The sequence below is a fragment of the Aeromonas sp. WP2-W18-CRE-05 genome (assembly GCF_014168615.1).
GTDB lineage: Bacteria > Pseudomonadota > Gammaproteobacteria > Enterobacterales > Aeromonadaceae > Aeromonas > Aeromonas caviae.
This window is the reverse complement of the sequence record NZ_AP021917.1, coordinates 730659-772500: the sequence shown is the minus strand read 5'-3', so window position 1 is coordinate 772500 and position 41842 is coordinate 730659. Positions and strand designations below refer to the sequence as shown.

Annotated in this window: 41 protein-coding genes and 1 pseudogene (2 of these 42 only partly in view); 25 read left to right on the top strand and 17 right to left on the bottom strand. The window is 62.2% G+C overall.

From position 1 onward, the window contains the following. Both H7R73_RS03810 and H7R73_RS03805 read right to left on the bottom strand, forming a co-directional pair. Positions 1-51: the start of an NAD(P)H-dependent flavin oxidoreductase gene (locus H7R73_RS03810; RefSeq protein ID WP_103260770.1), read on the bottom strand. It extends 996 nt beyond the left edge of the window; only the first 51 of its 1047 coding nucleotides appear in the window; the start codon lies at positions 49-51; its stop codon lies beyond the left edge, outside the window. 201 nt (positions 52-252) lie between these two features. Beyond that, positions 253-894: a ribonuclease T2 family protein gene (locus tag H7R73_RS03805; protein WP_103260771.1), complete on the bottom strand. Its 642-nt coding sequence runs from the start codon at positions 892-894 to the stop codon at positions 253-255. 221 nt (positions 895-1115) lie between these two features. Between H7R73_RS03805 and H7R73_RS03800 the strand changes: the two genes are divergently transcribed. From H7R73_RS03800 to H7R73_RS03790, 3 genes are all read left to right on the top strand, one after another. Beyond that, a complete protein-coding gene (locus H7R73_RS03800) occupies positions 1116-1676 on the top strand; it encodes a gamma carbonic anhydrase family protein (protein WP_010672952.1) in 561 nt (186 codons plus the stop codon). Between the two features lie 146 nt (positions 1677-1822). Beyond that, on the top strand, positions 1823-2116 hold the full coding sequence (locus H7R73_RS03795) for a hypothetical protein (RefSeq protein ID WP_042015027.1): 294 nt from the start codon (positions 1823-1825) through the stop codon (positions 2114-2116). A 1-nt stretch (position 2117) separates the two neighbouring features. Continuing rightward, complete coding sequence (locus H7R73_RS03790; RefSeq protein WP_103260772.1) at positions 2118-2528, top strand: DUF6515 family protein; 411 nt, start codon at positions 2118-2120, stop codon at positions 2526-2528. A gap of 89 nt (positions 2529-2617) precedes the next feature. Here H7R73_RS03790 and H7R73_RS03785 read toward each other — a convergent pair whose 3' ends face one another. After that, the gene (locus tag H7R73_RS03785; protein ID WP_232092734.1) at positions 2618-3937 is read right to left on the bottom strand and encodes a HAMP domain-containing sensor histidine kinase; all 1320 of its coding nucleotides are present in this window, start codon (positions 3935-3937) and stop codon (positions 2618-2620) included. Between the two features lie 14 nt (positions 3938-3951). Then, complete coding sequence (locus tag H7R73_RS03780) at positions 3952-4632, bottom strand: response regulator transcription factor (protein WP_010672948.1); 681 nt, start codon at positions 4630-4632, stop codon at positions 3952-3954. Positions 4633-4780: 148 nt separating this feature from the next. Here H7R73_RS03780 and H7R73_RS03775 point away from each other — a divergent pair, with 148 nt between their 5' ends. Together H7R73_RS03775 and H7R73_RS03770 are read left to right on the top strand one after the other, a co-directional pair. After that, entirely contained in the window at positions 4781-5938 is a 1158-nt protein-coding gene (locus H7R73_RS03775) for an efflux RND transporter periplasmic adaptor subunit (protein WP_103260774.1), read from the top strand. A gap of 2 nt (positions 5939-5940) precedes the next feature. Continuing rightward, positions 5941-7890: a MacB family efflux pump subunit gene (locus H7R73_RS03770; RefSeq protein WP_103260775.1), complete on the top strand. Its 1950-nt coding sequence runs from the start codon at positions 5941-5943 to the stop codon at positions 7888-7890. 224 nt (positions 7891-8114) lie between these two features. Here the strand turns inward: H7R73_RS03770 and H7R73_RS03765 are convergent, their stop codons facing one another. Beyond that, complete coding sequence (locus tag H7R73_RS03765) at positions 8115-10010, bottom strand: PhoX family protein (RefSeq protein WP_182951477.1); 1896 nt, start codon at positions 10008-10010, stop codon at positions 8115-8117. Between the two features lie 324 nt (positions 10011-10334). Next, positions 10335-11243: an SAM hydrolase/SAM-dependent halogenase family protein gene (locus tag H7R73_RS03760; protein ID WP_103260777.1), complete on the bottom strand. Its 909-nt coding sequence runs from the start codon at positions 11241-11243 to the stop codon at positions 10335-10337. 149 nt (positions 11244-11392) lie between these two features. Between H7R73_RS03760 and H7R73_RS03755 the strand changes: the two genes are divergently transcribed. Beyond that, complete coding sequence (locus H7R73_RS03755) at positions 11393-11854, top strand: hypothetical protein (protein ID WP_103260778.1); 462 nt, start codon at positions 11393-11395, stop codon at positions 11852-11854. A 7-nt stretch (positions 11855-11861) separates the two neighbouring features. Here H7R73_RS03755 and H7R73_RS03750 read toward each other — a convergent pair whose 3' ends face one another. Beyond that, a complete protein-coding gene (locus tag H7R73_RS03750) occupies positions 11862-13088 on the bottom strand; it encodes an MFS transporter (RefSeq protein WP_103260779.1) in 1227 nt (408 codons plus the stop codon). A 233-nt stretch (positions 13089-13321) separates the two neighbouring features. On the opposite strand from H7R73_RS03750, the gene H7R73_RS03745 reads away from it, so the two are divergent. From H7R73_RS03745 to H7R73_RS03725, 5 genes are all read left to right on the top strand, one after another. Next, a complete protein-coding gene (locus tag H7R73_RS03745; RefSeq protein ID WP_043155350.1) occupies positions 13322-14230 on the top strand; it encodes a LysR family transcriptional regulator in 909 nt (302 codons plus the stop codon). Between the two features lie 89 nt (positions 14231-14319). Then, positions 14320-14991: a CsgG/HfaB family protein gene (locus H7R73_RS03740; protein WP_103260780.1), complete on the top strand. Its 672-nt coding sequence runs from the start codon at positions 14320-14322 to the stop codon at positions 14989-14991. 11 nt (positions 14992-15002) lie between these two features. After that, positions 15003-15362 carry a DUF4810 domain-containing protein gene (locus tag H7R73_RS03735; protein WP_010672939.1) on the top strand — a complete coding sequence of 120 codons (360 nt, stop codon included), beginning with the start codon at positions 15003-15005 and terminating at the stop codon, positions 15360-15362. Beyond that, positions 15359-16012, top strand: a complete 654-nt coding sequence (locus tag H7R73_RS03730; protein WP_103260781.1) for a DUF799 domain-containing protein — start codon at positions 15359-15361, stop codon at positions 16010-16012. The genes H7R73_RS03735 and H7R73_RS03730 overlap by 4 nt, the downstream gene beginning before the upstream one ends. A gap of 219 nt (positions 16013-16231) precedes the next feature. Then, on the top strand, positions 16232-17698 hold the full coding sequence (locus H7R73_RS03725; protein WP_103260782.1) for a GGDEF domain-containing protein: 1467 nt from the start codon (positions 16232-16234) through the stop codon (positions 17696-17698). Between the two features lie 36 nt (positions 17699-17734). On the opposite strand, the gene H7R73_RS03720 is transcribed toward H7R73_RS03725, so the two are convergent. After that, positions 17735-19195, bottom strand: a complete 1461-nt coding sequence (locus H7R73_RS03720) for a DUF2235 domain-containing protein (RefSeq protein WP_103260783.1) — start codon at positions 19193-19195, stop codon at positions 17735-17737. A 234-nt stretch (positions 19196-19429) separates the two neighbouring features. Here H7R73_RS03720 and H7R73_RS03715 point away from each other — a divergent pair, with 234 nt between their 5' ends. From H7R73_RS03715 to H7R73_RS03690, 6 genes are all read left to right on the top strand, one after another. Beyond that, entirely contained in the window at positions 19430-20683 is a 1254-nt protein-coding gene (locus H7R73_RS03715; protein WP_182951476.1) for a DEAD/DEAH box helicase, read from the top strand. A gap of 245 nt (positions 20684-20928) precedes the next feature. Beyond that, positions 20929-22284, top strand: coding sequence for a ferredoxin reductase family protein (locus tag H7R73_RS03710; protein WP_442859280.1), 1356 nt, complete (start codon positions 20929-20931; stop codon positions 22282-22284). Positions 22285-22428: 144 nt separating this feature from the next. After that, the gene (locus H7R73_RS03705) at positions 22429-23256 is read left to right on the top strand and encodes an AraC family transcriptional regulator (RefSeq protein WP_041214560.1); all 828 of its coding nucleotides are present in this window, start codon (positions 22429-22431) and stop codon (positions 23254-23256) included. A 16-nt stretch (positions 23257-23272) separates the two neighbouring features. After that, entirely contained in the window at positions 23273-23878 is a 606-nt protein-coding gene (locus H7R73_RS03700) for a LysE family translocator (protein ID WP_103260786.1), read from the top strand. 168 nt (positions 23879-24046) lie between these two features. Further along, entirely contained in the window at positions 24047-24556 is a 510-nt protein-coding gene (locus tag H7R73_RS03695; protein ID WP_103260787.1) for a hypothetical protein, read from the top strand. A 235-nt stretch (positions 24557-24791) separates the two neighbouring features. Continuing rightward, positions 24792-25187 (top strand): hypothetical protein, encoded by a 396-nt coding sequence (locus H7R73_RS03690; protein WP_103260788.1) that lies wholly within the window; start codon positions 24792-24794, stop codon positions 25185-25187. A 196-nt stretch (positions 25188-25383) separates the two neighbouring features. Here the strand turns inward: H7R73_RS03690 and H7R73_RS24525 are convergent. After that, a pseudogene (locus H7R73_RS24525) lies at positions 25384-25479 on the bottom strand (subclass B2 metallo-beta-lactamase); the annotation flags it as partial. Between the two features lie 272 nt (positions 25480-25751). Here H7R73_RS24525 and H7R73_RS03680 point away from each other — a divergent pair. After that, positions 25752-26834: an ATP-binding protein gene (locus tag H7R73_RS03680; RefSeq protein WP_182951474.1), complete on the top strand. Its 1083-nt coding sequence runs from the start codon at positions 25752-25754 to the stop codon at positions 26832-26834. A gap of 147 nt (positions 26835-26981) precedes the next feature. Here H7R73_RS03680 and H7R73_RS03675 read toward each other — a convergent pair whose 3' ends face one another. Next, positions 26982-27929, bottom strand: coding sequence for an IS30-like element ISAs2 family transposase (locus H7R73_RS03675; protein WP_019706001.1), 948 nt, complete (start codon positions 27927-27929; stop codon positions 26982-26984). A gap of 78 nt (positions 27930-28007) precedes the next feature. On the opposite strand from H7R73_RS03675, the gene H7R73_RS24520 reads away from it, so the two are divergent. The 3 genes from H7R73_RS24520 (at position 28008) to H7R73_RS03660 (ending at position 30098) form a co-directional block, all read left to right on the top strand. Further along, positions 28008-28253, top strand: a complete 246-nt coding sequence (locus H7R73_RS24520) for an STAS-like domain-containing protein (protein ID WP_182951473.1) — start codon at positions 28008-28010, stop codon at positions 28251-28253. Next, positions 28246-28917 carry a hypothetical protein gene (locus H7R73_RS03665; protein ID WP_158657358.1) on the top strand — a complete coding sequence of 224 codons (672 nt, stop codon included), beginning with the start codon at positions 28246-28248 and terminating at the stop codon, positions 28915-28917. Before H7R73_RS24520 ends, H7R73_RS03665 begins: the two co-directional genes overlap by 8 nt. Before the next feature lie 140 nt (positions 28918-29057). Next, positions 29058-30098: an IS481-like element ISAs19 family transposase gene (locus tag H7R73_RS03660; protein WP_101613896.1), complete on the top strand. Its 1041-nt coding sequence runs from the start codon at positions 29058-29060 to the stop codon at positions 30096-30098. Positions 30099-30173: 75 nt separating this feature from the next. Here H7R73_RS03660 and H7R73_RS03655 read toward each other — a convergent pair whose 3' ends face one another. Together H7R73_RS03655 and aguA are read right to left on the bottom strand one after the other, a co-directional pair. After that, on the bottom strand, positions 30174-31874 hold the full coding sequence (locus H7R73_RS03655) for an amidase (protein WP_103260791.1): 1701 nt from the start codon (positions 31872-31874) through the stop codon (positions 30174-30176). Between the two features lie 269 nt (positions 31875-32143). Then, the gene (gene aguA, locus H7R73_RS03650; protein ID WP_103260792.1) at positions 32144-33241 is read right to left on the bottom strand and encodes an agmatine deiminase; all 1098 of its coding nucleotides are present in this window, start codon (positions 33239-33241) and stop codon (positions 32144-32146) included. Positions 33242-33386: 145 nt separating this feature from the next. On the opposite strand from aguA, the gene H7R73_RS03645 reads away from it, so the two are divergent. Further along, positions 33387-34298: a LysR family transcriptional regulator gene (locus H7R73_RS03645; RefSeq protein WP_048206938.1), complete on the top strand. Its 912-nt coding sequence runs from the start codon at positions 33387-33389 to the stop codon at positions 34296-34298. A 150-nt stretch (positions 34299-34448) separates the two neighbouring features. On the opposite strand, the gene H7R73_RS03640 is transcribed toward H7R73_RS03645, so the two are convergent. Then, positions 34449-35015, bottom strand: coding sequence for a TetR/AcrR family transcriptional regulator (locus H7R73_RS03640; RefSeq protein WP_010672924.1), 567 nt, complete (start codon positions 35013-35015; stop codon positions 34449-34451). 167 nt (positions 35016-35182) lie between these two features. On the opposite strand from H7R73_RS03640, the gene H7R73_RS03635 reads away from it, so the two are divergent. The 3 genes from H7R73_RS03635 (at position 35183) to H7R73_RS03625 (ending at position 37797) form a co-directional block, all read left to right on the top strand. Further along, positions 35183-36220 (top strand): alkene reductase, encoded by a 1038-nt coding sequence (locus tag H7R73_RS03635; protein WP_042883344.1) that lies wholly within the window; start codon positions 35183-35185, stop codon positions 36218-36220. Positions 36221-36412: 192 nt separating this feature from the next. Continuing rightward, on the top strand, positions 36413-37339 hold the full coding sequence (locus H7R73_RS03630; RefSeq protein ID WP_043155371.1) for a MarR family transcriptional regulator: 927 nt from the start codon (positions 36413-36415) through the stop codon (positions 37337-37339). Then, the gene (locus H7R73_RS03625; protein WP_103260794.1) at positions 37336-37797 is read left to right on the top strand and encodes an acyltransferase; all 462 of its coding nucleotides are present in this window, start codon (positions 37336-37338) and stop codon (positions 37795-37797) included. Before H7R73_RS03630 ends, H7R73_RS03625 begins: the two co-directional genes overlap by 4 nt. A 180-nt stretch (positions 37798-37977) precedes the next feature. Here the strand turns inward: H7R73_RS03625 and H7R73_RS03620 are convergent, their stop codons facing one another. The 4 genes from H7R73_RS03620 to H7R73_RS03605 form a co-directional block, all read right to left on the bottom strand. Further along, on the bottom strand, positions 37978-38427 hold the full coding sequence (locus H7R73_RS03620; RefSeq protein ID WP_103260795.1) for a GNAT family N-acetyltransferase: 450 nt from the start codon (positions 38425-38427) through the stop codon (positions 37978-37980). A 73-nt stretch (positions 38428-38500) separates the two neighbouring features. Continuing rightward, positions 38501-38839: a nuclear transport factor 2 family protein gene (locus tag H7R73_RS03615; protein WP_041214549.1), complete on the bottom strand. Its 339-nt coding sequence runs from the start codon at positions 38837-38839 to the stop codon at positions 38501-38503. 168 nt (positions 38840-39007) lie between these two features. After that, positions 39008-40597: a peptide chain release factor 3 gene (gene prfC, locus H7R73_RS03610; RefSeq protein ID WP_103255304.1), complete on the bottom strand. Its 1590-nt coding sequence runs from the start codon at positions 40595-40597 to the stop codon at positions 39008-39010. Positions 40598-40841: 244 nt separating this feature from the next. Then, positions 40842-41842, bottom strand: the 3' portion of a protein-coding gene (locus H7R73_RS03605) for a GGDEF domain-containing protein (RefSeq protein WP_103260796.1). 862 nt of this gene lie beyond the right edge of the window; only the last 1001 of its 1863 coding nucleotides appear in the window; its start codon lies off the right edge, out of view — the gene reads right to left on this strand; its stop codon occupies positions 40842-40844.

The window sequence follows — 41842 nt, the reverse complement described above, 5'->3', positions numbered from 1 at the left end:
GGGGGCCTGAATGACGGGATAGCGCATCCCCAGTTCGGCAAAGAGCGTCATATGATGGTTTCCTGTTTCTGATGGTGAGTCTGGCTGTGCGCCAGAGGCGGGTTGAGTCGGCAGAGCGCACCTGACATGCTGACACGTCGTCTGGCGATATCGCCTGTCCAGTTCCCGGCCAGACATCCTGTCTTGGCTTTCATCCATCAGGCTCCTTGAGGTTCATGGCACATCGGCCCGCGAAGGGCCGAACGTGAAGTGTCAACGCACGCTGCGCAGCAGGAAGTCCGGCTGGCCACAGGAGCGGCGCTCCCGCTTCTGCATCTCGTCGGAGCAGGGAACGGCATCCGTCCCCTGCTGGTTGATGCAGATGTAGATCTCCCGCAGGAAGCGGCCCCCATCAGCGCAGGCCACCGTGATATTATCGGGGGCCAGCCACTCGTTGGCGCTCGCCAGATCGGCCTTGAGCTGGAAGCTGTTTTTTCTCAGCGGCTCTTCCGGCGATTGATAGGCGGCCGGGATCTTCACCTTCTGGCGCAGATCGCTGGCCAATTGGTGAAATGCCTCCTGGCTCAGCCCGGAACAGGTGCCGTGCTTCTCCCATTCATGGCGATAGAGGAAGCGGCTGGGGTAGAGCCCGGCAAACTGCTGCTCCATGTCCGCATCCAACCGCTCGCGGGTGCAGCTGGCGGGGTAGCCGCGCTGATACTGGGGCCAGAGCCCATGCAGCACGAACCCCAGCTTGCGGGCGCACTGCTCCCGATCCCCTGGCTTGATGGCGCAATGCTCGGGCGACCAGGAGAGTGCCATGGCGTAATAGTCAAACTCCCCCGCATAGCCTTTGCCCTGGGCGGCGGAGATCCACAACAGCGACCCCACCAGCCATACCATGACCTGCTTCATCTCTCGTTCCCCCTCATCTCTTTGCACCCGGTGGCGCCCCATTTTGCGCCCTCATGCTCCCATAACAGGGAGTCAAAGAACAATCGCTCAAAATGGCCTTACTCACTGTGGGTCAGACCAGTAAAAGGTTTCCCCTGCCGGATCAGAGGCGTAAGCTGGCTCTCCGGCGGGCCTTCATGACGCGCCACGTTTCCCCGATTTCATCAGCAACAGGACGTAACATGATCCGCAAGAATCCCTCAGGTCACCTGCCCGTTATCGACGAATCCGCCTATATCGACAAGACCGCCATCATCTGTGGCAAGGTGATCATCAAGGAGAACGTGTTTGTCGGCCCCTATGCCGTGATCCGCGCAGACGAAGTGGACGAGAGTGGTGACATGGAACCCATCGTCATCGGCGCCAACTCCAACATTCAGGATGGCGTCGTCATCCACTCCAAATCCGGCGCTGCCGTCACCATCGGCGAGTTCAGCTCCATCGCCCACCGCAGCATCGTCCACGGCCCCTGCGAAGTGGGTAACCGGGTCTTCATCGGCTTCAACAGCGTGCTGTTCAACTGCCACATCGGAGAAGGGTCCGTGGTGCGTCACAACTCCGTGGTCGATGGCTGCGATATTCCCCCCGGCTTCTATGTCCCCTCCACCACCCGCATCAATCAGCAGAGCGATCTGGCGCAGATCCCGCGCGTCACCGTGGACGCCACCGAGTTCTCCGAGGATGTGGCTCACACCAACATCGACCTGGTCAGGGGTTACAAGGCGCTCTCCAACGAGTTTTGATCCGGCGAGCGGTTCACGACACACAACGGGCGCCACGGCGCCCGTTGTCACAACTGTAAAGAGGGCGAAAAGAGGGTGTAAAGGTGGTTGAGCCGGGCGCACGCGTCGCGTTTGATGGGGGCGTTCCCATCAATGGAGTCATCATCATGTCACGCTATCCTGTCGCCCTTGCCCTGCTGCTGGGCACCACGCTCCTTCATGCCGGCGAGATGCCGCCCCCGATGGGCGCCCGCCAGGGAGGTCCCATGACACCGCCCTCCTCCGTGCTCTATCACGCCAGCAAGCAGGGTGCGGATCCCCAGGCCCTGGTCCAGGCGCTGTCCAAAAACATTGATGCCGCCAAGCCGGATACCCGCTACGAGGTCACGGTCAGCGTGCGCGAACTGCCGCCCCAGCCACTCAAACCCCAGCCCGCCGGTGCGCCGCTCAAAGGGCAGTGAGATGAGTCTGCACCGCCCTTCACTCTGGCTGCTTGCCATGGCCATCGCCCTGCCCGCCATGGCGGGTCCGGGGAACATGGGCAGACCGGGCGGATGGGAGAGCCCTGCCCCGCAGTACGGCCATGGGGCTAGCCCCGGCTTCGGCCACCGCATCGACAGGCTGCCGGGAGGGGTGGAAACCCTGCTGCTGGCCGGGCTCACCTACTATGTGCTCGACGGCATTTTCTACCGCCGGCAGGAGAACCACTATGTGGTGGTCTCCCCGCCTCCTCAGGTCCTGGTGGTGGCAGAGACAGGGCTCATCCCCCTGGAGCTGGATGGCCGCCGCTATTACGTCAGGGAGGGTCACTACTACCTGCGAGAAATAGACGGGCGCTACACCGAGGTGCCGCCGCCAGCGGCGCTGCGCTGAATCGCACGGAGGAACAGATACGAGCAGGGGGCCTTGGCCCCCTCTTTCATTACCGGGGTTTTACTCCACTCAGGCCTGAGCCGCGTACCTCAGGACGGCTCATGCAAGGGCAGCGTCATGGTCACTCTCAGCCCCCCCTGTGCGCGATTGCGCGCCTGGATGGTGCCGCCCTGCAGAATCACCGCCTTGCGGGCGATGGCGAGCCCGAGCCCGTAGCCCTTGCCCATACGGGGTGAGCCGATGCGCACGAAGGGGTCGAAGATCCCCGCCAGCTTCCCCTCCCCCACCCCGGGCCCCCGATCGGCGATGGAGAGCTGCACCTCCTGGCCCAGGCGCAGCAAGCGAACATTCACCATCTGGCCCGACTGCGAGAAACGCAGGGCGTTGCGCACCACGTTCTCCACGGCGCGGCGCACCAGCTCGGCATGCCCCAGCAGGAGACAACCCTCCTCCAGCGCCGCCTCGAGCCCTATCTCGACCCCGGATTGCTGGGCTTCGAACCTGGCATCCTGGACGACGGTCTCCACCAGCGCCAGCAGGTCATAGTGGCTCTGCTCAAGCCCGTGGCCCTGCTCGGCACGGGAGAGGGTCAGCAGCTCCCCTATCATCCTGTCCATCCGCTCCGTCTCGAGCCGGATCCGCGCCAGGGCGTCGCTCGCCTTCTCCGGGCGCTGCTCCGCCAGGCCGATGGCCATCTGGATGCGGGCCAGGGGGGATCGCAGCTCGTGGGAGACGTCGTGAAGCAGTTGCTCGCGCCCCTCGACCAGTTGCTGCAACCGCTCCACCATGAGATCGAACTCCTTCGCCACCTCCGTGAGCTCGTCCCGGCGCCAGCGCAGAGCGGGCCAGAGTCTGACCCCCAGATCCCCTCTGGCTACCCGATCGAAGCTGCGCCGCAGGGCGTTCATGGGCCGGGTCAGGTGCCAGGCGAACAGAATGCTGAACAAGAGTCCCCCCAGGCCGCCAATCCAGAGCATGGGCGGAGGAATGTTGAGCCAGGAGAGGGGGCCGGGAGCCGGCCCGCCGGGGAGGATACGCGGGTCCGCTCTGGTCTGCAGCAGATAGGTCTGCCCGTCGCTGGCAATCACGGTGCGTGTCAGCACGCTGCCCGGGCCAGGTTCCCCGGAGGCTGTCAACCTGGATGCCCGGGGCGCTGGCCGGGGAGACGCATCGGAGACATCGAGGAGTGTTATCTGCAGCAACGGCGGCGACATGGCCTGGCTCAATGCCGTCGCAGCCTCGATTCCCCCCTTTGCCAGCACGGCTGCCGCCATCTCCAGATGCTGGCTCGCCAACTGCTGGGCCAGGTGCTCTTCCGGGGGAGCACGCTCGGCACGAAAACCGAGCCAGAGCAGTTGGCTGACCAGCACGATGGCCAGCCAGAACCCCAGCAGAATCTTCCAGAACAAACGTCCCTTGAGGATCACCGTATCTTGTACCCTATGCTGCGCACCGTCTCTATGGTGACGGCCTCCCCCGCCTTCTGCTGCAGTTTCTGCCTCAGGTTGCAGATGTGCACATCGACGCTGCGATCATAGGCCTCCCGCGGGCGCCCTACCCCTTGCAGGGAGAGGGTGTCCTTGGTGACCACCTGCTCCGGTGCTCGCACCAGCAACACCAGCATGTTGAACTCGGTGGCGGTCAGCTCCAGCGGCTCCCCCTGCCAGAGGCAGACCCGGTTGGCCGGGGTGACCGTCAGATCCCCCAGGATGAGGGCATCCGGCGAGGGGGTTGCGCTCCCCCCCTCGTTGACCCGCCGCAGAACGGCCCGCAGCCGGGCCACCAGCTCCCTGGGATAGCAGGGTTTGGGCACATAGTCATCGGCCCCCATCTCCAGTCCCACCACTCGATCCACGTTGTCCCCCTTGGCGGTCAGCATGATGATCGGCAGGCGGCTGCGCTGGCGCACCTGGCGCAGCACCTCGGTGCCGCTCAAGTCGGGCAGCATCACATCCAGCAGCAGGGCGCTGTAACGGCCGGAGAGGGCATGGTGCACACCTTCCCCTCCGGTCAGCACCTGGGTGGTATCAAACCCCTCTCCCCCGAGGTATTCACTCAACATGGCGCCCAGTTCGGCATCGTCATCCACCAGCAGGATCTTCATATGCGGTCTCCCTTGTCGGCGGCCATTTTCGCCGCTTGCCACGCACTTGGCAGCCATTTTTACGAAACCCTTACGCTTGGCGCAGAGAGCCTTAACCCGGCTCTGGGGTAGAGTGCCGCCGTTACCGTCATTCAGGATACAGGTTGTCATGCCCACGTTCTCCCCTCGTCTCTTCTGGCTACTGCCCCTGTGCGCCCTCGCCCTGCTGCTGGCCTGGCGCCCCCAGGCCAAGGCGCCCGCCAGCGACTACATCACCGCCACCGCCGAGAGCCGGGATCTGGAGCAGCTCATCATGGCGGACGGCACCCTGAAGGCGCGCAAGCAGGTGAGCGTGGGCGCCCAGGTGTCTGGCCAGATCAAGCGGCTGCACGTGACTCTGGGGCAGGAGGTCAAACAGGGGGATCTGCTGGTCGAGATCGACGATCTGCCCCAGCAGAACGCCCTCAAGGATGCCCTGGCCCAGCGCGACAACCTCCAGGCCCAGCTGGATTCCAAAGAGGCCACCCTTCGCAATGCCCGCCTGGCATACCAGCGCCAGCAGCAGATCGTCGCAAGAGGTCTTGGCAGCACGGCCGACCATGACAGCGCCAAGGCGACCCTGGACGAGACCCTGGCCGATATCCGGGCCCTCAACGCCCAGCGGGTGCAGACCGAGATCGCGGTGGACACAGCCCGAGTCAACCTGGGGTATACCCGGATCCTGGCCCCCCTCTCCGGTACCGTGGTGGCCATGCCGGTGGAGGAGGGGCAGACCCTCAACGCCAGCCAGAGCACCCCTACCCTGCTCAAGATCGCCCAGCTCGACACCATGACGGTGGAGGCCAGGATCTCCGAGGCCGACGTCATCAACGTCCGGGTCGGCATGCCGGTCTATTTCACCATTCTTGGCAACAGCCAGCGCCGCTTCGAGGGATCCCTGCGGGCCATCGAGCCCGCCCCCGACACCATCAATGACGACACCACCACCAGCAGCAGCGACAGCAGCGCCATCTATTATCACGGCCTGTTCGAGGTGCCCAACCAGGATGGTCAGCTCAGGATCAGCATGACGGCCCAGGTCTATCTGGTGGTCGCCCGGCTCAAAAGTGCGCTGGTGATCCCGGCCATCGCCCTGCAGGGGGATCAGGTCAGGGTGATCGACGACGGAGGCCGGATCAGCCTGCGCCGGGTCAGGGTCGGCCTGAACAACAAGGTGGATGCCCAGATCCTGTCGGGCCTGAGCGCCGGTGAGCGGGTCATCGTCAGCGAAGTGAGTGCAGGCCAGAGCAACGCCGCCGGGGGCATGCCGCCCCCCATGGGGATGTGACCATGGGCGCCTTGTTGCAACTGCGGGGCATCCGCCGCCACTTCAAAGAGGGTGAGCGCACCGTCACCGTGCTCGATGGCATCGATCTGGCGATCGCCCGTGGAGAGATGGTGGCCATCGTCGGCGCTTCGGGCTCCGGCAAATCCACCCTGATGAACCTGCTGGGCTGCCTGGATCAGCCGAGCGAGGGGGCCTATCTGGTGGCCGGGCGCGACACTGCCACCCTCAGCCGGGACGAGCTCGCCGCCCTGCGCCGGGAGCACTTCGGCTTCATTTTCCAGCGTTATCACCTGCTGGCGGATCTCGATGCCCGCACCAATGTGGAGGTGCCCGCCCTCTACGCCGGTCTGGATCCGGCCGAGCGACGCCAGCGGGCCGAGGCCCTGCTGACCCGCTTCGGCCTCGCCAGCCGGCTCGAACACAAGCCAAGCCAGCTCTCCGGCGGCCAGCAGCAGCGGGTCAGCATCGCCCGCGCCCTCATCAACGGCGGCGAGGTGATCCTGGCCGACGAGCCGACCGGGGCCCTCGACAGCCAGAGCGGCGCCGAGGTGATGGCGAGCCTCCAGACCCTGCACCGCCAGGGCCACACCCTGGTGATCGTCACCCACGACATGGAGATCGCCCGCCACGCCGAGCGGATCATCGAACTGAAAGATGGCCGGGTGATCGCCGATCGCCGCACCCGCGAGCCACAGGCCCTTCCCCAGGCGACCCAGGCCGCCATCAAGACGTCCGCCAGGGGGAAGACCCCGCTGATGGCGGGGCTCGGGAATGCCCTGCAGATGGCCCTCAAGGCCATGGTTGCCCAGCCTCTGCGCACCTTTCTCACCATGCTCGGCATCATCATAGGTATCGCCTCGGTGGTGACCGTGGTGGCCCTCGGCCAGGGCTCCCGGGAGCGGGTGCTGGAGAACATCAACGCCATGGGCACCAGCACCCTGGAGGTGTTCCCCGGCCGCGGCTTCGGGGACATGCGCTCCGCTACCATACAGACGTTGCGGATCGGGGACGCCGAGGCCATCGCCCGGCTGGACTACGTGCACAGCGTCACCCCCAGCCTCAGCACCAGCGCCACCTTGCGCCTTGGCAACACCGCCGTCTCCGGCACCATCAACGGCGTCGGCGCCCAGTTCTTCCAGGTCAGGGGCTATCGCCTGGCCCAGGGCATGGGCTTTGATCGCCAGAGCGAGGAGAGCCTGGCCCAGGAGGTGGTGATCGACGAGCACACCCGGGACAAGCTGTTCGCCCCGACCCAGTCCCCCCTGGGCCAGGTGATCCTGCTGGGGGATCTGCCCTGCCGGGTGATCGGGGTCGCCATCAAGAACCAGAGCGGCTTTGGCAGCGACGAGACCCTCAACGTCTGGATCCCTCATACCACCGCCATGAGCCGCCTGCTGGGGCAGAGCCATCTGCGCAGCATCAGCGTGCGGGTACGGGACGAGGTGAGCCTGGACGCCGCCCAGGACGGCATCAGCCGCCTGCTCACCCTGCGCCACGGCAGCCAGGACTTCTTCCTGCTCAACACCGACAGCATCCGCCAGACCATCAGCCAGACCAGCGCCACCCTGACCACGCTGATCGCCCTCATCGCCCTCATTTCCCTGATCGTCGGGGGCATAGGGGTGATGAACATCATGTTGGTCTCGGTCACCGAGCGCACCCGGGAGATAGGGGTGCGGATGGCGGTCGGCGCACGGACCCGGGACATCCAGCAGCAGTTCCTCATTGAAGCCGTGCTGATCTGCCTGCTGGGGGGCGTGCTCGGCATCGTCCTCTCCCTGGTGCTGGGCCAACTGTTCGACCACTTCAGCAGCGGCGTCCGGATGAGCTACTCCCTTGCCGCCATGGGGGTGGCCTGCCTCTGCGCCAGCCTGATCGGGGTGATCTTCGGCTTCGCCCCGGCCCGCCGGGCCGCCAGGCTGGATCCCATCCACGCACTGGAGCGCGAATAGCCCGCCTTGACGCCGGGGTGACGCCACTCACCCCGACACCGGATCGAGGGCCGATGCCCGGCCCCGCCACCAAGCCTGAACGCCCGCACTTCTTCCCTGAATGCGCGGGTTCTTTGACCGGGTCCCGTACCCGGTCTTTTTTTGTCTCCCGCCCGCCACACCCACAAAAAAAGCCGCCCGAAGGCGGCTCTTGTCATCACGGGCCAAGCGGTTATTCCGGGCCATCAGGCGCCGATGATGCCGCCATCGTCCCGGGTGATCCGCAACACGGCGGATCGGGGAATGGCGCTGCCGCCGTCCGGGAAATGAGAGGGCGCCCCCTCCTCCCCCGGGTGCTGCACCCCGACGAACAGGGTGCGCCAGTCTGGCGTGAAGGTGAGGCCCGTTATTTCGCAGGCCACGGGGCCGGTCAGGAAGCGGCGCACCTCGCCGCTCGCGGGATCGGCGCACAGCATCTGGTTGTTGCCCATGCCGGCAAACTGCTTCTCGTTGGAGTAATCGCCGTCGGTCTGGATCCAGAGCCGCCCCGCCTCGTCGAAGCCGATGCCGTCCGGGCTGTTGAACATGTTGTCCGGATGGATGTTGGCACTGCCCGCCATCAGCCCCTCCTTGTGCACGCCAGGGTTGCCCGCCAGCAGGAAGAGATCCCACTCGAAGCTGTCGCTCCCGTGATCGTCCCCCATCGGGCGCCAGCGGATGATCTGGCCATAGGGGTTCTCGGCCCTGGGGTTGGCGCCATCGAGAGGTTGGTTCTCCTTGAGGCCGCGGTTCTTGTTGTTGGTCAGGGTGCAGTAGACCTCGGCTCTGTGGGGATGCACGGCCACCCACTCGGGCCTGTCCATGGTGGTGGCGCCGAGCCGGGTCGCCGCCTCCCGGGCGAAGATGAGCACCTCCCCCTGATCGGCGAAGCCGTTCTCCCGGGTCAGACCGTGCTCGCCGTGCACCAGGGGCAGCCACTGGCCGGTGCCCTTGAGCTCCCCCTCCCTCGCCTCGAAGCGAGCCACATAGAGGGTGCCCTCATCCAGCAGATCCCGGTTCGCAGGATCGTTGCCCGGCGCCACCTTGTTCTTCGAGACGAAGCGGTAGATGTGCTCCCCCCGCTCGTCGTCGCCGAGGTAGACCACGGCGCGGCCATCCTGGTTGATGGTGAAGGCCGCATTCTCATGCTTGAAGCGGCCAAGGGCGGTACGCTTCTTCGGGGTGGAGGCGGGATCGCGGGGATCGATTTCCACCACCCAGCCGAAGCGGTGCGGCTCCTGGGGATGCTTCGCGAGATCGAAGCGCTCGTCGAATCTGTGCCAGCCAAAGCCCGCATCCTCGGCGGCCAAGCCGTAGCGGGCGGCGCGCTGGTCCAGCTCCGGCTTGCCCTCGCTGCCGAAGTAGCCGTTGAAGTTCTCCTCGCAGGTGAGGTAGGTGCCCCAGGGGGTCTGGCCATTGGCGCAGTTGTTGAAGGTGCCAAGGGCGGTGCGCCCCTCGGGATCGGCCTGGGTCTTGAGCAGGGCATGGCCCGCCGCCGGGCCGCTCAATGTCATGGGGGTCGTGGCGGTGATGCGGCGGTTGAGGGCCCCCTTGGGGTTGGCCTGCCACTTGCCATCGATGCGCACCAGCTCCACCAGGGAAACCCCGTGGGCCGCCTGAGCCTTGGCGACAGCCTCTGCACTGAGGGTCTTGCCACCATCTTCAAACAGGTATTCGTAGTTGGTGTATTCGTTGTTGACGGCGAGCAGGGCGCGATCCGGGCCCAGGGAGAAGAAGCTCATGCCGTCGTTGTTGTCGCCAAACTGGCGGGCCTGGGCCCTGGCATCATTGCCCTGGGCAAAGGCGGGTGCATCGGGGAAGAGGGCATCTCCCCAGGCGATCAGCACCTCGGCCTTGTAGCCGGGCGGCACCACTATGGTGTCGGCCACCGAGGCGGGCACGGCCTGGAAGCCAAGCAGCGGCCGGGTGGCGGCAGCCACGGCCTGGGCCACGGGGCTCGCGGCAAAGAAGGCCACCATGCTGGCGGCGCCCACCCCTTTGAGGAAGCCACGGCGGCTCAGGCCCGCCTCGATGAGGCGGTTGAATGCCGGCTCCTGCTCGCGGGGGTGGTTGGCACTGTCTTTCTCGTCAAAACGGCTCATCGGCTTTTCCTTGTTATCTCGGCGCAATCATTGCGTCATCACGGCGTCCGGCCACAGCATGGCAGCGCTTTATTAAACGAGGATGACAAATGATGAGATAACCGGCTGGCCCGGCAAGACGCCACCGCCAACGACAAGGGGCGGTGGACACCAGTCCCACCGCCCCAAGAGACACATCGCCGACAGAAGCTCTCCCCTCTATCTAGCCGCACGTCTTCAGACTGCTATGCCCGTTTGTACCGGATAGCGCCCGATGGCAACGTCTAGTTGCACTTCTTCAGGCTGATATGCCCGTTTGTACCGGATAGCACCCGCTGGCAGCGTCTAGTTGCACTTCTTCAGGCTGATATGCCAATTGGCGCCGGATTGCACCTGATGTTTGGCGGCGAAGCTGTTCATGTTCAGCGCCACCGACACCTGCAACAGGCTGTTGAGGTAGACCAGGGGCTGGCCCTCCGGCACATCGCCAAAGCTGCTGACGTAGGGGGTCTTGCCCTCGTATTTCAGCGCATCCCCTTCGCTGATCCTGATGCAGGCGTTGTCCCCCTTGTGGATACCCGCCTTGGTCAGCAGGCTGTCGTCGATATTGGTCCAGACGTTGCCGTACTGCACGTCCAGGATCGGAATGGTGCCCTTCAGGGTACCGTCTTGCTCGGCCACCGCGGGCTGATAGGGGATGGTCACCACCTCGGCGGGCAGCAGAGGCCCCACCTGCTCGAAGCTGATGGCACCGGAGGCGAGGCGCGCGCCGGTGTAGGCGTAGACGTCGCGGCCGTGGAAGGTGTAGGACTTCTCGGAGCCCTTGAGGCGGTTGGTTTTCTCGTCTATCTGGCGCACCGCCTCGATGCCGAAGTGCTCCGCCACCAGGGTCAGGGTGCCGTTGTCCGGGCTGACGATGTAGTGGCCGCTCCTGGTCTTGAGTACCACCGACTTGCGTTCGGTGCCGACACCGGGGTCCACCACGCTGACGAAGACGGTGCCCGCGGGCCAGTATTGCAGGGTCTGATAGAGGCGGTAGGAGGCTTCCCAGATGTTGTAGGCCGGGATCTCGTGGGTCAGGTCATGGAGCGGCAGGGTGCGGTCCACCCCGAAGGCGACCCCCTTCATGGCCGAGACGGCGCCATCCTTGAGACCGAAGTCGGTCTGGAACACCAGGGCCTCGTTGGCAAGGGCACTCGCCCCCACCAGAGAGAGAGCGAGTACGAGGGCGCGGGGGACGATACGAATATCCATGTCAGGGCTCCTTTAAAGACGTTTGGACGTCCAGATTGCCATTAATGGCGATCTTTGCAACCCCTGATGCCCGAATGGGGGGCGAAATGACTCGCCAATCCGCCCCGTGCGGGTGTATCCATGGGGCATCAACGCCGGGAGCACACCAGATGACCAGAGAGCATCACGACACCATTTTGCTGAGCCTGGGCAATACCCGAAGCCAGGTCGCGCTCACCGCGGCCGATGGCACCAGCCAGACATTTGCATTGACACTGGGGCTCGATGCTCTGACCCCGGGACCCTTTCGCCGGGATCCGCCGACGCCCCTGGAGCTTGAGCAGGCCATCATGGTGGTGGAGGATGTGCTGATGCCCCTCGCGGCACGGATCCCGCCCCACCCCGTGCTGCACCTGCAAAGCCCGGAGCCCCTGACCGAGGTGCTAGGCAACCGGGTGCAGAGCCGGGAAAACATTGAGCGGTTGTTCGGCCAGCTTGCCGCCATGGTGGAGGGGGATCCCCTGGCATCGGCCCAGTTGCCGAGGGAGAGGCGCATCGCCGCCGCCCTGCTGATCCTGCGGGAGTGGATGCACCACCTGGATGCCGGGAGCGTCGTCCTGGTCGATGGGTGATGCCCTGTCACACAGCGGGTTCGAAGCGCCGCCGTGACACCGCCCAGGCCAACCCCAGGCTTGTCAGGGTGCTGCCGACGAAGAGCAGATCCAGCGCGACGCCAAGACCGGCCCCGTCGCTCACCCAGCCCAGCAACACGGGTACCCAGTTCGCCACATAGGCGATCACATAGAAGAGGGAGAGCAGCCGCGCGTGGCTGGCCGGGGGCGCGATGCGATTGATCAGGGTTGCACTGCCCACGAACACGGCCCCCTGGGCATAACCCGCCACCAGCAGCCCGAGTCCCGCCAGCCAGCTGGGCAGGCCGTGAACGGCCCCGGCAAAGAGCAGCACGCACAGCGCCAGGGCCAGCACGCCGCTTTGCAGGGTATGGCGGGCATCGAGGCGACGGGCCCAGAGCTGGCAAAGCCCGGAGAAGACCAGATAGGCCGCGACGAGGTAGCCGAACAGCCCCAGATCCGTCATGCCCAGTATCTCGCTCACCACCTTGGGACCCATGGCCAGCAAGCTGGCCGCCACCGCCCAGGCGGTGAAGAGTGCCAGGGCGCAAAGGAAGAACCCGGCCCCCGTGGCCCTGAGCCCCTCTCCCAGGGATCCGCCACCCTGCCCGCTCGGGGCGGCCTTCGTCGCCCTCACCCCTTTGGGCCAGCTCAACACCAGCCCCCCGATGGCGCAGGCCGCCATCCCCAGGATCAGCAAAAACGGCAGCGTGGTCGGGTAGAGATCCTGCTGCAGCGCCAGCCCGCTGAACACGGGGCCAAGAGCCAGCCCGGCGGTGAACGATAATGTGGCGCTCAGGGCCGCTCGCTTGCCCCCATCCCTGGGGCCAAAACGCAGCAGCGCCACATTGGCGGCGCCGGTCAGGCTGCCCGTGCCAATCCCGGCCAGCAGCCGCGCCAGCAAAAGGGCCCAGAAGCTGTCGGCCAGGGAGAAGAGCAGGGCCCCGCCCCCGACCGCCACCAGGGCAGGCAGGATCAGGGTGCGCAGATCCGCCACTCGTCCTGCCAGGTTGCCCACCCCGAACAAGGCGATGAGCACGCCCCCCGCATAGCCGCCATAGATGAGGCTGAGGCCGAGATCGCTCAGAGCCAGCGCCGCCTGGTAATGGGGATAGAGCGGGGTAGGCACGCTGCTGTTGAGCAGGGCCGACATCAGGGCGAGGGAGAGAAACCAGCGCAGACGAGGATGGACAACCTGACCTGGCTCGCAAGCCGGGACGCTTGAGACAGACATGGACACTCCAGTGGCAGACAAATGAAACCGCAATCGGGAGCGACATCATAGCGATCCCGCCCACCCCGGACTGCGGCAGTTCTGCATCACGCCGACTCAATCCTGCATCACGTCGGGGTGGCGCGCGCCCTTGGCCGGGGCACCGGACCCGGTCTATCCCCTTGTGCTGCCATCCCCGCTGGCATCTAATATTGCGGCGCCAATCGGGCGTTCTGCTTGAGTGAGGAGCAAGCATGATCAACTGGGACGATGCCCGCTTCTTCCTGGCCCTGGCACGGCGGGGCAGCCTGCGGCAGGCCGGACTCGAGCTCGGGGTGGATCAGGCCACCGTCGGGCGACGGATCACCCTGCTCGAGCAGCAGCTGGGGGCCAAGCTGTTTATCCGCACCCCCAGACACTATCGCCCCAGCCCCCTGGGGGAAGCGCTGCTGCCCCAGGCCGAGGCCATGGCGCAGGCGGCCCTGGCCATGATGCGCACCGCGAGCCTGGGGGAGCTGGAAGGGGAGCTTTGCATCGCCACCACGGACACCCTGGCCCAGGGCTTCGTGCTGCCCGCGTTCACCCTGCTGCGCCAGCGCCACCCCGGTATCCGCCTCAAGTTGCTGACCGCCGTCAGCGTGAGCGACATCCCTAATCAGGAGGCGGATCTCGCTATTCGCAGCGTGCGCCCCGAGCAGGGAGATCTCGTGGTCAAACGGCTCGCCACCATCAAGATGGGGCTCTACGCCTCTCCCGACTACCTGGCCAGGCGGGGCACGCCCCGCTCGGGTCAGGCACTGCAAGAACACGACCTGCTGCTCTTTCCCAGAGAGCTGGTGGCCCGTCACTGGCTGAGTCTGTGCGGCGAACCGCTCCACGAACCCAACGTGGTCCTGCAGAGCAATGCCCAGCTGGTGCTGATGGCGGCCGCCCGGCAGGGGCTCGGCATCGCCCTGCTCTCCACCTTCCTCGCCGAGGAGGATCCCGCCCTGGTGCGCCTGCTGCCTGACCAGCACGATCCCATCGACATCTGGATGGTGCTGCACCCGGATGTGCAGAAGACGGGCCGCATGCGCGCCCTGGTGGCAGCCCTGGAGGAGGTGTTCCAGCCCCTGCAACAGACCCAGCCCTCCGCCACCCCCTGTCAAACGCACAGGGATTGAGCGGGTATGCCCCCCATACGGGGCACTTTCTTCGCAACGAACCATGTTAGAGTCCGCCGCTGTTTTTTCCTTTGATAACGGGGCCTTACATGAAGAAGTTTGTTGTTTCATCCAGTGTCATCCTGATGGCGGGCTTGCTGACAGCCTGTGCGAGCGAGTCGTCGCGCACCCTGGAGGTGCCCAAGGTTGCCTCCTATCAGAGCCACTATCAGGGCACACGCAGCCCCATCGCCGTCGGCAAGTTCGACAACCGTTCCAGCTACATGCGTGGCATCTTCTCCGACGGCGTGGATCGGCTGGGCAACCAGGCGAAAACCGTGCTGATCACCCACCTGCAGCAGACCGGCCGCTTCAGCGTGCTGGATCGCGACAACATGGCGGAGATCCAGGCCGAAGCCGGGATCAAGCAACAGGCTCAGCAACTCAAGGGCGCCGACTACGTGGTCACCGGCGACGTCACCGAATTTGGTCGCAAGGAAGTCGGTGATCATCAGCTATTTGGCATCCTGGGTCGCGGCAAGTCACAGATCGCCTATGCCAAGGTCAACCTGAACATCGTCAACGTCACCACCTCGGAAGTGGTCTTCTCTTCCCAGGGTGCCGGGGAGTACGAACTCTCCAACCGCGAGATCGTCGGCTTCGGCGGCACCGCCAGCTACGACTCAACCCTGAACGGCAAGGTGCTGGATCTCGCCATCCGCGAGGCCGTCAACAATCTGGTGAACGGCATCGAGACCGGTGCCTGGCGCCCGGCCCAATGAGGAGAGACGAGATGACGCTGTTCCGTCCTTCCCTGTTGCTGGTCAGCGGCCTGCTGCTGAGCGCCTGCGCCCAGGGGCCGCAGACGCTCTACAACTGGGATCAATATCAGGGGGTGGTTTACCAGCACATGCAGGGTGACGACACCGGGGTCGAAGCGCAGATCGATGCGCTGGAGAAAAACCAGCAAGAAGCGAGCGCCAAGGGACAGGCTGTGCCACCGGGCTTTCACGCTCACCTCGGCATGCTGTACGCCCAGCTCGGCAAGGATGCCCAGACTCGCGAGCAGTTCGAAACCGAGAAGCGCCTCTTCCCCGAATCGGCCCCCTTCATGAACTTCCTGATGTCCAACAAGAAGGGAGAGACCCAATGACCCTGCGCACCCTCCTTGCCCTCACGCTGGGTGCCCTCCTCCTGGGCGGCTGCGCACAGGGCCCCGGCTACGACTACAGCAACTTCAAGGAGAGCAGACCGACCTCCATTCTGGTGCTGCCGCCGGTGAATCACTCGCCGGACATCAAGGCGGGCCCCAGCCTGCAATCCCAGATCACCTATCCGCTCGCCGAGTCCGGCTATTACGTGCTGCCGGTGGCGGTCACCAACGAGACGTTCCGGCAGAACGGCGTGACCGAGCCCGCCGACATCCAGGCGCTGCCCATCAAGAAGCTCCACGAGATCTACGGAGCCGATACCGCCCTCTACCTCGACATCAAGGAGTACGGCACCAGCTATCTGGTCATCTCCAGCGAGACAGTGGTCACCGCCAGTGCCCGCCTGGTGGATCTGCGCACCGGCAAGCTGTTGTGGGAAGGCAGTGCCAGCGCCAGCAGTGCCGAGCAGCAGGGCAATTCGGGGGGCGGCCTCATCGGCATGCTGGTGGTGGCGGTGGTCAATCAGATTGCCAACACCCTGACCGACAAGGGCCATGAAATCGCCGGTATCACCAGCCTCAGGCTGCTCAGTGCCGACATGCCCAACGGCATCCTCCATGGCCCCCGCTCGCCGAAATACCAGGCTCGCTAAGGCGCCCGCCACAGTCCACACAAGAGGGCGCCATGCCCTCTTGTTTCAGTCGCCACCCCTTTCCCCAGCCTGACATCGCATGACGCCTCATCGTCTATCTTTTTGATATTGTTGGCTCATTCTTGCGCATGCCGGGTGACGACCCACCAACTTCATCTGGTGATGCCCGGCAAAATCAGTTACAAGAATGGCCTCTGTCACCATGGACGAGTTCACTGCATGGCTGGATCACTGTTGCGTATCATCCCCCGTCAATGGCTCTACCGGTTTGGCTGGCTATGTCTGGCTCTGACAGGGCTCGGGCTGGTAGCCAACTACACCTACTTCGTCATCAGGCACGACATGGCGCTCATTACCGCCAAGCAAGCCAACCTGTTCGAGGTGTTCTATCAGCGGGCCCGCATCCTGGCGCCAGAGAAACTGGCTGACTTCATCGACAACAGCAGCATCAAGATGCCCATCTTCAGCGAGAACGGGGATGCGGCGGCCTATGCCTATGGCTATGATCTCCCCACCCTGAAGCGCCTGGCGGTCATTCCCGTGCTGCCCCCGGCCAACCAGATGCTCCTCGCCTACCTGTACGTCATCTCCAACCCCGAGGTCCTCAACCTCTACGCCTTCTATGACGATCGCCGCCTGCTTGGCATGGTCGCCAACAAGGGGATGCTGCCGAGCCAGCTGCTCCCGGTCAACACCGACCTCAATGACATCGAGCCCTGGACCCACTTTTTCGGTTGCGCCTCCTTCGCCTCCACCCATGTCCCCTGCAGCACGGATGAAGCCTGGGTATCCGAGATCTACACCGACACCTTCACCGGACTGAATACCATCACCCTCTACTTCCCCTTCGTCTATTACGAGCCCGCCATCAAGGACTACCGCTATGGACTCAAGGGCATCGACATCGCCGTCGACCGGGCGTTCAAGGATGTGCTGCACCCCTTCGAGAGCCTCAATCCGACCCGGACCGTCCTCTCCTTCGAAGAGGTCGAGCCCTGCCGCCCGTTCCACCTCTGCCTGAGCACACCGCTGATGCGCACTCAGGCAGGCAATGATCTCTACCTCAAGTGGTCATACAGTTACGGCGATTTCATCCGGTCCGTGCTCTACGGGGCGGCCTTCAAGCTCTATCTCATCGCCCTGCTGCTGATCATGCTGACGGGGCGCAGCCTGGTTACCCGTCTGCGCATCCTGGCCCAGACCGACCACCTGACCCGGCTGCCACGCCGTGACATCCTCAATCAGGCGCTGCTGCGGGAGCACGACTACCTGATGATCCTCGACATCGACAACTTCAAGTCCGTCAACGACACCCATGGTCACGGGGTGGGTGACCTGGCGCTCGTCGCCTTCGCCAATCACCTCAAGACCAACATCCGCAAGGGCGATGTCGCCATTCGCTGGGGCGGGGAAGAGTTCATCGTGCTGTTCAAGGGGATGGACGATGACAAAATGATGCATCACTCCGCCGCCCGCCTGCTGGAGCGGCCATTGCGCATCCCCGAGCTGCCCGCCCCCATCACCTTCTCCGCCGGAGTAACCCGCATTCGCGATTACCTGACGGTGGCCGAGGCGGTGCAACTGGCCGACGACCTGCTCTATCACGTCAAGCAGCACGGCAAGCGCAATATCGCCTATTACCAGGGGCAGGAGATCAGGCTGATCCGGGAGCGGGAAGAGGAGTGAGCCGGCAGGGGTTGCCCCTGCCGGCCATGGAAAACACTACGCCAGCTGTGTCACCGTCAGAGTCACGTATCCCCTGTTGTTGTCGTAAAAGCCCCAGGCATCGTTGGCAAAGCAGTAGAGGTAACCCCCCTTTTGCACCCCAAGCTCGGCCCCCTTGCCGATGATGAAGGTGCTGGAGGGTTCGGGTGTGCCATCCGGCTTTGGATTGCCCCCATTGGCCAAGGCGCCGATCAGGGTGAACCAGTTCGCCTCTTCCAGCCGCTTGGTCATCACGAAATTGGCCTGGGTGTTGCCGCTCACCTGGCCATACCAGGTCTCCACCTTGCCCAGGGCAGAGGCCATGACGTGGACGAAGGCCTTGTCATGTACCCCTTCAGGCCCGGCAGGAATGGTGGAATCCATCCACTCGCCTTGCGCCTCGAAGCGGTAGCGGCGCCCCGTCTCCAGATAGATGCCGGTCCAGAACCAGGGGTGGCGGGCATAGATGTCGAGGGTGATGCGCCCCTCGGCAGACCACTCGCGGGTGGGCAGATAGTCCATCTGGTCGATGGGCGGTGCCTCGCGCCTTTTCTGTACCGAGTCGTGGATGGCGCTCGAGCTCAGCACCGGCAGGCTGCGGGGGGTGGTCAACAGCAGCTTCATCAGGCCGACGTGGGATTCATGGAGCTGGTCCAGGGGGTTGGGATGGATCTGCTTTAAGGCCGACTCCTTGAACCTCAGGCCGCACTTTTTCGCCTCATCCATCATCCACTTCAGGGTCACATCCGCGAGCCCGTGCTCCTTGTAGCCCCCTCCCACGTCACTGTGCACCCCGGCAAACCAGAGCTGCACCAGATCCCGTTCGGGCGCAGCCTCCCACAGTGTCGGGGTGAAGCTGCCGCGCTGCTCGTCGATGGCGACGGCGTGGCGCGCCGTCTTCACGTGTGCGCCGAGTTTCACATCGTGGAACCTGTAGTTGTCTGGATTATCGAGCAGATTGAGCAACGCCTTGTCATCCGGGATGCCAAGGGCACCGACCGTATCCCATACACCGATGAAGCGGATCCCCCTGGAATCGGGATGAAAGTTCAAGTCCTCGAGCGCCTGACCATGGCGGTAACCCTTGCGGTAGATGCGCTGTACCACGGCGCTCATGCTCTCCTGCGGGGCAAACCGGACGATCCCGAAGCGTCCTATCATGCCTCCCAAACTGCGGGCGGTGAAGGCGCCCCGGCTGAAGCCGAACAGGAAGATCTCATCCCCCTGCCGATAGTTGGTCGCCAACCACTGGTAACAGTCGCGGATATCCTCGCTCAGTCCAAGCCCCAGGCTGCCCCCCAGGATCTTGTCTACCACTCCGCCGCTGCCGACCCCGGTCTGGTAGCGGGTCAGCTGGGTGTCATCGCAGCAAAGGGCATTGAACAGCCGGAAAACGTTGGTCGGGGCCAGCGATCCCTTGTCCTTGTTCTCCTCGCTGTTCCAGGTGCCGTCGCAACACACGATCAGTCTTCTGGTCATCACAGACTCCTTGTCTCTTGGTCATAAAGGAGGCGGCCGCAAGCCGTCTTTGGCAGCTTCATACTAGTCCAAAGCCAGTGCCCAGCCCCCATGAGACCATCAGATGATGCATGGTCACCGCTCCACGAAACCGCCTTGCCGAGTTCTGCCGCGCCCCCGCTATCTGTTACCATCCAGCCACGCTGATTGTTTCCGTCCCGGCCACGGGGCGGGATAACCCCATACTGGTGCCCTATGTCCATTGCCTCCTTCGCCGAACTGGCCCTCTCCCCCCGCTTGCAGCAAACCCTGACCGAGCTCGGCTACGCCGCCCCCACCCCGGTGCAGGCCAGCGCCATCTCCCTGATCCTCGCGGGGCGGGATCTGATGGCGGGCGCCCAGACCGGCACCGGCAAGACCGCCGCCTTCGTGCTGCCACTGCTGGAGCAGTTGCTGCAACACCCGACGAGCGATGGCCCTCGCCCCATTCGCGCCCTGGTGCTGGTGCCGACCCGCGAGCTGGCGGTGCAGGTTGCCGAGAGCGTCACACGCTACGCCAGAGGCACCGACCTCACCAGCACGCTGGTCTACGGCGGGGTGAGCATCGCCGCACAGGTGGAGGCGCTGAACGCCGGGGTGGATATCCTCATCGCCACCCCGGGCCGCCTGCTCGATCACCTGCGCCAGGGGGCGCTGAGCCTCGCAGCCCTGAGCCATCTGGTGTTTGACGAGGCGGACAGGATGCTCGACATGGGCTTTATGGACGAGATCAAGGCGCTGCTAAAGCAAATCCCGGCGGATCGCCAGACCCTGCTGTTTTCGGCCACCTGCGATGACAACCTGTTTGCCCTGAGCCGGGTGCTCTTGCGCGACCCTGAGCTTATCGAGGTTGCCGCCCGCAACACCACGGCGGCCGAGGTGGAGCAGCGGGTCTATGCGGTGGACAGCGATCGCAAGGTGGCGCTGGTCCAACACATGCTGACCGTGAAGGGCTGGGCACCGGCGCTCATCTTCAGCCGCACCCGCCAGGGGGCTGACAAGCTGGCCCAGCAGCTCGGCAAGGGGGGCATCAATGCGCTGGCCTTCCACGGGGATCTGTCACAGAGCGCGCGGGAGAAGGTGCTGCTGGCGTTTCGCGCCGGCACCCTGCAGGCCCTGGTGGCCACCGACGTGGCGGCCCGCGGGCTGGATATCAGCGATCTCAACTATGTGATCAACCTGGAGTTTCCCCATCAGCCTGAGGACTACGTGCACCGCATCGGGCGCACCGGCCGCGCCGGCAACAAGGGGCTCGCCATCACACTGTTCAGCCCCGAAGACGCCCCCCTGCTGGAAAAAGTCGAAGCCGTGCTCGATACCCGGCTGCCCCAGCAGTGGTTCCCAGGCTTTGAGCCGGATCTGACCCGTTTCGACCCCGAGCCGCGCCGCGCCAGCAAGGGCGCCCAGAAGCAGAAGGCCAGAAAGCAGGCCCTCGCAGGCAACAAGGGCGGCAAGGGACGAAAATCCTGACATGAATTTTTGCTGAGGGCAGCCATGCGGGTGCCCCAGCATCACCACTCTCCAGACCCTGGCCTGTGGGGTGACGCCAACCGCTTTCCTGCCTCTCCCCCTTGTTTTTCTCAACGCCCTCCTCCTCAGTCCGCTTGCCCTGACCCGGCGACCCTTTGCCACACTCTGCTACAAAAGAGGTAGTCAGGGGGCACACTTTCGCCACAAAGCAGGCGTGCAATGGAGGCATGGACAAGGAGGACCTCATGAAACCCGCATCCCTCGGCTGGACCCTGCCCCTGACCCTCACCCTCATCTGGCTGTTTGGCCTGACCCAGTGGCCCGCCGGTCTCTGGCCCTGGCGCCATGAGCTGCTGATCCTGACCGGTCTGCTTGGCCTTGGCGCCATGACCCTCTCTTTGCTGCTCGCCCTGCGCCTGCCCAGGCTCGAAGCCTGGTGCGGCGGGCTGGATCGCATGTTGCACCTGCACCGCAGCAGCGCCCTCTGGGCCACCGGCACCCTGGTGGCCCACTGGCTGCTGGTGGAAGCCCCCAAGTGGGCTGTCGCCGCCGACTGGCTGACCCGGCCGGCGCGCCGCGGAGCTGGTGCTGGTGCTGGTGCTGGTGCTGGTGCTGGTGCTGGTGCTGGTGCTGGTGCTGGTGCTGGTGCTGGTGCTGGTGCTGGTGCTGGTGCTGGCAATGATGCCCTCTGGCACAGCCTCGGCAATACCCTGGGGGAATGGAGTTTCTATCTGCTGCTGGCGCTGGTGGTGGTGAGCCTGCTCGCCGTGGTGCGCTACGAGCGCTTCAAGGTGGTTCACCGGCTGGCCCCGGTCATCTATCTGATGGGCTGGCTGCACGGGCTCTGCCTGCTGCCGCGCATCGGCGCCCTGACCCCGGTCGGCCTGACCCTGCTCATCTGCGGCGGGCTGGGTGCCCTGGGGGCGCTCTACTCCCTGTTTGGCCGGGTGGGCCAAAATGCGCGCCGCCAGGGAAGGGTCAGCACCCTCACCCCTCTGGATGAGCGCACCCTGGAGATCCGGGTCGCCCTGGCATCTCCCCTGCCCGGCTACCGCCCGGGGCAGTTCGCCTTCTTCGACTTTGCCGGGCGCGGCGAGCCCCACCCCTACACCCTGGTCGATGTCTCGGCGGATGGCCGCACCCTCACTCTGGCGGTGCGCGCCCTCGGGGATCACACCCGCTGGCTGCACCGCCACCTCAAGGTGGGGAATGCGGTCACCGTGACCGGCCCCTATGGCGCCTTCGCCCTGCCAGATCCGGCCCCGGCGCTCTGGGTGGGCGCCGGTATCGGCATCACCCCCTTCGTCGCCTGGCTGGAGGCCCTGGTGCGCCGTGGCGAGACACGCCCCGGCACCACCTTGCTGCAATGCGCCCCCACCGCCGAGGCCGCCCCCTATCACGTTCATCTGGCCGAGCTGTGCCGCCGGGCCGGGGTCGAGTACCAATTGCACCTGGAATCCGAGCGTGGCCGACTGGATCTCGCCGCCCTGGGCCAACGCCAGCACACCCCGGTGTGGTTCTGCGGCCCCGAACCCATGGCCCACACCCTGGATGCCCATCTGGGCACCCCGCTGCACCGGGAGCTGTTTCGCTTTCGCTGACGGGCCAGTCGGTGCAGACAGCCATCGGCAGCGCCGTTTTTCTCGGTGCGGGGCGCAGGCGGACCGGCAAACAGCAAGATTGTCCAAGCGAGAGGCACACCCTTGGGGCTAGATTAGGGGGGCAGTCTGGTACAGGAGGGAAAGATGGCGCAGGACAACCAGTTCATATTCGCACACAGTCAGCACCTGGCGAGCCTGACTGCACTGCGGGTCAACATGACGGAATTTCGCTACGACCGTCACGCCCACGAGGAGTACTCCTTCGGGGTCACTCTGGCCGGGCGGCAGAACTTCTTCTGCCACGGCGGAGCCCACTCCAGCCCGGCAGGCAGCGTCATCCAGTTCAATCCCGGGGATGTCCACGACGGTCATGCCGGTGACAACGCCAGCCTCGACTACACCATGCTCTACATTCCGCCCCACGAACTCACCCCGCTGTTTGCCGATGCTGCGGGCGAGCGGGCAATGGGGACCTACCGATTGTTGCAGCCCCTGGTGCGCGATGAGGCGCTGAGCGCCTGCATCCTCGAGCTGGCCCAGGCGGTGCGCGGCCAGGCCGACAGCATAGAGCAGGAGTTTGCCCTCTATCGCCTCGCCACCCGGGTGATGCAGCAGGCGGGACGTTTTGAGCCCAATGGCCGGGTGAGTCGCATCGATCGCCTCCTGCTGCAGGCCAGGGACTTTATCCACGCCCACTTTCAGCAGGATATCTCCCTGGCCGACATCAGCGCGGCGGCCAACATCTCCAAGTACCACTTCCTGCGGCTGTTTCGCCAACAGCTTGGCATCACACCCCATCAATACGTGATCAACTGCCGCATCAATGCCGCCCGGCGCGCCTTGGCCGCCGGAGAGTCAGCGCAGGATCTGGTGTACCGCTTCGGTTTCACCGATCTCAGTCACCTCAACCGTCGCTTCAAGCGCATCTATGGCATGACCCCCACCCAATACAGCGCCAGCCTGATCCGCTGAGCCCAAGGAACACCCCATGATTGAACTTCTCGCCTATGCCATCGGCATCATGTATACCCCTGGCCCCGTCAACCTCATCGGCCTCAATGCAGGCCTGGGTGGCCGCACCCGCGCCTCCCTTGGCTTCTTCCTCGGGGTCGGCTTGGCGATGTTCGTGCTCCTGCTGCTCTTTGGCTGGGCGGGCACCCGCCTGGTGCGGGAAGATACCCTGATCTATGTCAGCCTGGTGGGGTGCCTCTATATCGCCTATCTCGCCATCAAGATCGCCAGCGACAGCGGCGAGCTCGGTGCCAACGAGGCGCCAGCCCGCCCTCTGGGGGTGCGCAGCGGCTTCGTCATCCAGTTGCTCAACCCCAAGGCGATGATCGCCACCCTGCCCATCACCAGCATCCAGTTCCCGGCAGCCCAGATCCACGGCTGGAGCCTGCTGCCCTGGTCACTGCTGCTCGGCCTGCTGGCCGCCGGCGCCCCCGGCAGCTACTCGATGGCTGGCAGCCTCATAGGACGTCATCTTCAACATCCTCGCTGGTTCAGGTACTTCAACCTGCTGATGACCGCCCTGCTGCTCTACAGCGCCATCGCCCTGGCCTACCAGCATGTCTATCTACCGCTGGCCGGCTGAACCGGCGAAGCGCCCCATCAAGAACCCCGGTGACACACCCACCTATGCCGGGGTGTCGCCTTCGCCGAGCAGACACAGGCCCGGCACTGCTACACCGGCCTTTTCGGGTCATTTTCGCCATGGGCTGACTATCCTCAACAGGGTCTCTTGCCCAATGTGGAGCTACCCATGGATCGCTACTACAAACACCTGGCCATCAGCGGCCTCATCTCCTTCGGAGGCCTTGCCCTGATACTGCTGCTGCAAACCATCCCCCTCATTTCCAACATCATGACCGCCATCTTCTTCGCCGGATCGGTGGGGGCCGTCATCAACAACTATTACCGCCTCGCCAGGCTGCACGACAGCGGTGCCATCGCCCACATCAGCCAACCCCGAGTGATCGTGACGCAGTTTTATGTTTCCCTGCTCTTTTCCGGCATTCTCGGTTTTATCGCCTACGGGCTCTTTGCCAGCAGCCTGCTCCAGGGGGACCTGTTTCCCAAGTTCAAACACATGGAGCATCCCTATGTCTCCTTGCAGACTCTGCTGACCCTGGCCTCTCCTGCAACCAATCTGGATGCCGCCAAAGCCGTCATCTGGGCCTTTATCGCCGGTTTTTCCGAGCGATTCGTCCCCAATGCCATCGACGCCCTGACCAAGGCCGCCCCCCCTTCCGGGCAAGACACCCCGGGATAAGGGCCAGGGCAAGCAGGAGCATTGCCACCCCGGGTGCAGACCGGACTACCCGGCATCCGGATGCAACACGCTGGCGCCGCCTGTTGTTCTCGTATCGCCATCACGGGCCAGCACCTTATCTCCTGGTGTCAACGCAGCAGTACAGCTGCCACGAGCAAGCCCTCATTCGGGTATTGATGCATTCGGAATGAATAAGCATCATCTTGCGGCCCCTGGTCATGGATAAGAATGTTGTATGTCCTTTGATAAAAAGCACGGTGAGTTCATCTTCAATGTGCAGGAACACCTGGTCACCTGCGAGCTGATCGGCCCTTTCAATGAAGAGGGTATGCTGACGTGGATTACGGAGATTAAGCGCGTAGTAAACAGTCTCGATGGTAAGCGTTTCTGCGCTCTGGTGGACCATCGCCAGCATCAGGGGGTGGTGCTCTCCGCCCTGCCCCATCTGCAAGAGACCTATCAGTGGCTGACACAGAAGAATCTGGTGGCCATCGCCTCCCTCTATTCGGCCAAGGTGCTCCATCACATCGCCCTCTCCTGCCTCTCCCTCACCCACCCGGACCATATCCGGGCATTCAACGACCCTCAAGCGGCCATCGCCTGGCTGGATGCCCAATATCAGACGCGGTAGGCCACCCGGCCTGTGTTGATACGCCATATGCCGCGCCCTCACCGCCCAGGTCCGGATAAACAGGCCCCAATCCCTGCCCTGAGGTGCTGAGCCCGGCAGCAACCGATGGCTATTCCCCGAGCGACAGGAAAGAGGTCACCGTCAGAACCGCCGCATCTTGCCCGGTTATCTGTACCGGCAGGGCAGCATCCCGGCCAAGGGGCATCTGCGCCGCCCGCACGCTGCCACCCCAGAAGCTCGCCACCAGTATCAAGGCCCCGGCCAAGCCGCACTTTATCCAACCTTTCATCATCTTGCTCCCTCGAACCAACCGCCCCCTCGCCACCCCTGTGGCAAGCCGGGCCTTTTAAGCAGTGGGCAGAAGATAAGGGGGATTTGTGAGGGGAAAATGAGGTTGTGTGAAGAGAAGGTGAAGTCCATGAACAACAATGTATCTTTCCGATCAAAGATACATCGTTCTTTCATTGCCAAAGGGCTTCATATGAAATTAATGTGACGGTACACTAATGATCTAGTTAGAGTGAGACCTTAGTCACCTCCTATAAAGAACAGGGACAGATAAATATGGATATTTCAGTACTTATAGGTAAAAAACGTTGGGAAAATGAAATAAAGCGTAAATATTATAAACATACATGGCGTCCTAGAAAAAAAACAAAACAAAAGCATAGCTATGAGATAATTCATATTCATGAAGAGTTTTGTGTATACAAAGCAGTCAATGATAATATTCAAGACGTTGATACTGTTAGAAAAACCATCAACTTAATAAATCAGATAAGATCTTCCAATGAACAAAATTTATTAATCAGCTTCGTTGATACCAAGAGAATTATCGTCGCGGCAACAGTTCTTTTATTTGCAGCAATTGATGAGGCGATTTCGAATGGATGCAAATTCTTAATCAAGTCCTCATATCAAAGCAACCAAGTTAATTCATTAATAAAAAGGGCAGGGATACATAACAACCAACTTAAACTTGTCTGTACATCTGATTTCACGTCTCAAAAGCCTATATCAATAATCCAAGGGCGTGGAGCACAGTTTCGAGAGGAAATAATAGACCATATAAAATCCTTTATTTACGACCAGAACTTGTCAGCCACAGAAGAGCATAGATATGGTGATGCCGTACATGAAACAATAAATAATGTTTTATTACATGCATATCCAGAAATTTCTGAACGCGACGATAAAAAATGGTGGATGCTCTGCGACATAGTACAAGATGAGCTTTACTTGGCTATATTTGACCAAGGTGTTGGCATTCCGAACACAGTCATAGAGAATGGATGGTTTAAGCCTAGTTTACAATCTCTATTCCCTAAAAAATATAGAGATATTGAAAGCATGATTGGGCTACATGGCTTTGCCAAATTAACCAGTCGAATAGGATATCTTGACATCAGTGATGAGCAGTTAATACAGATATCGATGATTGGCGATATTAGTGGCACCAGAGAATTAAAACATGGTCAAGGTAGTAAAAGTATTAAAGCACTTGTTGAAGACCACCAGAATGGAAAGTTATGGATATTTAGCAATGAAGGGCTTTACACTTTAAGTGGAAAAGATAAGAAGGAAAATGTACACTCATTACCTATTAGTATTGGCGGCACGATTGTGCAATGGAACATCAAGCTATGAAAAATATGATAACAATTACTGTTATTAATGACTTCAGCAAGAAACCATATGGTCGCTATGAGTCCGACGGTGGGAATGACTGTGGTTATTTATTTAGAAAAAATAAGCTAGTTCCTCGCGAATTCAACTTCGAAGTGCGACACTCGCCTATGCCGCCTGACGGTACTCTTCGAATACCTTGACAGGCTGCCTGAATCCGAGACATTTCCGAGGTCGTAGGTTGAGCCACTGCTCCGCTCTCCTGACATCCTCGTCCGTGACCTCTCTCAGGTCTGTTCCCTTTGGGATAAACTGCCTCAACAGCCCATTGCTGTTCTCGTTCAGACCGCGCTCCCACGAAGAGTAAGGGTGCGCAAAGTAAGTCTCGGCACCCAGCGCTTCCTCTATCGCCTTGTGTTCGGCAAACTCGCCGCCGTTGTCAAAGGTGATGGTATGCACCTGCTCGATGTAGGGCGTTAACATCTCGATTATCGCATCCCGCACCACCCCAGCCTGTTTGCTCGCGACCCGCTTGACCAGATAGAGCCGGCTCTTGCGCTCCACCAGGGTGACCAGTGCACCTGTGCCTTGCTTGCCCAGCACCGTGTCCGCCTCCCAATCACCGAGCCGCTCCCGGCTATCGACGATAGCCGGCCGTTCATCAATAGAGCGGGCTTCCTTGATGGGAGAACGCAGGCTGCTCGCCCCCTTGCGGTAGCGCTTGTGGCCCTGGCGCAGATGGCGGTACAACTGGCCACCCCGGGCTTTGTCGGCGGCCACATGGCGGTATATCCACTCGTGACTCACCATGAGGCCTATCTGCTTGCCCACCGCGCTTATCTGCTCCGGGCTCCACCACCAGGCGAGTGTCAGCTCGACAAACTGGATGACATCGGCAGATAGCCGAGATTTGGCCGCACTGGCCCGTCGGTGGGTGGCGTGCTGATGCGCATTGTCTGGCTGGTAGCCCTGCGGCCCGGCGTTACGACGCAGCTCCCGGTAGAGGGTGGAGCGATGAACGCCAATGGCGCGTGCGGTGGCAAGGATGGACATCCCCTGTGCGCGAAGCACCGATAACTGGTATCGTTGCCCCTCGGTCAACTGCTGATAGCTCATGGTGATACTGCTTTTACTTTGGCGAGCAGAAGGGTACCACCAATCAGCAGTTGGCCACCTCTCGCCATTCATCCATGAGTGTCGCACTTATTATCTGAATTCCCGCCTGCTCTGAAAAAACATGAAAAAGTTCATGTTGTTTTAACCGGATATAATAGATATGGAAGGTCTTTTATCGATGAAGCATTTGGGGGGCTAATTCGTGAAGATGGGTATACTCTCGACTACCTGAAAGCACATCTTTCATATGAACATGCTGATGTTAAAAGTATCGAAGCACTTGTAACAGAGAGATTAGAGGCTGCTGAGGCGGATCGTGGATAGTATTAATGAATACATAAAATTACTTATCACGCCAGTCCCTTGGATTATTGCTTTTTTTATAAGCTATGTGACATTTCGCAAAAATGATATATCACGGCAGAAAGACAAAATCTTAAGCCTCATTGAAAAACTATTTGATGAGCTTATTGAAATTATTGAAAATGGTAAGGGTAGTGAAGAGGAACTTGATTCATTCCTTTCTTACAAGTCATCAATCATAGAAATCCAAATTAATAGCATTGAATCCCGAGCACGAAAAAAAATTGTAGATAGAAATCAATATGCAATCATTCGTTCGCTTCCTATCGATTTACTAAAAAAACGGATCAATGCAGAAGCACGTCTTCACGAAAAAGAAGATGAGTCTATAAGACTGGAAAGGATTCAAAATACAAAAATAAAAATAAATAACGAACTTTTTGACTTATCCATTTTGATAATTTCAGACATTGAAAATAACTACAACTCTTGGTTTTTCAAAAAATGGCTTAGTTTTCCAAGAGCAAACTTTAAAAAACACCATAAAACCATCATGATCATATTAATCAGCTTCATTGTTGGCTGGTTATCAAGAAACGCATTTATAAAAGATCCAATACCGTATAAACGTAACTCACATAACAATACGCAATATAACGAAAGCGAAAAGAAACCACCAGCATGATGCCGGCGGTTTCTTGTTTTGTGTGTACAGTTTGTATGGAGATGGTATTCACCTGACAGTTGCCCACAAAAGGGAGTGGTCATACGGCTTCAAACCGGATAACAAAACGGTACCCCTACCGTGTTATCCGGAGTCACCGTATGACCACCAACGAGAAAGTAGCACGTCGTAAACTCAGCCTGCTAGAGCTCGCCAAAGAGCTCAATAACGTCAGCAAAGCCTGCAAGCTCATCGGCTACAGCCGTCAGCAGTTCTACGAAATTCGCCGTAACTATCAGACCTATGGCGCCGAGGGCTTGCTCGACAAACTCCCCGGCTGTAAAGGCGCTCATCCCAACCGGGTCGCTCCCGAGATTGAACAGGCCATCCTCGATTACTCTCTCACCAGACCAACCCATGGCCCGCTGCGGGTCGCGCAAGAACTGGCTCTGCAAGGCATCAACGTCAGTGCGGGCGGTGTGCGTGGCGTATGGCAACGGCACGACTTGCTCTCCAAGCATGACCGCTTGTTGCGCCTCGAGAAAACCCACAGGGAACAGACGATTGAGCTCAATGACGAGCAGATCCGCCTGCTCGAGCGCTTCAGCCCCGAGTTTCGCGAACGCCAAATTGAGGTTCACTACACCGGGGAACTGGTGGCGGTCGACACCTTCTTCGTCGGCGCACTCAAGGGGGTGGGCAAGGTGTATCTGCAAACCGTACTGGACTGCTACAGCCGCCACGCCTGGGGACGGCTCTACACCAGCAAGCTGCCGGTGACCTCGGTCCATGTGCTCAACGAAACGGTCCTGCCGTTCTTCGAGGCTCACGAGGCGCGGGTCTATACCATCCTGTCGGACAACGGGCGCGAGTTCTGCGGGCGCCCTGACCATCACCCCTACGAGCTGTTCCTGCAACTGGAGGGGATTGCGCACCGGACCACCAAGGTACGCAGGCCGCAGAGCAACGGCTTTATCGAGCGGCTACATCGCACCCTGCTGGATGAACACTTCCGTATCAAGGGGAGGACGACCTGGTATGAATCAGTGGAGCAGATGCAGACAGACCTGGACAGCTATCTGGATCACTACAACACCCAGCGGCCACATCAGGGCAGGATGATGGAGGGTCAAACCCCCTACAGCATGTTCAAAAAGGGTCTGAAATTGATACCGAAGGAAGTGCGCACTAAAGTAGCGTAAACAAGACACCGGTTTGAGGCCGGTGTCAGGTGATAACTAGATCTGTACATACAGTTCTAACTCGAAATATTTAACTCACAACGGCGGCGTCCGCGGTGGCACCATACGCTTGCTGCCGGTGGATTCGAAGGCCGAGGCGAAGCGCAGCAGGTTGTTGTCGTCATAGGCGCGACCGGCGAAGGTCAGGCCCACCGGCATACCGATATCGGCCATCACCCCCATGGGGACTGTGACGGTCGGCACGCCGAGGTGGCGAATGGCGAGGTTGCCGTTGGCAACCCAGATGCCGTTGCTCCAGGCGATATCGGCGGAGGCCGGATTCACATCCGCATCAGCCGGGGCGACGTCAGCGACGGTCGGGAACAGCACGGCGTCGAGCTTGAGCCCGTCCATCCAATCTTCCAAGTCCAGCTTGCGGGTCTGCTCCAGACCGCGCAGGCCGTCCGGCACTGTGGGGATCTCGTCAAAGCGCTTGATACCGCGCTTGGCCATATTGACGTACTCGTCCATGCCCGCCGCCAGATCCCCTTCGCGGTTCGGCAAGGTGCCCGGATCGTGGGGGAAGATCTTCGGCCCATCGACATCGGCCAGCTTGTTCAACTTGGGATCGCCGTTGGCACGCAGGAAGTCGTCGAACGCCCAGCCGGAGAGCTCCCACAGCTCGTCGTTGAGAAACTCCGGGCTCACGATGCCGCGATTGAACACGGTCGGCGCACCGGGTCGATCCCCTTCGCAGTTGGAGACCAGCGGGAAGTCCACTTCGATGACTTCGGCGCCAGCGGCTTCCAGCGCCTTGCGCGCATCTTCCCAGAGGGCGATCACGGTCTCGCGGGTATGGATGCGCTGACCGGTCGGGCCGCCGATGCCGGGGTTTTCGCTGGTGCCGGCCAGTTCATCCTTGTTGATAAACATGCGCGGCACGCCGAGGCGCTTGCCCTTGAGGGCATCGGGCTTGGCAGCCAGCTCCAGATAGGAAGCTGGACGCACTTCAGAGGCCTTGGGCAGCTGCACCCAGGGCTGCAGGCGCCATAGATCGCCACGGGTGTCGGCATCGTCGGCGACCACTACGTCGAGCACTTCCAAGAGATCGGCCATGGTGCGGGCATAGGGCACCACCACATCCATGGTCGGAGTCAGCGGCCAGTTGCCACGCACCGAGATGACGCCACGGGACGGGGTGTAGGCGCACAGGCCGTTGTTGGAAGCAGGGCCACGGCCGCTCGACCAGGTCTCTTCGGCCAGACCGAAGGCGGAGAAGCTGGCAGCGGTGGCAGTACCGGCGCCGTTGGAGGAGCCGGAGGCAAAGGGCGCGGTCAGGTAGTCGGCGTTGTAGGGGCTCTCGGCACGACCATAGACGCCGCGCTGCATGCCGCCATTGGCCATCGGCGGCATATTTGTTTTGCCAAGGCAGATGGCGCCGGCGGCGCGCAGGCGCTCGACGGTAAAGGCATCGCGCTGGGCCACCAGATCCTTGAAGGCCGGGCTGCCGGAGGCGGCGGTCAGCCCCTTGACCAGATAGCTGTCCTTGGCGGTGTAGGGGATGCCGTCGAGCGGCCCCAGGGTTTCCCCACGGGCGCGGCGGGCATCGGACGCTTGCGCCTCTTTCAGTGCATCGGGGTTGGGCACCACGACGGCATTGAGGCGGGTTGATGTCTCGGGGCCGTCATAGGCGGCAATCCGGGCCTGATAGGCCTCGACCAGTTCGACCGCGGTGGTGCGGCCTGATTCGAGCGCATCACGCAGCTCGGCAATGGAAACCTCGGTCACTTCGATCATGGGGATCTCCTGTAAAAGGGTGACTGTTTGTCATGATGATCGCCGCATCGGCGCCTGCGACCATCACATCATCAAGGGATAAAACCCCACTGAGTGGGGTTTTGAATACTAACTAGAACCGGTTTACGACCCGTCGCGAGAGGCCGGAAGCTCAGTGAAGAGCAGCGCAGGAACCGGAATGTATGTGAATACATGAGCCGTTTGTTCCACATAAGCGAGCAGCACATGAGCCTTGATCACGGCTTCGCAGCAGGAGCGTCATCCGGTTCTTATTTGCCGGAGGGGATCTGCTGGGTAATGCAGTGAATATTGCCACCCCCCAGCAGGATCTCCCGGGCCGGCACGCCGACCACGGTGTGCTCCGGGAAGATCTCTTCCAGAATGCGCTGGGCTTCTCCATCGGTGGCGGCATCCAGCAGCGGGTAGACGATGCGATCGTTGGTGATAAGGAAGTTCACATAGGAACCGGCCAGACGGCCCTCTGCCTCGCGCGGCACACCGGTACCGCTCTCGACGCCGGCAGACTCCTCTTCGGTGCAGAACAGCGGGCCCGGCTGGGGCAGCTTCCACACTTTCAGCTTGCGACCCTTGGCGTCGACCGCCGCTTCCAGCACCTGGAGGGCAGCCTGGGAGCGGGCGTACTGGGGATCTGTCTCATCGTCAGTCCAGTGCAGGGCCACTTCACCCGGGCGCACGAAGCAGCACATGTTGTCGATGTGGCCGTCGGTCTCGTCCATGTAGACCCCTTCGTCCAGCCAGATAACGCTCTTCACACCCAGATAGTCGCGCAAGTGCGCTTCGATCTGCGCTTTGGTCAGGTGCGGGTTGCGGTTTTCGTTGAGCAGGCACTCAGCGGTGGTCAGGCAGGTGCCTTCGCCATCCACATGGATGGAGCCCCCTTCCAGAATGAGCGGCGCGTCGTAACGATCCATGCCGTGCTGCTCCAGCATCCGGGCAGCGACCTCTTCATCCTGGTTCCACGGGTAGTAGAGACCGCCCTTGTGACCGCCCCAGGCGTTGAAGCCCCAGTCCACCCCACGGCACTCGCCTGCGGCGTTGGTGACGATGGTGGGGCCAGTGTCGCGGGCCCAGCAGTCATCGCTGGCCATCTCCACCAGGGTAACGTGGGCGGGCATGATGCCACGGGCCTGCTCCATAAACTGGGCCGGCACCCCCATAAAGACCGGCGTCGCGCCACCGATGGCATCCGCCACCTTGGCGAAGGTGGCCTGGGCGAAGCGACCGGCTTCCCGCCAGTTGTCCGGGCGGAACGGCCAGATCATCCAGACGGCCTGCTGGTGAGCCCACTCGGCGGGCATGGTGAAGCCGTCGGCGGCCGGCGTGGAATTCATGGTCTTGATGCTCATCGCAAGGCTCCTTGCATGGATTGAGGCCCCCGATTTGCCTGGGAACCCTGAAAAAATAAGAGTGGGTCGCAGTGTAAGAAGTTGCGCGCCCATCCATCAAATGAATAGGATTAATTGTCCCATAAACACGGCGAATAATCCCCCCATGAAACTGCACCAGCTCGACCTCAATCTGCTGCTCGCCTTTGACGCTCTGATGACGCAAGGGAGCGTGACCCGCGCCGCCGAATCGCTCTTTATCAGCCAGCCCGCCATGAGCCACTCCCTCGGCCGGTTGCGGGCCTTTCTCGGCGACCCGCTGCTGGTGCGCACGCCCCAGGGGATGTTGCCGACTCCCAGGGCGCAGCGCCTGCATCTGGGGGTGCAGCAGGCGCTGCGGCTGCTGGAGCAGCAACTCTGGGAGGAGGACGAGTTCGCGCCACGCCAGTCGAAGCGCCGCTTCGTGCTCTGCACCACGGATTACGTGGAGTGCGTGCTGATCCCGCCCCTTATCCAGCGCCTCAGGAAGCTGGCGCCGGGCGTCACCATCGAAATCCGCATCCTGCGCGATACCCTGCCGGAAGCCGAGCTGGCGAGCGGCGAGATAGATCTCGTGCTGGGGTTTGACGAGTACATGCAGGTGCCGGGGTATCTGGGCAAGGAGACCTGGCTCACCGAACCCCTGGCCGGGCTGGTGCGCGCCACCCTGGAGCTGGAGGAGGAGCGCATCACCCTCGACCAGCTAATCGAGATGCCCCATGTGTTCCACTCGCCGCTCGGCACCTCGGAGGCGAGCCTCGACCGCTATTTGCAGAGCCTGGGCCATAGCCGCACCATCTCGGTCAACAGCCAGAGCTATATGTCCGCCGCCGCCATCGTGAGCCAGAGCGATCACCTGCTGGTGCTGCCCAGCATGGTGGCGGAGCTGCTCGCCAGCCACTGGCCGCTGAAAAGCCTGCCCCTGCCCGACGACGTGCCGGACTATCACCTCAACTGCGTCTGGCACCCGGTCCACGCCCAGCAACCGGCGTTGATCTGGTTGAAGGCGTTGATGAAGGATCTGGTGAATCCGGGCTAAGCGGCTGCGACTGGCAGCCCCCTCATCCCCACCCCTTCTCCCATTCTTTTGTAAATGAGCGGGAGAAGGGGGCAAACCCCCTGCTGCGAGGGGCATTCCCAGCAACAACAAAGGCTCCCGCGGGAGCCTTTGTTGTTTCCATCCTCGCCATCACGCCCGCAGGGCGCTCATCATCCGGGCGACGACACCGGCCAGCAGAGGGCGGTCGGGGTGGCACTGGGCGAAGGTGACCAGTCCCTGGATATGGACCTGCAAGAAGGCGGTCAGGGTGGGGATGTCCCCCTCTTTTGCCAGCTCTCCCTGTGCCTTTGCCAGGGCCAGCTGCCCGGCCAGATCCTGTTCCAGCTCGCCGTAGATGGCCTTGAAGCGAAGGTGCAGCTCCTCGTCCTGCTCCGCCAGCTCCATCAGGGTGCGGGTCAGCAGGCAGGAGCCCTGCAGGGCATCGTCCACCACCTGCTCGAGGAAGGCGTGCAGCCCCGCCAGCGGGCTGGGCTGTGCCAGGCAGCGACGGCGCAGGGCTCCCTTCTCTGCCACATAGTGATCGACCGCCGCCAGCAGCAGGCCGCGTTTGTTGCCAAAGGCGGCATAGAGGCTGCCCGGGTGCAGGCCGGTTGCGGCCACCAGCTCCTGCATGGTGGTCTTGGCATAGCCTTTGGCGCGAAAGGCTTCCATGGCGTTTCGCAAGACGGCATCCCGATCGTATTCGGCGCTGCGCATGGGGTCTCCGGTGGCAAGGTCCCGCGGGACGGAAAAAACAGGGCGGCAAGTTTACCCCAGCCTCCCCCGTCAATCCATGTTGAATGCTTGCTCAAAAAATACTTGCACACAAACCAAAAAACGTCTTGAATGCCCGTTCAAGAATCACTCCCTCAGGACAGACGATCATGAATACCCTGTTTCAGCCCTATCGCCTCAACGACACCCTCACCCTCGCGAACCGTTTCATGATGGCCCCCCTCACCCGCTGCATGGCTGGCCCGGGTCTGGTGCCCACCGAACAGATGGCCGCCTACTACGGCCGCCGCGCCGACATCGGCCTCATCATCTCCGAAGCCACCATCATCCGTCCGGACGGGCAGGGCTACCCCAATACCCCGGGGCTCTACAGCGCCGAACAGATCGCCGGCTGGAAGAAAGTGACCAGCGCCGTGCATGCCAACGGTGGCAAGATCTTCGCCCAGCTGTGGCACGTGGGCCGTCTCTCCCACCCCTTCTTCCACCACGCCGAAGTGCTGGCCCCCTCCGCCGTCGCCCATGAGGGCACGGTGCCGCGCATGCGCGAGCTGGTCTATCAGGTGCCCCGCGCCCTGACCGAGCGCGAAATCGCCCAGCTGGTCGAGGATTACGCCCAGGCCGCCGCCAACGCCATCGAGGCGGGCTTTGACGGGGTGGAGATCCACGGTGCCAACGGCTACCTCATCGATCAGTTCCTGCACCACGCCAGCAACCTGCGCACCGACAACTACGGCGGCAGCCCCGAGAACATGAGCCGCTTCGCCCTCGAGGTGGTGGATGCCATCGCCGCCCGCATTGGCGGGGATCGCACCGGCCTTCGTCTCTCCCCCGGCGCCTATGTGCACCTGGAAGGGGATGCCCGGGATCGCGCCGTGTTCGACCACCTGCTGGCCGAGCTGAACCAGCGCACTCTGGCCTATCTGCACCTGGGCATCTTCGATGACAGCCTCACCTTCGACTACCTGGACGGCCGCGCCTCCGACTACCTGCGTGCCCGCTACGACGGCCACCTGGTGGGAGTGGGCAACTACAGCGCAGAGACCGCGCTCGAGGCCATCGAGGCGGACCGCTTCGACCTCGTCGCCATCGGTCGCCCCCTCATCGCCAACCCGGACTACCTCGCCAAGGTGAAACAGGGCGACGCCCTGGTGCCCTATGCCGACACCATGCTGGCCGAGCTGGTCTAACCCTCGCCGGCACCTTGCCAGACCAAGGATGGGATCCGCGCCCCCGCGCGGGTTTCCAATGTTTGGGCCCTCTCCCGGGCCCTTTTTTCTGCCTGTCTTTCGCCCTTTTTCACGTAAATGGTTGTCATCAACAACCAAATGATGGTATTGGTTGCGCATAACAACCAAATACCACCACAAGGAGACAACCCCATGGATCCCCGCCCCCTGCGCGCCCTGTCGAGGGAACTGGTACGCGAACTCGGCATGCTCTCCCAGCAGTGCGGCTCGCTGGCCCTGAGCCCCCTAGAGGCCCACCTGCTCATCGAGCTGGAGAACGGTCCCGCCACCAACCAGCAGCTTGCCGAGCGCCTTCGCATCGACAAGTCCAACGCCAGCCGCCCCCTGGCCCGCCTCGCCGAGCGGGAGCTGATCGCCTGGCAACCCCACCCCTCGGACGGGCGCAGCAAGGAGGCGAGCCTCACCGAGCCGGGCAAGGCACAGCTTGAGGAGCTGCACCGGCAGATGGACGAGACCATGGCGGGGGCCCTGGCCCAGCTCTCCCCCGCCGAGTGCGAGCAGATCTGGGAGGGCATGCGGCTCTATCGCAGCGCCCTCTCCCGCGCCCGCCGCCAACAGGGGTTCGTCATCCGCCCCATCACCCCGGCCGACAATCCCCGGATCGCCGCCGTGGTGCGCGCCGTCTCCGCCGAATACGGCCTCACCGCCGACAAGGGGTACGGGGTGGCGGATCCCAACCTCGATTTTCTCCACGAAACCTATCAGGGGGAGCGCAGCCGCTACTGGGTGATTGAGGGACCGGACGGCGCCATTCTCGGCGGGGGCGGCATAGCGCCGCTGGCGGGGGCAGCGGATGTGTGCGAGCTGCAGAAGATGTACTTCCTGCCCGCCCTGCGAGGGCTGGGGCTGGGACGGCGGCTGGTCTTGCAGGCGCTGGCCGAGGCTCGCGCCCTGGGTTACCAGCGCTGCTATCTGGAGACCACCGCCGTGCTGCGGGAAGCCACCGCCCTCTATGAATCCCTGGGCTTCGAACACCTGCCGGGGCCCCTTGGCTGCACGGGCCACGACGCCTGCGAGATCTGCATGGTGCTGGCGCTCGATGGGAAGGAGGGGAGATGAGTGAACCAAAACGACTCTCTGTCGGCATACGAGATGTCAGCTTCGGTGAAAGGGTGAAGCTGGTTGAGCCTGTCAATCTCTACGGCTGTACCCTGGCTGACGATGTCTTTGTCGGCCCCTTCGTGGAGATACAGTCGAACGTCTCCATAGGGCGCGCAACCCGCATCCAGTCCCACAGCTTTATCTGTGAGCATGTGACCATAGGTGAGCGCTGTTTTATCGGTCACGGCGTCATGTTTGCCAATGACCTCTTTCAAAGCGGCGCCCCCGACCCGGATCCCGCCAGTTGGGGCCGAACCCACATTGGGGATGGGGTATCCATCGGTTCAAACGCCACCATTTTGCCGATACGGATATGCCAGGGAGCCGTCATCGGTGCCGGCGCAGTGGTGACCCGGGACATCACTGTCCCTGGCACCTATGCCGGCAACCCCGCCAGATTGCTGCGTACTTTCTAGCCAGAAGCGCCAATTCCCCCCTCATCCCCCCTTCTCCCTCAAGGGTAGAAGGGGGCCGGGCAGGCAATCTGTCGATACCCCGCGAGCCCGTTTACCCCGTATCACGGCCCCTGGCTGACACCGCGCCTCCCCAGAAGAGCGATTGCCATCCATCTCATGGACAGTGACACATAACGCCTGTCAGGTTCCAACCCGCTGGGTATAGTGATCAAAGGCGATTACCTTTTGATACCCCTCTGATTCATAAAGTAATTTTGCAGGTTGATTGGAGACAGCCGTCGCCAGTTTGACGGTCAGGGCATCTGTCTCCCTGGCAAAGCTGGCCACCCGTTTCAGCAGCGCTCTTGCCACACCCTGCTGGCGAGCTGACTCGACGACATAAAGATCATTGAGGTACCACATCCTCTTCATCGCGACGGAAGAGAATGCCGGATACAACTGGACAAAGCCTTCACACACTCCCGCCTCGTTGCGTGCCAGAAAGATAACTGAATCCGCCCCCTGAAGGCGTTCCCCGATGAATCGGGTTGCCTCATCACTGTCCGGCGCTTGCCCATAAAACTGCCGATAGGCATCAAACAGACGGCTGGTTTCTTCAATGTGGGCCAACGTGGCCTGGAATATCTGCATGGCATCTCCTTGTCACCCTTCCCTGCACAGCGGTGCAAAAGGATGGGGCCGTATGGCAAATACAGTGTCGGGTTTAAGAGGGGAAATAGAACCAGGCGGTCTGGATAAGACCCTCCTTCACCTCGAACACCGCCACGCTCTCGATGGGTTCGGGGGAAAGGCCGTGGATCTTCTCGTGATCAAACACCTTGTTGCCCAAGACGGTGCGTGACAGCAGCTCGGCCTTGAGCAGCGGGTTGTTGAATCTGTGCTCCGCATAGAAGGCCCGCAGCGCCCCCTTGCCGACTGTGCTCGGCGTCTCGGTCGGCATGCGATAGCCTTTGAAATCCGGGGCAAAGCAGGCCACGAAGGCATCGAGATCGTGGGCATTGTAGGCGGCAAACTGCGCCTCTACGGGTTGGGTGACGGACATGTCTCTCTCCATGGGTGAAATTTAAATCACTTATCCTTGATTTTTATTCACTCATCAAGCCCCGGATGGGGATCGCCGCCCCTTCCAATGACACGCCCCATAACAAAAAACCCCGCCGAAGCGGGGTCTCTCTGGTCATCAGCCACCCGCTGGGTGCGGGCAGGGTGATCAGTGTTCGCGGGTCTGGCGGAAGTGAACGTCCGGGTGACGCTCCTGGGCCAGGCGCAGGTTGACCATGGTCGGCGCGATGTAGGTGAGGTTGTCACCACCATCGAGGGCCAGGTTGACCTCGTTCTTGCGCTTGAACTCCTCGAACTTCTTGACGTCGGTCCCTTCCACCCAGCGGGCGGTGGCGACGTTGACCGCCTCGTAGATGGCCTCGACGTTGTACTCGCTCTTCAGACGAGAAACCACCACGTCGAACTGCAGCACACCGACCGCACCAACGATGAGATCGTTGCTGATGAGCGGACGGAACACCTGCACCGCCCCCTCTTCGGAGAGCTGCACCAACCCCTTGAGCAGTTGCTTCTGCTTGAGGGGGTCACGCAGGCGGATACGGCGGAACAGTTCCGGCGCGAAGTTCGGGATGCCGGTGAACTTGAGATCTTCACCCTGGGTGAAGGTGTCGCCGATCTGGATGGTGCCGTGGTTGTGCAGACCGATGATGTCGCCGGCACAGGCTTCGACCGCCTGTTCACGGTCACCGGCCATGAAGGTGACGGCGTCGGAGATGTTCACGTCCTTGCCGATGCGCACGTGGCGCATCTTCATGCCCTTGCTGTAAGTACCTGACACGATACGCATAAAGGCGATACGGTCGCGGTGTTTCGGGTCCATGTTCGCTTGGATCTTGAACACGAAACCGGAGAACTTCTCCTCGGTGGCCACCACTTCGCGGCTCTCGGCCTTGCGCGGCATGGGGGCTGGCGCCCAGTCGGTCAGGCCGTCCAGCATGTGGTCGACACCGAAGTTGCCGAGGGCGGTCCCGAAGAAGACCGGGGTCATCTCGCCGGCGATGAAGGCATCGTGATCGAACTCGGGAGAGGCCCCCTGCACCAGCTCCAGCTCGCCACGCAGCTGGGCCGCCAGATCTTCACCGATAGCCGCGTCCAGCTCGGGGTTGTTCAACCCCTTGACCACCCGCTTCTCCTGGATGGTGTGGCCCTGACCGCTCTGATACAGGTAGGTCTCGTCCTTGTAGAGGTGATAGACACCCTTGAAGGATTTGCCACAGCCGATGGGCCAGGTGATGGGGGCGCACATGATGTTGAGCTCGCGCTCCACCTCGTCCATGACCTCCATCGGGTCGCGCACTTCGCGGTCCAGCTTGTTCATGAAGGTGAGGATGGGGGTGTCGCGCAGCCGGGTCACTTCCATCAGCTTGCGGGTCCGGTCTTCAACACCCTTGGCGGCGTCGATGACCATCAGGCAGCAGTCGACCGCCGTGAGAGTACGGTAGGTATCTTCGGAGAAGTCCTCGTGACCCGGGGTGTCGAGCAGGTTGACCAGGCAGTCGGCGTAGGGGAACTGCATCACGGAGGTGGTGATGGAGATACCGCGCTGCTTCTCCATCTCCATCCAGTCGGATTTGGCGTGCTGGCCCGAGCCACGGCCCTTGACGGTACCGGCGCGCTGAATGGCCTGTCCGAACAGCAGGACCTTTTCGGTGATGGTGGTTTTACCCGCATCCGGGTGCGAGATGATCGCAAAAGTGCGTCTCTTGGAGACTTCACTCAGAAATTCAGCTGACATAATTCGACGTTCTTCTATTGAGCGGCGGCCTGGAGCCACCGTGGGAAAAATGCGGGACAGCACCTTGGAATCAGGGCGCCCATGCAGACAACGACACCACGCGGGCGGGTCAGTGACCGCCGGTGGAGACAGGAGAAGCGCGTTGCATTACATGGGTCTGGCCCCGGATCAAAGCAAAATTGCGCGGCATTATACCCGCGCGAGTGAAAAATACCCAGCCCGCTATCACGGGGGCCCGGGGTCGGCCTCACCGGGCCGTCATCACCCGGTTGCGCCCCGCCAGCTTGGCCTCGTACATGGCCTCGTCGGCCCGGCGTACCAGTTCGCCCAGGTTGTCATCCTCGGGTTTGTACTGGGCACAGCCGATGCTGATGCGGATGGGGTGATCCGCAGGCACCCCCTCAATCTCGAGACGGGCGACGGCCTGGCGGATCCGCTCGGCCACCTCGACGGCCTCGTTCAGGAGGGTATCCGGCAGCAGCACCAGAAACTCCTCACCGCCGTTGCGCCCCACCCTGTCGAGGCTGCGCAACTGCTCCTCGATGCACTGGGCCACGGCGGTGAGCACACTGTCACCCACGTGGTGGCCCAGCTGGTCGTTCACCTTCTTGAAGTGATCCACATCCAGCAGCAGCACACACAGGGGGTTGCCCTCCTCCCGCGCCTGGGTGAACCATTTGCGCCCCTTGGCCTGGATCTGGCGCCGGTTGTGGATGCCGGTCAGTTCGTCCGTCATGGCGAGGCGCTGCATCTTGCGGGTGCGCCCGCGCTGATGCACCACCAGGGTACCCATCACCACCAGCAGCAGGGCCACCACCAGGTATTGCCAGTAGCGCCGCTCCTGCAACTGCTTGAGTTTCTCCGCCTGCAACTGCTGCTGGGACCTGAGGGTCTGGTTTTCCAGCTCCTTGCGGGCGAGATCGAACTCGAAACGCATCTGCAAGGAGCGCTGTTCCCGCAATCTCAGCTCGAGGGCCTGGCGGGTCTCGACATAGGTCTTGAGGCTGGTGAGGGCCGACTGGATATGCCCCTGACGCTCCAGCACCCGGGCGCGGGTCTCATGCACCCGGGCGAGGAAGCGCAGGTTCTGCTCCCGGGTAAAGATGGGCTCGGCCTCGTCCAGGTGCCGCAACGCCTCGCCGGGTCGGTTCAGGGCCTCGAGGACGTCGGCCATGACGAGGTGCCAGTGGCCCAGGGTGACGCTGTCCGCCCCCTCCCCCTGATGGAGGGAGGCTGCCGCCTGATCGA

Coding starts and splice junctions, on each gene's coding strand:
- H7R73_RS03715 (WP_182951476.1), top strand. CDS start 19,430: ATGTCCATTGCCTCCTTCGCCGAACTGGCCCTCTCCCCCCGCTTGCAG.
- H7R73_RS03635 (WP_042883344.1), top strand. CDS start 35,183: ATGAATACCCTGTTTCAGCCCTATCGCCTCAACGACACCCTCACCCTC.
- H7R73_RS03750 (WP_103260779.1), bottom strand. CDS start 13,088: ATGTCTGTCTCAAGCGTCCCGGCTTGCGAGCCAGGTCAGGTTGTCCAT.
- H7R73_RS03745 (WP_043155350.1), top strand. CDS start 13,322: ATGATCAACTGGGACGATGCCCGCTTCTTCCTGGCCCTGGCACGGCGG.
- H7R73_RS03640 (WP_010672924.1), bottom strand. CDS start 35,015: ATGCGCAGCGCCGAATACGATCGGGATGCCGTCTTGCGAAACGCCATG.
- H7R73_RS03740 (WP_103260780.1), top strand. CDS start 14,320: ATGAAGAAGTTTGTTGTTTCATCCAGTGTCATCCTGATGGCGGGCTTG.
- H7R73_RS03680 (WP_182951474.1), top strand. CDS start 25,752: ATGGATATTTCAGTACTTATAGGTAAAAAACGTTGGGAAAATGAAATA.
- H7R73_RS03655 (WP_103260791.1), bottom strand. CDS start 31,874: ATGATCGAAGTGACCGAGGTTTCCATTGCCGAGCTGCGTGATGCGCTC.
- H7R73_RS03660 (WP_101613896.1), top strand. CDS start 29,058: ATGACCACCAACGAGAAAGTAGCACGTCGTAAACTCAGCCTGCTAGAG.
- H7R73_RS03705 (WP_041214560.1), top strand. CDS start 22,429: ATGGCGCAGGACAACCAGTTCATATTCGCACACAGTCAGCACCTGGCG.
- H7R73_RS03755 (WP_103260778.1), top strand. CDS start 11,393: ATGACCAGAGAGCATCACGACACCATTTTGCTGAGCCTGGGCAATACC.
- H7R73_RS03695 (WP_103260787.1), top strand. CDS start 24,047: ATGGATCGCTACTACAAACACCTGGCCATCAGCGGCCTCATCTCCTTC.
- H7R73_RS03760 (WP_103260777.1), bottom strand. CDS start 11,243: ATGGATATTCGTATCGTCCCCCGCGCCCTCGTACTCGCTCTCTCTCTG.
- H7R73_RS03730 (WP_103260781.1), top strand. CDS start 15,359: ATGACCCTGCGCACCCTCCTTGCCCTCACGCTGGGTGCCCTCCTCCTG.
- H7R73_RS03795 (WP_042015027.1), top strand. CDS start 1,823: ATGTCACGCTATCCTGTCGCCCTTGCCCTGCTGCTGGGCACCACGCTC.
- H7R73_RS03770 (WP_103260775.1), top strand. CDS start 5,941: ATGGGCGCCTTGTTGCAACTGCGGGGCATCCGCCGCCACTTCAAAGAG.
- aguA (WP_103260792.1), bottom strand. CDS start 33,241: ATGAGCATCAAGACCATGAATTCCACGCCGGCCGCCGACGGCTTCACC.
- H7R73_RS03675 (WP_019706001.1), bottom strand. CDS start 27,929: ATGAGCTATCAGCAGTTGACCGAGGGGCAACGATACCAGTTATCGGTG.
- H7R73_RS03780 (WP_010672948.1), bottom strand. CDS start 4,632: ATGAAGATCCTGCTGGTGGATGACGATGCCGAACTGGGCGCCATGTTG.
- H7R73_RS03615 (WP_041214549.1), bottom strand. CDS start 38,839: ATGTCCGTCACCCAACCCGTAGAGGCGCAGTTTGCCGCCTACAATGCC.
- H7R73_RS03620 (WP_103260795.1), bottom strand. CDS start 38,427: ATGCAGATATTCCAGGCCACGTTGGCCCACATTGAAGAAACCAGCCGT.
- H7R73_RS03775 (WP_103260774.1), top strand. CDS start 4,781: ATGCCCACGTTCTCCCCTCGTCTCTTCTGGCTACTGCCCCTGTGCGCC.
- H7R73_RS03710 (WP_442859280.1), top strand. CDS start 20,929: ATGAAACCCGCATCCCTCGGCTGGACCCTGCCCCTGACCCTCACCCTC.
- H7R73_RS03645 (WP_048206938.1), top strand. CDS start 33,387: ATGAAACTGCACCAGCTCGACCTCAATCTGCTGCTCGCCTTTGACGCT.
- H7R73_RS03790 (WP_103260772.1), top strand. CDS start 2,118: ATGAGTCTGCACCGCCCTTCACTCTGGCTGCTTGCCATGGCCATCGCC.
- H7R73_RS03805 (WP_103260771.1), bottom strand. CDS start 894: ATGAAGCAGGTCATGGTATGGCTGGTGGGGTCGCTGTTGTGGATCTCC.
- H7R73_RS03720 (WP_103260783.1), bottom strand. CDS start 19,195: ATGACCAGAAGACTGATCGTGTGTTGCGACGGCACCTGGAACAGCGAG.
- H7R73_RS03630 (WP_043155371.1), top strand. CDS start 36,413: ATGGATCCCCGCCCCCTGCGCGCCCTGTCGAGGGAACTGGTACGCGAA.
- H7R73_RS03625 (WP_103260794.1), top strand. CDS start 37,336: ATGAGTGAACCAAAACGACTCTCTGTCGGCATACGAGATGTCAGCTTC.
- H7R73_RS03765 (WP_182951477.1), bottom strand. CDS start 10,010: ATGAGCCGTTTTGACGAGAAAGACAGTGCCAACCACCCCCGCGAGCAG.
- H7R73_RS03700 (WP_103260786.1), top strand. CDS start 23,273: ATGATTGAACTTCTCGCCTATGCCATCGGCATCATGTATACCCCTGGC.
- H7R73_RS03690 (WP_103260788.1), top strand. CDS start 24,792: ATGTCCTTTGATAAAAAGCACGGTGAGTTCATCTTCAATGTGCAGGAA.
- H7R73_RS03735 (WP_010672939.1), top strand. CDS start 15,003: ATGACGCTGTTCCGTCCTTCCCTGTTGCTGGTCAGCGGCCTGCTGCTG.
- H7R73_RS03725 (WP_103260782.1), top strand. CDS start 16,232: ATGGCTGGATCACTGTTGCGTATCATCCCCCGTCAATGGCTCTACCGG.
- H7R73_RS03800 (WP_010672952.1), top strand. CDS start 1,116: ATGATCCGCAAGAATCCCTCAGGTCACCTGCCCGTTATCGACGAATCC.